This is a genomic window from Aquipseudomonas alcaligenes (genome assembly GCF_003205495.1).
In the GTDB taxonomy this organism is placed as follows: Bacteria; Pseudomonadota; Gammaproteobacteria; order Pseudomonadales; family Pseudomonadaceae; genus Aquipseudomonas; species Aquipseudomonas alcaligenes_B.
This window is the reverse complement of the sequence record NZ_QJRX01000006.1, coordinates 282,877-340,089: the sequence shown is the minus strand read 5'-3', so window position 1 is coordinate 340,089 and position 57,213 is coordinate 282,877. Positions and strand designations below refer to the sequence as shown.

The window sequence follows — 57,213 nt, the reverse complement described above, 5'->3', positions numbered from 1 at the left end:
CGCATCGCCCGCCGCTGCCCGGTGCCCCTGCTGCTGGTCGCGCGCGACGAAGCCACGCCCTACCACAAGGCGGTGGCCGCCATCGACTTCTCCCTGTGCGCCTGCACCGCGTTGCACGAGGCCTGCCTGCTGTTGCCCGGCGAGGCCAGCATCCATGCCCTTCATGTGTTCGAGCCGCAGAAGAACGCCGCCAGCGCCGAGGCCGAGTTACTCACCCAGCGGGCATTGATCGACCAGCTGATCCACGACGAGGCCCTGCGCCTGCCGCCGGACAGCCCCAGGCTCAGCCACGAGGTCAAGGTCGGCGGCATCCTGCGCACCCTGCAGGAATACATCGCCAGCCAGCAGCCGCAACTGCTGGTGCTCGGCAGCCATGGCCGCGGGGCATTCTCCCAGGCGCTGCTCGGCAGCCTGGCGCAGCATTACCTGCACAAGGCGCCCTGCGACGTGTTCGTGGTCCGCTAGGGCCGCCCCGCAACAAAAAAGGCGCCTGTGGGCGCCTTTTTCATGGCTCGCGTCGCGGCTCAGCTTTCCAGCAGGTTGTGCAGCTCGACGAACTGCTGGGTCAGCTTGTGGCTGCGGTCCAGGTGGATCAGCGGGGTGCAGGCCTGGTGCGACTCGCGCATCTTCACCGAACTCATCAGGTTCACCGGCAGCACCGGCAGGCCCTCGGCGATCAACTCGTCGAGCAGCTGTTGCGGCAGGGTGGCGCGCGGCTGGAACTGGTTGACCACGATGCCCTCGACCTCCAGGTCCTCGTTGTGATCCTCCTTGAGCTCCTCGATCTCCTGCAGCAGGCCGTACAGGGCATTGCGCGAGAAACTGTCGCAATCGAAGGGGATCAGCACGCGATCGGCAGCGATCAGCGCGGAAACCGTGTAGAAGTTCAGCGCCGGCGGGGTATCCAGGTAGATCCGGTCGTAGTCCTCGGCCAGGTCTTCCAGCAGTTTGCGCAGCTTGTTGATCTTGTGCTTCTGCTCCAGCTTGGGCTGCAGCTCGGCCAGCTCGGCGGTGGCGGTGACCACGTGGAGGTTGTCGAAGGGCGTCTCGTAGATATCGACCTTGCCCTTCTTGAACGAGGTGGCCGAGAGGGTCTGCTTGAAGAAGTCGGCGATCCCCATGGGGATCTCGTCGCCGGTCAGCCCGGTCAGGTAGTGGGTCGAGTTGGCCTGGGCATCCAGGTCCACCAGCAACGTGCGATAACCCTCCGCCGCACTGACCGCCGCCAGGTTGCAGGCAATGCTCGACTTGCCGACACCGCCCTTCTGATTGAACACCACGCGCCGCATGTGACACCTCCCTGATCGCAGATGGACGGATTCTATGCAAAGCCCGTGACAAGGGCGAGGAATAAGGTGGCGCCTGGCCAGCCTCTCGTCAGGACGGCCGCGCCAGAATTTGCGCAGGCCGCGCACGGTCTGGATAATGCCAGTACCTCGCCATGTCCCGGCTGCCCCTTCCGCGGCGGGACCGCAGTAGACAAGGACGCCCCTCGGAAGGGCCGAGAAGAGCTCTCAGCGTGACAGACTTCAGGATCGAGCAATGGCGTGCCTGGGCCCCCGGCCTGGACAGCGCAGACGACTGGTGCGCCTGGCAACAGGCCGGATTCGCCCCGCAGGACGGCGGCGAACAGCCCGACGTGGGCTTTCTTCCGGCCCTGCAGCGCCGGCGCCTGAGCCGCCTGGCGCGCATGGCCTTCCACGTCGCCTGGCCGCTGGCCGAAGCCGCCGGCCCCATGCCCCTGGTCTTCGCCTCGCGCCATGGCGAAACCCCGCGCACCCTGGCCATCCTCAGCGACCTGGCCCACGACGAGCCGCTCTCGCCCACCCAGTTCAGCCTCTCGGTACACAACGCGATCATCGGCCTGTGGTCGATCCAGCGCGGCGACACCAGCGAGATGACCGCCCTGGCCGCCGAAGGCGACGGCCTCGAGCAGGCCCTGCTGGAGGCCGCCACCCTGCTCGGCGAAGGCGCACCCGGGGTGCTGCTGATCGTCGCCGAGGAAACCCCGCCCGAGCTGTACCGCGCCTCCATCGACGACGTGCCCTTCCCCTACGCCGTGGCCCTGCTGCTGCGCCCGGGCCACGAATGGCGCCTGGAACTACGCCAGGGCGAAGGCCCGCGGGCACCCTGGCCGCACGCCCTGAACCTGGTCCGCGCCCTGTGTGCCGACACGGACTCCCTGCAACATCACTGGAAACGCCGGCAATGGAACTGGTCGCGCATCAAGGCCTGAGTCGCTACAGCGCGCCCTACTGGTGGCGCCTGATCGCCACCGCGCTGAGCTTCTCGCTGTTCGGCATCGGCGGCGTGCTGCTGCGCCTCGTCGTGTTCCCGCTGCTGGCCCTGCTGCCCGGCGACGCCCTGGTGCGCCGCACCCGCGCCCGCGCCGTGGTCAGCCGCACTTTCTACTGGTTCGTCCAGTTCATGTACCGCAGCGGCGTGCTGACCTACGAAGTCGAAGGCGCCGAGCGCCTGGGCCGCCCGGGGCAGATGGTGATCGCCAACCATCCCTCGCTGATCGACGTGGTGGTGCTGATCGCCTTCATCCGCGACGCCAACTGCGTGGTCAAGCAGAGCCTGTGGGACAATCCCAGCATGCGCGGGCCGATCCGCGCCGCCGGCTACATCAGCAACAGCGGCAGCCTGGACATGCTCGACGAGGCCGCCGGTGCCCTGCAGCAGGGCCAGACCCTGATCGTCTTCCCCGAAGGTACGCGCACCACGCCGGGGCGGGCACCCGAGTTCCACCGCGGCGCCGCCGCCATCGCGGTGCGCGGCGCCAGCGTGGTCACCCCGGTGGTGATCAGTGTGACGCCCACCACCCTGACCAAGGCCGAGCCCTGGTACAGCATTCCGTCGCGTCGTTTCCATTTTCGCCTGCGGGTCGGGGAGGATATCGATCCGCGGCAATTCACCGAGCAGGCTCCGCTGCCGATTGCCTCGCGCAAGCTCAATGACCATCTGCACCAACACTTCATCAAGGAGCTCGCAACAGATGAGCGATCTGCAAACTGAGATCAAGCACCTGATCATCGAGGCCCTGGGCCTGGAAGACATGGCCGCCGAGGACATCGCCGCCGACCTCACCCTGTTCGGCGAGGGCCTGGGCCTGGATTCGGTGGACGCCCTGGAGCTGGGCCTGGCCATCCAGAAGCGCTTCGGCATCAAGATCGACGCCGAGGCCAAGGACACCCGCCAGCACTTCGCCAACGTGGCCAGCCTGGCGGCCTTCGTCGCCGCGAAACAGGCCGCCTGAGGAAGTCCGCGATGCAAAGCCGTGAAGAGATTTTCGCCACCCTGCGCGATGCCCTGGTCGAGCTGTTCGAGCTGGACGCCGAACGCGTGACGCTGGAGGCCAACCTGTACCAGGACCTGGAGATCGACAGCATCGACGCCGTCGACCTGATCGACCACATCAAGCGCCAGACCGGCAAGAAGATCGCCGCCGAGGAGTTCAAGGCGGTGCGTACCGTCGGCGACGTGGTCGAGGCCGTGTTCCAGGTGGTCAACGCCGCCCCGGCCCAAGACTGAAGCCAATGCGAGCCAGTTTCGGATCTTGCGAGCTAGAGCGAGACAAGGCGAGAGCGGCCGAGGCAGCGGAGTTTACGGGCGGTAAATGAGCATGCCGAGGTCGCTTTCAACGCAGGCTCGCCGACGCGCAGCTGATCCCAAACTGGCTCGCCTGTTCGGCCTGCTGCTGGCGGTAGCGGGCCTGCTCTACCCCTTCGCCGTGTACTACGGCATGGAGCACCTGTCGCCGCGCCTGTTCGCCGCCCTGCTCGGCGGCCTGTGGCTGGCGCGCGCCATCAGCCAGCGCGGCCAGCCCGGCAGTCGCTGGATGACCGGTGCCGCCCTGGCCTTCTGCGCCTTGCTCGGCTTGGCCGGCGAGCCGGCGCTGCTGCGCTGGTATCCGGTGCTGATCAGCGGCCTGCTGCTGGCGCTGTTCGGCCTGTCGCTACGCTTCGGCCCGCCGCTGGTCGAGCGCCTGGCGCGCCTGCGCGAGCCGGAGCTGCCGGAGCACGCGGTGCGCTACACGCGCAAGGTCACCCAGGTGTGGGCGCTGTTCTTCCTGCTCAACGGCCTGGTGGTGATCGCCCTGACCCTGTGGGCGCCGCTGGCCTGGTGGACGCTGTATACCGGGCTGATTTCCTACGCCCTGATGGGCCTGTTGTTCGCCGCTGAGTGGTTGATCCGCCAGCAAGTAAGGAGACATGGATGACCTGGCTGCCGCTCGCCGAGCTGCTGCTGCACCCCCTGAGCAACCGCGCCGTGGCGCTGGAGCCGGCGCTCGACCACGCCCAGCTGCAGCAGCGCGCCCTGCGCCTGGCCGGCGCCCTGCAGGCACGCGGCGTGCGCAGCCTGGCGCTGTACCTGGAGGATGCCGGCGACCTGGCCATCGCCCTGCTCGGCGCCTGGCGCGCCGGTGTGCGCGTGCTGCTGCCGGGCGATGCCCAGGCACAGAGCCGCCAGCGCCTGGGCGCCCAGGTCGACCTGTGGCTGGACGAGCTCGATGGCCTCGATGGCGAGGCGCTGCCGCCCGCCGCCCTCGACCTCGATGCCTGCCGCCTGGTCCTGTGCACCTCCGGCTCCAGCGGCGAACCCAAGCTGATCGACAAGTCCCTGCGCCAGCTGGCCAACGAAGTGGAGGCCCTGGAACAGCTGTGGGGCCGCGACCTGGCCGGCGCCACCATCTTCGGCAGCGTCGCCGCCCAGCATATCTATGGCCTGCTGTTCCGCGTGCTCTGGCCGCTGTGCGCCGGCCGCCCGTTCTGCCGCCGCGCCCTGCCCTTCCCCGAGGACCTGCAACGCGAGAGCCTGGGCCAGCCGGCCTTCGCCTGGGTGGCCAGTCCCGCATTGCTCAAGCGCATGGGCGACAACCTCGACTGGCAGGCCCTGGGCGCGGTGCGCCGGGTGTTCTCTTCCGGCGGCGCGCTGCCGGCGGAAGTCTCCGCCGAGCTGGGCAGCCAGCTCAGCCAGCAGCCGACCGAGATCTACGGCAGCTCCGAGACCGGCGGCATCGCCTGGCGCCAGGGCGGCGAGCTGTGGACGCCCTTCGCCGGCGTCGAACTCTCCCTGAACGCCGAGGGCGCCCTGCGCATCGCCTCGCCCTACCTGCCGGCCGGGCATGTCGAGCAGAGCGCGGACGCCGCCGAGCTGCAGGCCGATGGCCGCTTCGCCCTGCGCGGACGCCTGGACCGCATCGTCAAGCTGGAAGAAAAGCGCATCTCCCTGCCCATGCTGGAGCAGGCGCTGGCAGCCCACGAGTGGGTGGCCGACGCCCGCCTCGGCGTGATCCAGGAAGGCCGCGCCTTCCTCGGCGCCCTGCTGGCGCTGAGCCCGGCCGGCCTGCACGCCCTGCGCAACCAGGGGCGCAAGACCGTCACCGAGACCCTACGCCAGCACCTGGCCGGCTACTGCGAGGCCATCGCCCTGCCACGCCGCTGGCGCCTGCTGCTGGAACTGCCCTACAGCAGCCAGGGCAAGCTGGCCCAGGCCGAGGTCGAGCGCCTGCTGGCCGCGCCGCGGCCGACCCAGGTCGAGCCGCGCTCGGCCATCGAGCAGGACGGCGAATGGCAACTGGAGCTGGACGTACCGCCGGACCTGGCCCATTTCACCGGGCATTTCCCGCAGACCCCGGTGCTGCCCGGCGTGGTGCAGATCGACTGGGCACAACGCCTGGCCCGCCAGCTGATCGCCGGGCTGCCGCCGCGCTTCTGCGGCATGGAAGTGCTGAAGTTCCAGCAGCTGGTGCGCCCCGGCGACCGCATCCAGCTGAGCCTGCGTTTCGATGCCGAGCGCGGCAAGCTGTACTTCGCCTACCGCAACGGCGAGGCGCCCTGCTCGTCCGGGCGCATCCTGCTGGGGGCCGCCGATGCATAAGGCCTGCGCGGTGATCCCGGTGTACAACCACGAGCACGCCCTGCCCAGGGTCGTGGCGGCGCTGCACGCCAGCGGCTTGCCCTGCGTGCTGGTCGACGATGCGTCCAGCCCGGCCTGCGCGGCGGTGATGGATGCACTGGCGAAACAGGACAGCACCTACCTGGTGCGTCTGCCGATCAACCAGGGCAAGGGCGGCGCGGTGATGGCAGGCCTGCGCGAGGCCGCGCGCCTGGGCTTCAGCCACGCCCTGCAGGTGGACGCCGACGGCCAGCACGACCTGGGCGACGTGGCGCTGTTCCTCGCCACCTCGCGCGAACACCCGCAGGCGCTGGTCTGCGGCTACCCGCAATATGACGCCAGCGTGCCCAAGGGGCGCCTCTACGCGCGCTACCTGACCCACGTCTGGGCCTGGATCAACAGCCTGTCGCTGTCGATTCGCGATTCCATGTGCGGCTTTCGCGTCTATCCGCTGCCGGCCACCCTGGCACTGATCGACGCGGTGCGCCTCGGCCGGCGCATGGACTTCGACACCGAGATCCTGGTGCGCCTGTCCTGGCGCAACCAGCCGATGCTGTGGCTGCCGACCCGCGTGCACTACCCGCTGGACGGCCTGTCGCACTTCCGCCTGTGGCTGGATAACGCGCTGATCTCGAAGATGCACGCCAAGCTGTTCTTCGGCATGCTGCCGCGCGCGCCGCTGATCCTCTGGCGCAGGTGGCGCGGATGAGCAGCGGGAAGGCCCAGCACTGGGCCGGCCAGCGCGAGCGCGGCAGCTTCCTGCTGATGAAGTTCACCGCCGGCGCCGCGCGCCTGCTCGGGCGGCGCCTGCTGGCGCCGCTGCTGTACGCCATCGTGCTGTATTTCTACCTGTTCGGCCGCCAGGCACGGCGCAGCATCTGGCAGTACCAGCGCAACCTGGCCGCCTGGAGCGGCCGCACCGAGCTGCGCCCCAGCCACGGCTCGGTGTTCCGCCAGTTCATGGCCTTCGCCGACGCCCTGCTGGACAAGCTCGACGTGTGGAACGGCCGCCTCGGCCTGGAGCAGGTGAGCCTGGTCGACCCCGAAGGCCTGCGCCAGCAGCTGCATGTCGGCGGCCGCGGCCAGCTGCTGGTCACCGCCCACCTGGGCAACCTGGAAGTCTGCCGCGCGCTCGCCGAACTGGGCGAGAAGGTGCAGATGAACGTGCTGGTGCACACCAAGCACGCCGAGCAGTTCAATCGCCTGCTGGGCGAGGCCGGCGCCAGCCACCTGCGCCTGATCCAGGTCAGCGAGCTGGACCCGGCCGTGATGCTGCAGCTGTCCGAGCGCCTGGAGCGCGGCGAGTGGCTGGCGATCGCCGGTGACCGCGTGCCGCTGCACGGCGGGCGCAGCGTCACGGTGGATTTCCTCGGCCGGCCGGCCGCCTTCCCCCAGGGCCCCTGGCTGCTGGCCGGGCTGCTGCGCTGCCCGGTCAACCTGATGCACTGCCTGAAGATCGACGGCCGCTACCAGGTGATCCTGGAAAGCTTCGCCGACGCCGTGCAGTGGACGCGCCGCGACCGCGACGCGGTAATCCGCGGCTGGGTGCAACGCTATGCCGAGCGCCTTGGCGAACGCTGCCTGAACGCTCCGCGGCAATGGTTCAACTTCTACCCGTTCTGGAATGCCCATGACTGACCACGTGACCTTCGGCGAAGCCCAGCTGACCATCGAACAGGTGGTTGCCCTGTCCCAGCGCAGCGCCCGCGCCCAGCTGCAGGGCGATGCCGCCTACCGCGAGAAGATCGCCAAGGGCGCGCGCTTCCTCGACACCCTGCTGGACAAGGAAGGCGTGATCTACGGCGTCACCACCGGCTACGGCGACTCCTGCGTGGTGGCCGTGCCGCTGCACCAGGTCGAGGCCCTGCCCAAGCACCTGTTCACCTTCCACGGCTGTGGCCTGGGCAAGCTGCTCGACGAGGCCAGCACCCGCGCCCTGCTGGCCGCGCGCTTGCAGTCGCTGTGCCACGGCGTGTCCGGGGTGCGCGTGGAGCTGCTGGAGCGCCTGCAGGCCTTCCTCGAATTCGATGTGCTGCCGCTGATCCCGGAAGAGGGTTCGGTCGGCGCCAGCGGCGACCTGACCCCCCTGTCCTACGTGGCCGCCACCCTCAGTGGTGAGCGCGATGTCATGTACAAAGGCGAACGTCGCAGTTCGGCAGACGTGCATAAAGAACTCGGCTGGACGCCGCTGACCCTGCGCCCTAAGGAAGCCCTGGCGCTGATGAACGGCACCGCGGTGATGACCGCCCTGGCCTGCCTGGCCTATTCGCGCGCCGACTACCTGCTGCAGCTGGCCACGCGCATCACCGCGCTCAACGTGGTGGCGCTGGAAGGCAACCCGGAACACTTCGACGAGCGCCTGTTCGCCGCCAAGCCGCACCCGGGCCAGACCCAGGTCGCCGCCTGGCTACGCCAGGACCTGGCCGTGGCCGAGCCGCTGCCGCCGCTGCACCGCCTGCAGGACCGCTACTCGCTGCGCTGCGCACCGCACGTGCTCGGCGTGCTGGCCGACAGCCTGGGCCTGCTGCGCCAGTTCATCGAGATCGAACTGAACAGCGCCAACGACAACCCGCTGTTCGACGCCGAGACCGAGCGCACCCTGCACGGCGGCCACTTCTACGGCGGGCATATCGCCTTCGCCATGGACAGCCTGAAGAACCTGGTCGGCAACGTCGCCGACCTGCTCGACCGTCAGCTCGCCCTGCTGGTCGACACCCGCTACAACCACGGCCTGCCGAGCAACCTGTCCGGCGCCCCGGCCGAGACCGCGATGATCAACCACGGCTTCAAGGCCGTGCAGATTGGCACCAGCGCCTGGACCGCCGAGGCGCTGAAGAACACCATGCCGGCCAGCGTGTTCTCGCGCTCTACCGAGTGCCACAACCAGGACAAGGTGAGCATGGGCACCATCGCCGCCCGCGACGCCCTGCGCAGCCTGGAGCTGACCGAACAGGTCGCCGCCGCCACCCTGCTGGCCGCCAACCAGGGCGTATGGCTGCGCGAGCGCGCCGGCAAGACCGATATCCCCGCACCGCTGGCCGCCATGCGCGAACAGCTGGCCGCGGACTTCCCGCCGGTGATTGAAGACCGCGCCCTGGAAGGCGAACTGCGCCTGTGCCTGGCGCGCATCCGCAGCCGCCATTGGGGGCTGTATGCGTAAGGAGGGCGTGCTACAGGCGGAGATCGAGCTGGTCGTGCCGTTCTTCGACGTGGACATGATGGAAGTGGTCTGGCACGGCCACTACGTCAAATACTTCGAGGAGGCGCGCTGCGCGCTGCTCGACAAGCTGGGGCATAACTACCGGCAGATGCGCGATGCGGGCTATGCCTGGCCGGTAATCGACCTGCAGCTGCGCTATATCCGTGGCGCTCAGTTCGGTCAGCGCATCCGCGTGCGCGCCGATCTGGTGGAGTGGGAGAACCGGCTGAAGATCAATTACCTGATTACCGATGTGGCGACGGGTGAGCGGATGACGCGCGGCAGCAGTGTGCAGGTGGCGGTAGAGATTGCTTCTCGCGAGATGCTGCTGGCGTCGCCGAAGGTGTTTGTGGAAGCCGTGGAGAGGGCTATTGCGTGAGCTTGTTGAGCCCGGCTGGTTTCCTGCGTTTTATGAACGCTCTGTTTCGCCCCGCCGGGCGAGTTGCAGACTCTTTGCTGCGCTATCGCCTAGCCAACTACCGCAGTAGCTCTTCGCTTTTTGTTGCGCCCCCTCGGGCGCGTCACTTTTTCTTGTTTGCCCAAGAAAAAGTAACCAAAAAGAAGGGCACCCCGACATCCGGCCCCGCCTTCGGCGGGGTTCCCTCCCTCCGGTGCCACTCCGGGGGCCGGCTTACAAGGGCCATCCATGGCCCTTTAAGCCTCTCGCCGCATCCCTGCGGCTCGTCCCCCTGCGCAACACCTCCACTCGGCCTCCTGACGGGGATTTCCGCGCGCCTGATGCAGGGATGCGAAAACGCAAGCCAGCATGCGTCTGCCCGCTCACAACAGAGGATGGGGCCGGGACTGATCCCGTCAGAAGGCCGAATGGAGTCGCTCTGTAAGGGGTTGAGCGGCATGGATGCCGCGAGAGGCGCGATGGGCCAGGGATGGCCCTTCGCGACGTGCCCCTGGAAGAGTGACGGAATGAGGGAAGTCGAGCGCAGCGAGACCCGTATGCCGGGCGTGCTTTCTCTTTGGTTACTTTCTCTTTGCACGAGCAAAGAGAAAGTAACTCGCCCGGGTGGGCGAAACCCGAACCCGAAAGCCAGCTCGACAATTAGCCAAGTAATCAAAGCCGCGAGCCTGCTGCTCCTGAGCATAAGCACCCCACACGCCCAGGCCTTCGACCTGTCCGACCTCAGCGCCCAGCTGGCCAAACCCACGGTTGTGCGCGGTCCCTTCATCCAGGAAAAGCACCTGCGTGCCCTCCCCACCCCGCTGACCAGCCAGGGCCAGTTCACCCTGTCCCGCGACCACGGCCTGCTCTGGCTGCTGCAAAAGCCACTCAAGCAGGACTACCGCATCGCCGACAGCGGCATCGCCCGCCGCACCGCCGAAGGCTGGCAACAGCAGCCGGGCCAAGACGTCGCCGCCCAACAGAGCCGCCTGTTCCTCGCCGTGCTCAAAGGCGACCGCAGCGGCCTGGAGCGTGACTTCGATCTGCAACTCACAGGCGAGCAAGACGCCTGGCAGCTCCAGCTCACCCCACACTCCATGCTGCTCAAGCAGATCTTCAGCGCCATCCGCATCGACGGCGGCGCGCTGGTCGAGCGCATCGAACTGATCGAGACCCAGGGCGACCGCACCGTCCTCAAGATGCCGCAGAGCCAGGCCGGTGATGCCCTGACCGCGCAGGAGCGCGCCGACCTTGTCCCCTAGCCTGCAGAAAAGCCTGCCGCGCCTGTTCGGCGCCCTGCTCCTGGCCCTGCTGGCGCTGGCCGCCTGGCAGTGGCGCAACGGCCCGCCGGTGCAGGCCAGCATGCTCGCATTGTTGCCCAAGGGCGCCGGCGACGAGCTGGTGCAGCAGGCCGAGCAGCGCATGCAGGAGCCGCTATCGCGCGAGTTGCTGATCCTGATCGGTCACCCGCAGCGCGAACGCGCCATCGAGCTGGTACGCGGCGCCGCCGAGCAGTGGCAGGCCAGCGGGCGCTTCGACAAGGTGCAGTGGAGCCTGCAGGCCGATCTCGCACCGCTGCGCGCGCAGTTACTCAACAGCCGCCTGGCCCTGCTGGCGCCGGCCGACCGCCAGTTGCTGATCGAGCAGCCGGATGCCTTTATCCAGCAGCGCGCCCAGCAGCTGTTCGACACCTTCGCCGGCTTCGGCCTGCTGCCCACCGAGCAGGACTGGCTCGGCCTGGGCCTGCGCGCCCAGCAGACGCTCAACCCTGGCAGCCGCATCCAGGCCGACCTCGGCAGCGGCGCGCTGCTGCTGCAGGACGGGTCCACCACCTGGGCGCTGCTGCGCCTGCGCACCCGTGGCGATGCCTTCGATATGCAGGCGCCGCCGCAGATCGCCGCCGCTGTCGCCGAGCTGCGCCAGCAGGTCGAGAGCCAAGGCGGGCAATTGCTGGCGGCCGGTGGTGCGCTGCACGCGGCGGCCGGCCAGGCCAAGGCCACCCGCGAGATCGCCCTGATCGGCGGCGGCGCCACCCTCGGCACCCTGCTGCTGTTGCTGCTGGCCTTCCGCCGTCCGCGCATACTGGTCAGCCTGCTGCCCATGGGCGTGGCGCTGCTGGCCGGCTGCACCGCCTGCGTGCTGGTGTTCGGCCAGATCAACGCGCTGACCCTGGTGCTCGGTGCCAGCCTGGTCGGCGTCGCGGCCGACTACCCGCAGCACTACCTGAGCAAGAGCTGGGGCGATGGCCAGTGGTCGAGCTGGGCCGCCCTGCGCCAGACCCTGCCGGGATTGAGCCTGAGCCTGGGCACCAACCTGGCCGGCTATGTGGCGCTGGCCTTCACCCCCTTCCCGGCGCTGACCCAGATCGCCCTGTTCTCCGCCGCCGGGCTGATCGGCGCCTACCTGTGCTCGGTGTGCCTGCTGCCGGCCTGGCTGAACAATCTGCGCTTGAAACCACCTAGTGGCCTGCGCCACGCCGCCGAGCGCCTGGTGCAGCGCCGCGAACATCTGCTGGCGCGCACCGGCAGCTGGCCCTGGCTGCTCGCCCTGCTGGCCTTCTGCGCCGGCGGCCTGTGGCAGCTGACGCCGCAGAACGACCTGCGCCAGTGGCTGGGCCAGGAACCGCAGCTGATGGCCGAGGCCAAACGCATCGCCGCACTCACCGGGCAGCAGCCCACCAGCCAGTTCTTCCTGGTGCGCGGCGCCGACGAGCAACAGCTGCTGCAACGCCAGGCCGAACTCAGTGAACGTCTGGACGCTGCCATCGCCGCCGGCCAGCTGCGAGGATATCGCGCCCTTAGCCAGCTCAGTGCGCCGGACAGCGAGCTGGCACCGCTGCGTGCCGCGCTGCAGCAGCTGCCGCAGCACTGGCAACCGCTGCTCGACCTGGGCCTGCCGGAAGCCGCACTGCGCGCCGAGCTGGACGGGTTGCTGCACGCGCCGCAGCCGGGCCTGGAGCAGGCCCTGGCCGGCCCGCTGGGCGAAGCCTGGCGGCCGCTGTGGCTGGGCCGTAGTGAGAGTGGAGTAGCCGGTATCGTCAGCCTGCAGGGCCTGAACGACACGGCGCTGCTGCAGCAGGCTACCGCCGGACTGGAGGGCGTGCAGCTGGTCGATCGCCTCGGCGAGCTGAACGGTCTGTTCGCCGCCACCCAGCTCAGCGCCGCCCAACTGAAACTGCTGTCCAGCGCCGCCATCCTCCTGCTGCTGTGCCTGCCCTTCGGCCTCGGCGGCGCACTGCGGGTGATCTGCCTGCCGCTGCTCTCGGCCCTGGCGGCACTGGCCTGCCTGGGCTGGCTGGGCCAGCCGCTGACCCTGTTCAGCCTGTTCGGCCTGCTGCTGATCACCGCCATCGGCGTCGACTACGCCATCCTGATGCGCGAGAACATCGGCGGCCCCGCGGTGAGCTTGCTCGGCACCCTGCTCTCGGCGCTCACCGCCTGGCTGTCGTTCGGCCTGCTGCTGCTCAGCCAGACCCCGGCCATCGCCAACTTCGGCCTGGCCATCAGCCTCGGCCTGCTGTTCTGTTTCCTGCTTTCACCCTGGGCCGCCGCTCGGCCCGCCAAGGAGATACCCGCGTGAGCGTGCTCGGATTCTGGCTGCTGGCCCTGGCGATCTATGCCCTGGTGGCGATCGTCGGCGGGCGCCGGCTGATCCCCATCGTCGGCCAGCTGCTGGTCGCCGCCATCGCCATTCCCGCCCTGCTACTGGTATGGGTCGAACCGCACTGGCAGCTGAGCGCCGCCGACCTGCTGGCGCCGACCTGGCTGAACCTGGCCTATGGCCTGTGCTTCGCCCTGCTGCTGGGCTACATCCTCAGCGACGTGATCGACCTCGACCTGAGCCCGGCCTGCGTGAAGATCGCCCTGCCCAGCTTCCTGGTGCCGATGCTGGCGGGCCTGGCCTGCTCGCTCTGGCTGCTGCCCGGCGAACACGGCTGGTTGAGCGCGGTGGGCATCGGCCTGCTGTTCTCGATCACCGCCATCCCGGTGCTCTACCTGTTCCTGCAGAGCATCGGCTACCCGCTGGAAGCCACCAAGCGCCTGCTGCACGCGGCGATCCTCATGGACTTCCTGTGCTGGAGCCTGTTCGGCCTGGCCCAGGGCAGCAGCCACCCGGCCAGCCTGCTGTGGCCGCTGCTGGCCGCCGCCCTGCCGCTGGGGCTGCGCCTGCTCAAGCTGCGCCACCCGCTGTGCTACAGCCTGCCGTTCTTCGCCCTGATGCTGCTGTTCCAGCAGCTGGGCCTCAACGCCCTGGTGTTCGGCATCGCCTACATGCTGTGCCTGGCCTGGCTGCGCCAGCCCTTCGTCCTGCCGCTGCCGCTGCGCCAGTGGAAGCTGCTGATCAACGGCCTGGCGGTGCCGCTGATCCTGACCTTCGGCGTGCTGCGGGTGGACTTCCATGGCATAGGTCAAGACACCTCCTGGGCGGTCATCGCTATGCTGCTGGCGCTGCCGGTGCTGAGCAAGGTGCTCGGCAGCTGGCTCGGTCTGCACTGGGCCGACCCGAGCGCCGCGGCGCGGGTGAAGTGGCGCGAGAGTCTGCTGCTGAACATCCGCGGCCTCACCGAGATCGTCTTCCTCAACCTGCTCCTGCAGCTGCAGCTGATCGATTCGCTGATCTACTTCGGCCTGCTGCTGATGAGCCTGTTCTCCACCCTGTTGCCGGCGCTGCTCGGCCGGCATGTTCACAACAACGAGGCACGAAGCCGCTATGAAGTCTCCTGAAGTCGAACAACGTCAGATCGTCGTCATCGGTGCCGGCCCCTCCGGCGCCATCGCCGCCGCCATCCTCAAGCGCCAGGGCCACGACGTGCTGGTGCTGGAACGCCAGCGCTTCCCGCGCTTTTCCATCGGCGAGAGCCTGCTGTCGCACTGCCTCGACTTCGTCGAGGAGGCCGGCATGCTCGAGGCGGTGCAGGCCGCCGGTTTCCAGACCAAGCACGGCGCGGCCTTCGCCTGGGGCGAGCGCTACACCGAGTTCGACTTCCGCGACAAGTTCACCGAGGGCAAGGGCTCGACTTACCAGGTGATCCGCGCCGACTTCGACAAGCTGCTGGCCGACCAGGCCGAGCTGCAGGGCGTGGAGATCCGCTACGAGGAAGAGATCTTCGCCGCCGACTTTGCCGGCGACTGCCCGCGCCTGTCGGTGCGCCGCCTGGCCGATGGCCATGAATACAACGTCGAGTGTGCCTTCGTCCTCGACGGCAGTGGCTACGGCCGCGTGCTGCCGCGCCTGCTCGACCTCGACACGCCGTCGTCCTTCCCTATCCGCCAGGCGGTGTTCACCCATATCGAGGACCGCATCGACCCGGCCAGCGGCTTCGACCGCGAGAAGATCCTCATCACCACCCATCCGAAACTCAGGGACGTGTGGTTCTGGACCATTCCGTTCAGCAATGGCCGCTGCTCGCTGGGCGTGGTCTGCGCTGCCGAGCACTACGAGGGCTACCCCAAGGACCTCGACGCCTGCCTCAAGCAGTTTGTCGCCGAGACACCTTCGCTGAGCAAGGTTTTGGAAAACGCCGTGTGGGACACCCCGGCGCGCGCCATCGGTGGCTACTCGGCCAACGTCAAGAGCCTGCACGGCCCGGGCTTCGCCCTGCTGGGCAACGCCGCCGAGTTCCTCGACCCGGTGTTCAGCTCCGGCGTGACCATCGCCATGCGCTCGGCGAGCATGGCCGCCGCCCTGCTGCATCGCCAGCTCGGCGGTGAGACGGTGGACTGGGAGAACGAATTCGCCATCCCGCTCAAGCGCGGCGTGGATACGTTCCGCGTGTATGTGCAGGGTTGGTACGATGGCAGCTTCCAGGACGTGATCTTCTACGAGAAGGCCCAGCCGGAGATCCGCCGCATGATCTGCTCGATCCTCGCCGGCTACGCCTGGGACGAGAAGAACCCCTATGTCGCCGAGCCCAAGCGCCGCCTCGGCGTGCTCGCCGAACTCTGCGCCATGAGCTAAGGACAGCCACCGCAATGGAACGCGCCGCCGCCACCTACGTCGAGGAAACCCGCTTCGGCTTCTGGTTCCTGCAGAGCCACGTCTGGCAGCACCATGTGCTGCGCGTGGCGATCAACGACCTCAAGCGCCTGATCGATGCACCGCTGCCGCAGGCGCCGGTGCTGCTCGACGCCGGTTGCGGCCAGGGCCGCTCGTTTCGCCTGTTGCAGGAAGCCTTCGCCCCCGCGCGGCTGATCGGCCTGGATGCCGACCCGCACAGCCTCGACTGCTCGCGCGCCGAGGCCGAGCAACTGGGTCTCGACGTGCAGCTGATCGCCAGCGATTGCGCCAGCATCCGGCTGCCCGACGCGTCCGTCGACATCCTGTTCTGCCACCAGACCTTCCACCATCTGGTCGAGCAGGAGCGCGCCCTGGCCGAGTTCTGGCGCGTGCTGAAACCGGGCGGCCTGCTGCTGTTCGCCGAGTCGACCAAGTTCTACATCGACACCTGGGTGATCCGCTGGCTGTTCCGCCACCCGATGCACGTGCAGAAGAGTGCCGAGGAATATCTGGGCATGCTGCGCACGCAGGGCTTCCAGTTCGAGGAGCGCAACGTCTCCTACCCCTACCTGTGGTGGAGCCGCTCCAGAGACTTCGGCCTGCTCGAACGCTGGGGCATCATGAAGGCCAAGCCGTTCGGCCAGCGCGATGAAACCCTGGTCAATGTGGTGGCGCGCAAGCCGTGCTGAGCCGTGTCCTGCTGCTTGCCCTGACCCTGCTGCTCGGCGCCTGCGCCGGGCACACACCCGTACCGGCGAGCAGCCCCGAACTGACCGCCGGGCTGCCCATCAGTCTGCAGATCGAACGCACGCAAAACACCGAGCAACGCGACTGGCTGCTGGTGATCCAGGCCGAAGGCCAAGCGCTGCGCTGGTCGTTGTTCGATCCGCTCGGCGTGCCGCTGGCGCGCCAGCTGCTGGAGCACGGCGAGTGGCGCAACGACGGCCTGCTGCCACCCAATGCCGAGGCCCGCGAGCTGTTCGCCGCCCTGTTGTTCTCCCTGACCGCCGATGACGCACTGGCGGCCTACCCCGAGGACAGCTGGCAGCGCGACGCCGATGGTCAGCGCCGGCTTAACCCGGACTGGCGAATCCGCTACCGTTCCGCACTGGACTTTACCCTCGCCGCACCGCAGCTCAGCTATCGGGTGCGCGCGCTGAACCAAGAAGAAGGCAACTGATGCCCCGCTCTACACAGCCGAGTTATTTGAATGCCCTCGGCCTGCTCTGCGCCCTGGGCGAAGGCAAGCAGACGGTGGCCGACGCGCTGCTGGCCGGCGATGCCTCCGGCATGCGCGCCGAGGACGGCTGGGTCAGCGACCGCCGCCTCACCGTCGGCGCCGTGCGCGCGGCACTGCCGGCCATGCCGGCCGGTTTCGAAGCCGCCCACAGCCGCAACAACCAGCTGCTGCTGGCCGCGGCCTTGCAGATCGAACCCGAGCTGCGCGCCGCCATCACTCGTTACGGCGCAACCCGCGTCGGCCTGGTGCTGGGCACCAGCACCTCGGGCATCCGCGAGGCCAGTGACGGCATTGCGCGCTTCCTCAAGGAGGGCGAGCTGCCCGCCGACTACGACTACGCCCAGCAGGAGATGGCCGCACCGGCCACCTTCCTCGCCGACTGGCTGGGCCTGGCCGGCCCGGTGTACTGCCAGTCCACCGCTTGCACCTCCAGCGCCCGCGCCCTGCTCAGCGCCCATCGCCTGCTGCAGCAGGGTCTGTGCGACGCGGTGATCTGCGGCGGCGTGGACAGCCTGTGCCGCCTGACCCTGAACGGCTTCTCGGCCCTCGAAGCGGTGTCCGCCGAGCCGTGCAATCCGTTCTCGGTGAACCGCCACGGCATCAATATCGGCGAAGGTGCGGCGCTGTTCCTCATGACCCGCGAGAGCAGCCCGATCGCCTTCCTCGGCGGTGGCGCCAGCTCCGACGCGCACCACATTTCCGCACCGCACCCGCAAGGCCTCGGCGCCCGCGCGGCGATGGACAAGGCCCTGGCCAGCGCCGGCCTGGCGGCCAGCGACATCGACTACCTCAACCTGCACGGCACCGCCACCACGCATAACGACGCCATGGAAAGCCATGCCGTGCACGGGCTGTTCCCGGCCACGCTGCCCTGTTCCTCGACCAAGCCGCTGACCGGCCACACCCTGGGCGCCGCCGGCGCGCTGGAAGCGGCCTTCTGCTGGCTCGCCCTGAGCGAGTACAACCGCGACGGCCTGCTGCCGCCGCATCGCTGGGACGGCCAGGCCGACCCGGCGCTGGCGCCGCTGCGCCTGGTCGGCGCTGGTGATCGCCTGCAGAGAACGGCGGGCCGCCGGCTGATGAGCAACTCCTTCGCCTTCGGCGGCAACAACGTCGCGCTGATCCTGGGTGATGCGCCATGAGCCAGTGGCCGATCGCCGAGCTGATCCCGCATGCCGCCGACATGATCCTGATCGACGAAGTCGTCAGTTTCGGCGCCGAAGACATCGAAACCCGCCTGACCGTGCGCAGCGGCGGCCTGTTCAACCAGCAGGACGGCAGCCTGCCGGCCTGGGTCGGCATCGAGCTGATGGCGCAGAGCATCGCCGCCTACGCCGGCTGCCAGGCGCGCCAGGCCGGCCTGCCGGTGGAGCTGGGCTTCCTCCTCGGCACGCGCAGGTTCGAGTGCAACGTCGAGCGTTTCCCGGCCGGAGCCGAGCTGCGTATCAGGGCCCTGCGCTCGCTGCAGGACGACAACGGCATGGGCGTATTCGAGTGCCACCTGGATGGCCCGGACATCCATGCCGAGGCACGCCTCAACGTATTCCGCCCGCCCGAGGTGGCGAGGTATCTACAAGAACAGCAAGAGCAAACGCAATGACTGAAACCATCCTGGTCACCGGCTCCAGCCGCGGCATCGGTCGCGCCATCGCCCTGCGCCTGGCGCGCTCCGGTTACGACATCGTCCTGCACTGCCGCTCGCGCCGCGACGAGGCCGAGTCCGTGCAGGCGCAGATCGCCGAGCTGGGCCAGCAGGCGCGCATCCTGCAGTTCGACGTCTCCGACCGCGCCGCCTGCCGCGTGGCGCTGGAGGCCGATGTCGAGCAGCACGGCGCCTACTACGGCGTAGTGTGCAACGCCGGGCTGACCCGCGACGGCGCCTTCCCAGCGCTCTCCGACGACGACTGGGACCAGGTGCTGCGCACCAACCTGGACGGTTTCTACAACGTGCTGCACCCGCTGACCATGCCGATGATCCGTCGCCGCCAGGCCGGACGCATCGTCTGCATCACCTCGGTCTCCGGGCTGATCGGCAACCGCGGCCAGGTCAACTACAGCGCCTCCAAGGCCGGCGTGATCGGCGCCGCCAAGGCCCTGGCCATCGAGCTGGGCAAGCGCAAGATCACGGTCAACTGCGTGGCACCGGGGCTGATCGACACCGAGATCCTCGACGAGCAGGTGCCGGTGGAGGAGATCCTCAAGATGGTTCCGGCCGCGCGCATGGGCACCCCGGAAGAAGTGGCCGGCGCGGTGAATTTCCTGATGTCCGAGGAGGCGGCGTACATTACCCGTCAGGTCCTCGCGGTGAACGGTGGTCTGTGCTGATGAAACGTGTCGTCGTCACCGGTATGGCCGGTATCACCTCGCTGGGTAGCGACTGGCCGACCATCTCGGCCAACTTCAAGGCCGGCAAGAGCGGCATCCGCCGCATGGATGAATGGGACCGCTTCAGCGAGCTGAACACCCGCCTGGGCGGCCCGGTGGACGACTTCGTCCAGCCCAAGCACTGGACGCGCAAGCAGACCCGCAGCATGGGCCGGGTGTCCAAGCTGGCGGTGTACGCCGCCGAACGCGCCCTAGAGCAGGCCGGCCTGCTCGGCGACGAGCGCATCCAGGACGGCCGTATGGGCGTGGCCTGCGGCTCGTCCACCGGCAGCACCGACGAGATCAAGGCGTTCGGCAACATGCTGCTCAATTCCGTCGCCGACGGCCTTAACGCCAACTCCTATATCCGCATGATGCCGCACACCACGGCGGCCAATATCAGCATCTTCTTCGGCCTCAAGGGCCGCCTGATCCCCACCTCCAGCGCCTGCACCAGCGGCAGCCAGGGCATCGGCTACGCCTACGAGGCGATCAAGTACGGGCGCCTGAAGATGATGCTGGCCGGCGGCGCCGAGGAGCTGTGCCCGACCGAGGCGATGGTGTTCGACGCGCTCTACGCCACCAGCCTGAAGAACGATACCCCGCACCTGTCGCCACGCCCCTACGACGCCGGCCGCGACGGCCTGGTGATCGGCGAGGGCGCCGGCATCCTGGTGCTGGAGGAGCTGGAGCATGCGCTGGCGCGTGGTGCGACCATCCACGCCGAGATCGTCGGCTTCGGCTGCAACTCCGACGGCATCCACGCCACCAAGCCGGAGCAGGCGACCATGCGCGGCGCCATGGAGCTGGCCCTGGAAGATGCCGGCCTGGAACCCGCGGCCATCGGCTACGTCAACGGCCACGGCACCGCCACCGCCCAGGGCGACGTGGCCGAGAGCCTGGCCACCAGCAGCCTGTTCGGCCCGCGCATGCCAATCAGCTCGCAGAAGAGCTTCCTCGGCCACACCCTGGGTGCCTGCGGTGCGCTGGAGTCCTGGTTCAGCATCGAGATGATGAACTCCGACAGCTACGTCTACACCCTCAACCTGGATAACGTCGATCCGGAATGCGGCGAGCTGGACTATCTGCGCGGCGAGTTCCGCCAGATGAGCCATCAGTACGTGATGAACAACAATTTCGCCTTCGGCGGGGTGAACACCTCGCTGATCTTCAAGCGCTGGAACGGAAACCGCGCATGACCCGCCTTATCAAGACACTGCTCATCGCCCTGGCCCTGTTCGGCCTGGCAGCCTGTACCTCCAAACCGCTGCTGCAGCCGCAGGTGGCACTGCCGCCAGACCGCGAATTCAGTCAGGTCGAGATGCAACAGGCGATAGTCGCCGCGCTGGAGGCCCGCCACTGGCGGGTCGGCCGCATCGACACGGGCCGGATTAACGCCGCGATCAGCGTGCGCAAGCGCCATCACGCTGCGATCGTCGTCGAATATACACCGTTCGACTTCGCCATCCGTTATCGCAACAGCCAGGGGCTGGAGTACGAGGACGGCGAGATCCATCGCAACTACAATCGCTGGGTCAACAGCCTGCGCGCCGAGATTCTGCACCAGCTGAAGCTCCCGAAAACCCTGTGAGTCAACCATCGTCAAGGAGACGACCATGCAACTGAAAAACTGGACCCTGGCCGCCCTGCTCTTCGCGCTCATCCCGGGCATCAGCCAGGCACGCGACACCACTCACTTCCTGCCGTTCGAGCAGGCCCTGCAGGAAGCGCTGAACGCCGGCCGCCTGGACGGCAGCGTGAAGTTCTACCTGGCGGGCAACAAGCCGGCCGGCAACGTCAGCGTGGTCAAGTCGGGCGTGACCACCAGCCAGAAGACCAACGCCTTCAACAAGAGCGACGAAGGCGCCTGCTCCTGGGCCCTGCAATCGGCGCTGATCCGCATGCAGAACGCCGCCAAGGCCGCCGGCGCCAATGCCGTGGTCAACATCGTCAGCAACTACAAGAACGTGGTCTATTCCGACGCGCAGAAGTACGAGTGCCACGCCGGCGCCATCATGGCCGGCGTCGCCCTGAAGGCCGACCTGGCCAACGTCAAGTAACAGGCAATCCCCCTGCCGGCCGCGGCAGCGTGGCCGGCTTCTCCCTTCCGGGCGCATCCGCAGTTCTAAAGTGCGGCCCTTGCGAGGATCACCGCATGTTGCTGCGCCTGTGCCTGCTGTTGCCGCTGATCGCGCTGTCCAGCGCCTGCACCACCATCCGCGTCGAGCCGCTGAAGACGCCGCTCGCCTCGTTGTGCATCGAAGAGAACCCCGAGGTACAGGTGGACGACTTCCTCGGCACCCTGCAGCGCGGCTTCGCCCGCCACGGCATCGACACCCGCCTGTACAAGCAGATCCCCGCCCGCGGCTGCCCGCAGGTACTGAGCTACACGGCGCGGCGCTCATGGTCGGTGGTCACCTACCTGTCCCTGGCCGAACTGCGCATCCGCAATGAGGAAGGGCGCCAGCTGGCCAGCGCCTACTACCGCTTCCGCGGACGAGGCCTGCTGGCGGTGAAGAAGTGGCAGAGCACCGAGACCAAGATGACACCGGTGATCGACCGGTTGCTGGCCGGCAACGCGCCCAGATGAGACGCGACGCCCCATAGAAAGAATAAGGGCCGCAGCTGCGGCCCTTGTCGTTATTGCTGATGGTATTGTGCAGACAGCTCGTGCACCGCCTCGAAGAAGGCCTTGGCGTGCTCCGGCGGCACCTCCGGGGTGATGCCGTGGCCGAGGTTGAAAACGTGCCCCGAACCCGAGCCATAGGCGGCGAGGATGCGCGCCACCTCGGCGCGGATGGCCGCCGGCTTGGCATGTAGCACGGCCGGATCCATGTTGCCCTGCAGGGCGACTTTATCGCCCACACGCTGGCGCGCACTGCCGATGTCGCAGGTCCAGTCCAGGCCCAGGGCCTCGGCGCCGGTCTCGGCCATGGATTCCAGCCACAGGCCGCCGCCCTTGGTGAACAGGATCACCGGCACGCGGCGACCGTCGTGTTCGCGGATCAGGCCGTCGATGATCTGCTGCATGTAGCGCAGGGAGAACTCCTGGTAGGCCGCCGAGGACAGCGCGCCGCCCCAGGAATCGAAGATCTGCACCGCCTGGGCGCCGGCGCGGATCTGGCCGTTGAGGTAGACGGTGATCGAGCGGGCCAGCTTGTCGAGCAGCGCGTGCATGGCCTGCGGGTTGTCGTAGAGCATCGCCTTGGACTTGCGGAAGTCGCGGCTGGAGCCGCCCTCGACCATGTAGGTGGCCAGGGTCCAGGGGCTGCCGGTGAAGCCGATCAGCGGCACGCGGCCATTCAGCTCGCGGCGGATGGTGCGCACGGCGTCCATCACGTAGCCCAGGTCCTGCTCGGCGTCGGGAATCGGCAGGGCCTCGATATCCGCCATGCTCGACACCACCCTCTTGAAGCGCGGGCCCTCGCCGGTCTCGAAATACAGGCCCTGGCCCATGGCATCGGGGATGGTGAGGATGTCGGAGAAGAGGATCGCGGCGTCGATCTGCGGGTAGCGATCCAGCGGCTGCAGGGTGACCTCGCAGGCCAGCTCCGGGTTCTTCATCAGGCTGACGAAATCACCGGCGCGGGCTCTGGTGGCGCGGTACTCCGGCAGGTAACGACCGGCCTGGCGCATCATCCACACGGGCGTGACGTCGACGGGTTGCTTGAGCAGGGCGCGCAGGAAACGGTCGTTCTTCAGGGCGGACATCGGCAGGGTTCCTGGAAAATCGGCAGGGAGCGTTGCGGCGGGAGTATGCGATGGCCGCTCGGCGGCGGCCCCCTTCCTCCGGGCGGGCTCCCGGATCGCAGGGGCCCGCGCGCCTTGGCGCAGAAAAAGTGCGGGCATTTTCGCAGACCCCAAAACAAAAGGCACGGCGAGGGCCGTGCCTTTTGTCTATCGCGACGATATGCCGCGACGCGGATCGTCAGACCTGCAGGTAGTCCAGGATACCTTCGGCGGCGTTTCTGCCCTCGAAGATCGCCGTCACCACCAGGTCGGAACCGCGGACCATGTCGCCACCGGCGAAGATCTTCGGGTTGCTGGTCTGGTGCTTGAACTGGCCCTTCTCCGGCGCCACCACACGGCCCTGGCTGTCGGTGTCGATCTTGAAGTCGCTGAACCAGGCGGCCGGGCTCGGGCGGAAGCCGAAGGCGATCAGCACGGCCTCGGCCGGGATGATCTCCTCGGAGCCTGGGATCGGCTCGGGGCTGCGACGGCCACGGGCGTCCGGCTCGCCGAGACGGGTCTCGACCACCTTGACGCCTTCCACCCTGTCCTCGCCGACGATGGCGATGGGCTGGCGGTTGAAGAGGAACTTCACGCCCTCTTCCTTGGCGTTCTTCACTTCCTTGCGCGAGCCCGGCATGTTCTCTTCGTCACGGCGGTAGGCGCAGGTCACGGCCTTGGCGCCCTGGCGGATGGAGGTGCGGTTGCAGTCCATCGCGGTGTCGCCGCCGCCGAGCACGACCACGCGCTTGCCCTTCATGTCGATGAAGTCCTCGGGGGACTTCTCGAAGCCGAGGTTGCGGTTGACGTTGGCGATCAGGAAGTCCAGCGCATCGGTCACGCCCGGCAGGTCTTCGCCCGGGAAACCACCCTTCATGTAGGTGTAGGTGCCCATGCCCATGAACACGGCGTCGTACTCATCCAGCAGCTGCTGCATGGTCACGTCCTTGCCGATCTCGGTGTTCAGGCGGAACTCAATGCCCATGCCGGTGAAGACTTCGCGGCGACGGCTCATCACGGTCTTTTCCAGCTTGAACTCGGGGATGCCGAAGGTCAGCAGGCCGCCGATTTCCGGGTTCTTGTCGAACACCACCGGGGTCACGCCGTTGCGCACCAGCACGTCGGCGCAGCCCAGGCCGGCCGGGCCGGCACCGATCACCGCAACGCGCTTGCCGGTCGGCTTGACCTTGGACATGTCCGGGCGCCAGCCCATGGCGAAGGCGGTGTCGGTGATGTACTTCTCCACCGAACCGATGGTCACCGCGCCGAAGCCGTCGTTGAGGGTACAGGCACCCTCGCACAGACGATCCTGCGGGCACACGCGGCCGCAGACTTCCGGCAGGGTGTTGGTCTGGTGGCTCAGTTCGGCGGCGGCCAGGATATTGCCTTCCGAGACCAGCTTGAGCCAGTTCGGAATGAAGTTGTGCACCGGGCACTTCCACTCGCAATAGGGGTTGCCGCAGCCCAGGCAACGGTGTGCCTGGTCGGCGGCCTGGGCCGGTTTGAAGGATTCGTAGATTTCCACGAACTCCTTCTTGCGCTGGCGCAGGAGCTTCTTCTTCGGATCCTTGCGCCCGACCTCGATGAACTGGAAGTCGTTGTTCAGACGTTCAGTCATTTCAAAACCTCATCAAACCACTTCAGGCGCGTTATTGCGGATTGGCACGGGTGCTGGAGAGCAGCGAGCCGAGGCTGGCGGCCTTCGGCTTGACCAGCCAGAACTTGCGCAGGTAATCCTCCAGGTTCTCCAGCAGATGCGTACCCCAGGGGCTGGCAGTCTCGGCCACGTACTCGGCGAGCACGCCGCGCAGATGGCTACGGTAGGCCTCCATGGCCTCGTTGCTGATGCGCTGGATTTCCACCAGTTCATGGTTGACGCGGTCGACGAAGCTGTTATCCAGGTCGAGCACGTAGGCGAAGCCGCCGGTCATGCCCGAGCCGAAGTTCACCCCGGTCTTGCCCAGTACGCAGACGAAGCCGCCGGTCATGTACTCGCAGCAGTGGTCGCCGGTGCCTTCCACCACGGCGTGGGCGCCGGAGTTGCGCACGGCGAAGCGCTCGCCGGCGGTACCGGCGGCGAACAGGCGGCCACCGGTGGCACCGTACAGGCAGGTGTTGCCGATGATGGCCGACTCCTGAGTCTTGAACGGGCTGCCGGCCGGCGGAACTATGACCAGCTTGCCGCCGGTCATGCCCTTGCCGACGTAGTCGTTGGCATCGCCTTCCAGGCGCAGGTGCAGGCCGCCGGCGTTCCACACGCCGAAGCTCTGGCCCGCGGTGCCCTTGAAGCGGAAGGTGATCGGCGCGTCCTTCATGCCCTGGTTGCCGTGCAGCTTGGCGATCTCGCCGGACACCCGCGCACCGATGGAGCGGTCGCAGTTGCAGATGTCCAGGGCGAACTCGCCGCCGGTCTTGCCGGCGATGGCGGCCTGGGCCAGTTCGACCATCTTCTCGGCCAGCAGGCCCTGGTCGAACGGCGGGTTCTTCTCGACTTCGCAGAACTGCGGCTTGTCGGCCGGGATGTGCTCGCTGCCGAGCAGCGGGGTCAGGTCCAGGTTGCCCTGCTTGGCGGTCTCGCCCGGCAGCACCTCGAGCAGGTCGGTACGCCCGATCAGCTCGCCCAGGCTGCGCACGCCCAGCTTGGCCAGCCACTCGCGGGTGTCCTCGGCGACGTAGGTGAAGTAGTTCATCACCATCTCGACGGTGCCGATGAAGTGGTCCTTGCGCAGCTTGTCGTTCTGCGTCGCCACGCCGGTGGCGCAGTTGTTCAGGTGGCAGATGCGCAGGTACTTGCAGCCCAGGGCAACCATCGGACCGGTGCCGAAGCCGAAGCTCTCGGCGCCGAGGATGGCGGCCTTGATCACATCGAGGCCGGTCTTCAGACCGCCGTCGGTCTGCACCCGCACCTTGCCGCGCAGGTCGTTGCCGCGCAGGGTCTGGTGCGCCTCGGCGAGGCCCAGTTCCCAGGGGCTGCCGGCGTACTTGATCGAGGTGATCGGCGAGGCGCCGGTGCCACCGTCGTAGCCGGAGATGGTGATCAGGTCGGCATAGGCCTTGGCCACGCCGGCGGCGATGGTGCCGACGCCGGGCTCGGCCACCAGCTTGACCGACACCAGCGCGGCCGGGTTGACCTGCTTGAGGTCATAGATCAGCTGCGCCAGGTCCTCGATCGAGTAGATGTCGTGGTGCGGCGGCGGCGAGATCAGGGTCACGCCGGGCACGGCATAGCGCAGGCGGGCGATCAGGCCGTTGACCTTGCCGCCCGGCAGCTGGCCGCCCTCGCCGGGCTTGGCGCCCTGGGCCACCTTGATCTGCAGCACTTCGGCGTTGACCAGGTATTCCGGGGTGACGCCGAAGCGACCGGTGGCCACCTGCTTGATCTTCGAGCTGCGCACGGTGCCGTAGCGGGCCGGGTCTTCGCCGCCCTCGCCGGAGTTGGAGCGCGCTCCCAGGCGGTTCATCGCCTCGGCGATGGCCTCGTGGGCTTCCGGCGACAGGGCGCCGAGGGAGATGCCGGCGGAGTCGAAGCGCTTGAGCACCTCGTGCAGCGGCTCCACCTCGTCCAGCGGCAGCGGCTGCTCGGCCAGCTTGAGCTTGAGCAGGTCGCGGATCATCGACACCGGACGGTTATCCACCAGCGCCGCGTACTCCTGGTACTTCTCGTAGCTGCCCTGCTGCACGGCGGCCTGCAGGGTGTTGACCACGTCCGGGTTGTAGGCGTGGTACTCGCCGCCATAGACGAACTTGAGCAGGCCGCCATGCTGGATGGCCTTGCGGTTGTTCCACGCCTCATTGGCCAGCAGCTTCTGCTCGGCCTCGATGTCGACGAAGCGCGCGCCCTGGATGCGGCTGGCGACGCCACGGAAGCACAGCTCGGTGACCTCGTCGGACAGGCCGACGGCCTCGAACAGCTGGGCGCCACGGTAGGAGGCGATGGTGGAGATGCCCATCTTCGAGAGGATCTTCAGCAGCCCCTTGGAGATGCCCTTGCGGTAGTACTTGAACACCTCGTAGAGATCGCCCAGCACCTCGCCGGTGCGGATCAGGTCGCCCAGCACCTCGTAGGCCAGGAAGGGGTACACCGCGGAAGCACCGAAGCCCACCAGCACGGCGAAGTGGTGCGGGTCACGGGCGGTGGCGGTCTCGACCAGGATGTTGCAGTCGCAACGCAGGCCCTTCTCGGTCAGGCGGTGGTGCACGGCGCCGGTGGCCAGCGCGGCATGCGCCGGCAGCTTGCCCGGGGCGATGTGGCGGTCGGAGAGGACCAGCAGCACCTTGCCGGCGCGCACCGCTTCCTCGGCCTGGTCGGCGATGTTGCGCACCGCGGTTTCCAGACCGATGGCCGGGTCGTAGTTGAGGTCGATGACCTGGCGCTCGAAGCCCGGGGTGGTCAGGTTCATCAGCGCGCGCCACTTGGCCGGGGAGATCACCGGGCTGCTCAGCATGACGCGGCTGGCGTGGGCCGGGGACTCCTCGAAGATGTTGCGCTCGGCGCCCAGGCAGACTTCCAGGGACATCACGATGGACTCGCGCAGCGGGTCGATCGGCGGGTTGGTGACCTGGGCGAACTGCTGACGGAAGTAGTCGTAGGGCGAACGGATGCGCTGGCTCAGCACCGCCATCGGCGTATCGTCACCCATCGAGCCGACGGCCTCCTGGCCCTGCTCGCCGAGCGGACGCAGCACCTGGTCACGCTCCTCGAAGGTGACCTGGAACATCTTCATGTACTGCTTGAGCTGGTCGCTGTCATAGAACGGCGAGCCATGGTCGCGGTCTTCCAGGCTGGCCTGGATGCGCACGGCCCCCTGGCGCAGCCACTGCTTGTAGGGGTGGCGCGACTTCAGGCGGTTGTCGATGGCATCGGTGTCCAGCACCTGGCCGGTCTCGGTGTCCACCGCGAGGATCTGCCCCGGGCCGACCCGGCCCTTGGCGATCACGTCTTCCGGCTGGTAGTCCCACACGCCGATTTCCGACGCCAGGGTGATGTAGCCGTTCTTGGTGGTGACCCAGCGCGCCGGGCGCAGGCCGTTGCGGTCGAGCAGGCAGACGGCATGGCGGCCGTCGGTCAGCACCACGCCGGCGGGGCCGTCCCACGGCTCCATGTGCATGGAGTTGTACTCGTAGAACGCGCGCAGGTCGGCGTCCATGGTCTCCATGTTCTGCCAGGCCGGCGGGATGATCATGCGCACGCCGCGGAACAGGTCGATGCCACCGGTAACCATCAGTTCCAGCATGTTGTCCATGCTCGAGGAGTCGGAGCCGACGCGGTTGACCAGCGGACCGAGCTCTTCCAGGTCCGGGATCAAGTCGTTGGCGAACTTCAGGCGACGAGCTACGGCCCAGTTGCGGTTGCCGGTGATGGTGTTGATCTCGCCGTTATGGGCGAGGAAGCGGAACGGCTGCGCCAGCGGCCATTTCGGCAGGGTGTTGGTGGAGAAGCGCTGGTGGAACACGCAGATGGCGGTCTGCAGGCGCTCGTCGCCGAGGTCCGGATAGAACTGTTGCAGGTCCGCCGGCATCATCAGACCTTTGTAGATGATGGTCTTGTGCGAGAAGCTGCAGATGTAGTGGTCGGTGTCGGCGGCATTGGCCACCGAGGAGCGCCGACGGGCGCTGAACAGCTTGATGGCGAACTGCTGGTCATCCAGGCCTTCGCCGCCGACGAAGACCTGCTCGATGATCGGCAGGCGCTCAAGGGCCAGGCGACCGAGCACGCTGGTGTCGATCGGCACCTTGCGCCAGCCGACCAGTTGCAGGCCGGCGGCCTCGATCTCGCGGTTCATGTTGGCGCGGGCGGCCTCGGCCTTGGCCGGGTCCTGGTTGAAGAACACCATGCCCACGGCGTACTGCTGCGGCAGTTCGCTGCCGAAGGTTTCCCGGGCGATGGCGCGCAGGAACAGATCGGGCTTCTGGATCAGCAGACCACAACCGTCACCGGTCTTGCCGTCGGCGTTGATACCGCCGCGGTGGGTCATGCAGGTCAGGGCTTCAATGGCAGTCTTCAGCAAGTGATGGCTCGCCTCACCCTGCATGTGGGCGATCAAGCCGAAGCCGCAGTTATCCTTGAACTGATCAGGATGGTACAGACCTGCTTTCATAGACACTCTCACCAGGCTGCCTCATGGAGGCAAATTGCTTTCTAATTCATCGACCTAGCTGCCAGCCGCGCAGGGGAACGCCCCAGCTTGGCGCAGGCAAAGGGGGGTCATTTTACATAGCGACCCTGGCCCTCACAAATTTTTGTGACGGCCAAATGAAAACTTCTGTCGCTTGCACGAAAGGCGGCGACCGAAGGCCCGTGCTAGGACCTTACGGTCACCAAATGAAAGACGATTCACAGGCCCTCAGCGAGCCCGCACCGCCTCCTGCTGAATGCTGGCGAAGCTGCGCGGCCAGGGCTTGCCGGCCTGCACGCTGGCCGGCAGCGCCTTGATCGCCGCCTGGGCGGCAGCGCGGCTGGAGAACTGCCCATAGGTCACCACATAGAGCGGCTGCCCCTGGTGCACCTTCTTGAAGTAGCGATACTCGCCGCCATTCTTGCCGACGAAGGCCTTGGCACTGCTCTCGGAGCGAGTACCAAGAATCTGCAGGGCGTAATGGCTGGCCGGCCGGCTAGCGTACCAGTCGGCACCCGGCGCGGGGGCGGCACTGGCCACAGCGGGCGCAGGCTTGGCCACCGGCGCGGGCGTCGGCTTGGACACTGGCAGCGGCTTGACCTCCGGTTTGGGCGGGGCTGCCACCGGGGCAGGCACGGATACCGGTGCAACCGGCGCAGCAACCGGCTGAACCGGGGCCGCCGCCGGAGTACTGGCAATGGTAGGCACCACAGGGGCGGGGGCAGGTACCGCCACCGGCGCCGCCGGTGATACCTCTACCGCAGCCTCCTCACCCTCCTGCATGCCGGAGGCCTGGGCCAACGGCTCGCGGATCACCGGCTGCGCCTCCCCCACCAGCGGCAGCGGAAGCGGCTGGCTGGCGCCACTGAACTCGACCGAGGCTCCCTGCGGCGCAGGCTGGAGAGCCGGTGCTTCCGGGTTAGCGGGAACTGGAGCAGCTCCCTGTGGCACCATGGCGATCGGCGTTTCGCTCACCATGGGCGGAGTGCTCTCCGTACGTCCCTGCATCAGCCAGGCAGCACCGAGCGCCACGGCAACCACGGCGACCGCCAACAGATGCTTCTTCGGCAGGCCACTACCCGAAGCCGCACCGCCGGCGCTACGGCTCGCCAGCATTGCCTCGACCAGCACATCGCGGGCCGCCTGATTGATAGCGCCAGGCCATCCGCCGGAACTCAGATAGATATCAGCAACCTGATCATCGCTCAGCAGATCGATGCCCTGACCGGCACCGTCGAGGCGCTGCGCGAGGTACTCGCGGGTCTCATCCTCGCTGTATGGCAGCAACTCGATGGCATGGAAACGCTCCTCGCCGTCGGCCAGCTGCTCCAGCCGCGACAGGATGTCACTCTCGGCGAACAGGAAGACATGCGGGCGTCCATCGGCATTGCCTGCCGCCAGGCTGAACAGCGCCTCCAGCGCGGCATCGGCGAGCTGCTCGGCATCGTCGACCAGCAGATAGACCTCCTGACCGGTCAGCGCCAACTGGGCGACCTGGGCCAGGATGCTGCGCACATCCGTCTGCTGCATCCCGAGCCCCTGGGCCACCTGACGCAGCACGCCGGCGACATCGCCGGCTCCGCGCGCGGAAACCACCACGGAATGCACGGCCTGCTTGTTGGTACTGGCCACCAGCGCCTGGCGCAGCAGCGTCTTGCCGGCACCATGCGGCCCGGTCACTACCAGCAGCAACTGGCTGTAGCGCGCCAGGTGATGGAGCTGACCGAGCACCGGCTTGCGCTGGGCCGGGAAGAAGCGAAAACCCGGAACCCGCGCGGCAAAGGGATCGTGGCTGAACTGGTAGTGCGCGAGGAAGGCCTCGTCGGCGTGCAAACTGGTCATGTAGCTCTCTTATTGTCCAAGCTGGGCCACCAGCGCGCGATAATCGGCACGCAGGGTGGAATCCAGAACTTCCCGCGGGAAGTCATCGGTGATCACGGCCTCGCCGAGTCGGCGCAGCAGCACCAGGCGCAAGCGTCCGGCGAGGACCTTCTTGTCGACCGCCATGTGCTCGAGGAAATCCTGCGGGGTCATCTCGGCCGGGGGCACGACTGGCAGGCCGGCCCGCTGCAACAGACGGATGCCGCGATCACGCTCGGCTGCCGATATCCAGCCCAGGCGGGTCGACATTTCCAGGGCCATGACAGTGCCAGCGGCCACCGCCTCACCGTGCAGCCATACGCCGTACCCCATGTGGGTTTCGATGGCATGACCGAAGGTATGGCCGAGATTGAGGATGGCGCGCAGCCCCGACTCGCGCTCATCGGCCCCGACCACGCGCGCCTTGGCGGCACAGGATCGCTCGATCGCCTCGATCACCACGGCGGAGCGCAGGGCGCGCAACTCTTCGATGTGCTCTTCCAGCCAGGCGAGGAAGTCCGGATCACAGATCAGACCATACTTGATCACCTCCGCCAGCCCGGCCGACAACTCGCGCGACGGCAGACTGGCGAGCACGGAAGTGTCGATGACTACGGCGTTGGGCTGGTAGAACGCCCCCACCATGTTCTTGCCAAGCGGGTGATTGATACCGGTCTTGCCCCCTACGGAGGAATCGACCTGCGACAGCAGGGTGGTGGGTACCTGAATGAAGTCCACACCACGCTGGTAGCAGGCTGCTGCGAAGCCGGCCATATCGCCGACCACGCCGCCACCCAGCGCGATGATGGTGGTCTTGCGGTCATGACGGGCCTGCAACAATCCATCGAAAATCAGCTGCAGCGTTTCCCAGGTCTTGAAGCTCTCGCCATCCGGCAAGATGACAGTGGCCACCTGAAGCCCGTCCAGCGCCTGCTGTAACGAACCCAGGTACAGCGGGGCAACGGTTTCATTGGTAACAATGGCGACCTGCTGCCCCGCCAGATGCCGCCGGAACAGCTCGGCTTGGGTCAGCAGACCCAGGCCGATATAGATGGGATAGCTGCGCTCGCCGAGATCGACAGTGAGAGTCTGCATGAAGCCCCCGAATAGAAAGGGCATAGGATAGCGCAGTTGGGTGCCGTCTTTAACGGGGAGGTAGCGCGCTCAAACGCTCGACGATCTCCTGCACGACCAAGCGCGGCGGCCGCTCATCGGTCTCGATGATCACGTCGGCGATCTCACGATAGAGCGGATCGCGGATCTCCATCAGGTTGCGCAAGACTTTTCCCGGCTCGGCATTGCGCAGCAGCGGTCGGTTACGGTCACGCGAGGTGCGCTCAAGCTGCTGCTCGACAGAGGCATGCAAGTAGACCACCCGCCCCCCTGAGCGCAATGCCTGGCGGTTCTCTGCCCGCAACACCACGCCACCTCCGGTGGCGATCACCACGCCGCCGAGCTCGCAAAGCTCGGCGACCATGGCCTGTTCACGCTCACGAAAGCCTTGCTCACCTTCTACATCGAAGATCCAGGGAATATCGGCACCGGTACGCTGCTCGATCTCCTTGTCCGAATCCTTGAACTGCAGCCGCAATTCCTTCGCCAACAGCCGCCCGATGGTGCTCTTACCGGCCCCCATCGGGCCAACCAGGATAACGTTCTGCACGGTTTCAGTTGCTTACCGCGATGGCCTGATTGTTCATGATCCGCGGTGTCAGGAAGACCAGCAGCTCCGCTTTCGAGTCCTGTACCACGTCACGACGGAACAGACGCCCGATGTAGGGGATGTCACCCAGGAGCGGAACCTTGTCCACAGCCTTCGACTGGGTGTTGCTGAAGATGCCGCCAATCACGATGGTTTCGCCATCGCTGACCAGAACCTTGGCATTGACCTCGTTGGTCTGGATGGACGGTGTGCCATCTACCTGGTTAGCAAAGTCAGCAGCATCCTTATTAACTTTAACTTCCATAATCACTCGATTATCCGGCGTAATTTGCGGAGTAACCTCAAGGGAAAGATTTGCCTCGGCAAATACAATAGAAGTTGCACCGCTGGAGGATGCTTCCTGATAAGGAATCTTGGTGCCCTTCAGGATCTTTGCAGTTTCCTTATCGGAAGTGACAACCTTAGGCTGAGAGATGATCTCGCCATTACCGGTCTTTTCCATGGCCGACAATTCGAGGTCCAGCAGCGTATTGTCAGTGATGAAGCCCAGGTTCAAACCTGAGGTACGACCGGCAGCCGCCATGTCCACGAAGGTCCCACCCTGGAACTCCAGAGGATCAGTGTCCTTCTCGACACTGTTGGTACCGCCAACGACCCAGTTGTTATCACCCAGACCGACGCCGCGCCACTCGACACCCAGCTCCTTGTCGAAGTCGACATTCGCCTCGACTATCCGCGCCTCGACCATCACTTGACGAACCGGAATATCGAGCTGGGTCACGATGCGGCGTAGCTCGTCCAATCGATCCTGGGTCAGATAGGCGATCAGGCTATTGGTACGATCGTCGTAAATGATCTTGCCGCGCATGTCCTTGTCCATGCTGCCTTCTTCCGAGGCATCCTCGAACAGTTTGGCAATATCGGATGCCTTGGCATAGTTGAGCTGCACCACCTCGCGACGCAGGGGCGCTAACTCCGCCAGCTGTTGGCGAGCCTCGAGCTCCTGCCGTTCACGCGCAGCAATCTCGTCCGCCGGGGCGATCAGCAGCACATTACCGACTTGACGCTTGTCCAGGCCACGAGTTTTCAGGACCAGGTCCAGGGCCTGATCCCAGGGCACATTCTGCAGGCGCAGGGTGATATTGCCCTGCACCGTGTCACTGGCCACCAGGTTCAGGTCGGTGAAGTCGGCGATCAACTGCAGCACCGAGCGCACATCGATGTCCTGGAAGTTCAGGGAAAGCTTTTCCCCGGTGTAGGCGAAACGCTCGGCCTTGCGTTTCTCGACATCATCGGCACTGAGCGGCTTGATGCTCACCGTCAGCTTGTTGTCCGTCTGAAACGCCAGATAATCATACAGGCCGGTCGGCTCGATACTGATGCTGACCCGATCCCCCTGGGAAGCGGCGGTGACAAACTGCACGGGAGTGGCGAAGTCCTTGACATCAAGGCGCGCGCGCAGGGCCTCGGGCAGCTGCGTCTTCAGGAACTCGAGACGAATTTTCCCCCCTTGCTCCTGAATGTCAGGATTGACGCTGGGATCGGAAAGTTCGATCACCACATTACCCTCACCCGCCTCGCCACGCTGGAAGTCTATGGCACGAATCGCGCGACCAGCTGGCATCTGGACAAGCGGCTTGGCAACGGGGGCAGGCGCGGCGCTCGCAGACGCTGCCTGAGAAGCCGAGGAAGCACCGACCACCACGAAGACGTTGCTGCCCTCGCTGCGAGTGCTGTAGGGCACCAGGGTTGAGAGGTTGATGATCAGACGGGTACGATTCTGCGCCTCCACCACGGTCACGCTTCTGGCGTTGCCAACGCCCAGTTCACGATTCTTCTCCCCCAGTTTGCTGGAGACCCCGGGCATGTCCAGGGCGATACGCGCAGGCTGCTCGATGGTGTAGCCACGCGGAGCCGGGACCGGCTCGTCGAAACTCAATTTCAACTCAATCTTGTCACCGGGCAGAGCAGCAACGTCCAAACCTTGCAGGTTTGCCGCCAGCAGGCTCGGCGCAAAGCCCGCCAGGAAAAAGGATACGCCCAAGCAAGAAAGTGCCCTATTCATGGAGAAATTCCGTCCAGCAGATCTGTAGTTGTTTTTCATAATCGACCCCGCCATTAAGAGCGACTCTTGAGGGTGATGCTGCGCGGCCGTTCAAGCCAACCGCCCTCGCCGTCCGGCACTATCTCTATTACATCGATTTTGGCTTCATCCACGGACACGATCCGTCCGTGATTCCGCCCCAGATAGTCGCCGGCCTTGACGCGGTGAACCCCCCCCGCTCCGCGAACCAGGCCAAACACCCCCGCCTCGTTCTCGAGAGTACCGACCATTTCGAATATCTCGATATTGAAGCCTTCCAGGAACTGCTTGACCCGGGTCTCATCAGGCTTGACGTCCTTGGAGCCCTTTTGCTGGCTCGCCAACTCAACTTTGACTGGCGGCTGGAAAGGACTCCGCAATGATGCGGCGCTATAGGTGAAGGGCTCATAGGGCTGGAATTTCGGCAGCGGCTCGATAGAGCCCTTGGGACGAGCACGCACTTCGTCCATGTACTGACGGAGATCCGAATAGTCGCCCTGGCCCATACAGCCGGACAGCGCGCCGGCGGCAACCAGCAAAGCAATGGTACGGGCATAAATCATTTCTTAAGCCCCTGATCATTGTAACGATAGGTCTTCGCTACCACGCTCATAGCCAGTTTGGAAGAGTTTTCTTCGCCCGTGGACTGCTTAATCTCGAAGTCATGCAGGGTCACGATGCGCGGCAAACTGGCCACAGCACTGACGAAAGTTGCCAGATCGTGATAAGCCCCGACGACGGAAACCTGAATAGGCAGCTCTATGTAGAACTGCTGCACGACTTCCGGCTGAAGCTTGATCTCTTCAAACTCCAGACCACTCTCCAGACCAGTGCGCGTAATGTCTTCGAGCAGGCCCGGAACCTCGGTATCACTGGGCAACTGCCGCAACAGCATGCCAAAGGACTCCTCCATCTCCTTCATCTGGACCTTGTAGGCATCCAGGTTGGCTGCCTGGGCAGCTTTGTTGGAGAACTCCTGTTTCAGTGTCTCTTCCTGCGCCTGTTGCTGCTGTAATTGCAGCTGCAGGTCCTGCAGATAGAAGTAATACCCCAGCCCCAGCCCAGCCACCAACAGCAATATGCAAGTGATGAACTTGACCGCCGCCGGCCAGGAGCCGAGGTTATTTACATCAAGCTCGGAAAGCTCAATCTTCCGTAATGACTCAAGCGCTTCTGAGAAACTCATGACTTCTTACCCGACTTGTTTTTGGCAGCCTTGGAGTTGCTCGGCTTCTTGCCACTCCCCACCTCGGGCTCTTCATCCTCTGCACCAGGTCGGGTCTGCTTCACGGTCAATCTGAAAACATTCGCCTGATCAATCGCACCGGCGGTAATAGCCTTGACCTCGGTGAGATTTGGCGATTTCAGCCACTCGGAGGCATCCAGGTTACGCATCAGGCTGGAGACTCGGTTGTTCGATTCCGCACTGCCCACGATGGAAATCACATCACCTTTGCGGGTCAGATCGGTGAAGTACACGCCATCCGGAAGAGTCCGCACTAGCTGGTCGAAAATATGCCCGATGATCGGACGATTGCCTTGCAGGTCCTGGATGATCTTCATGCGTTCCAGCAACTGCTCACGGCGCTCCCGAAGATCCTTGATCTCCTTGATCCGAGCATCGAGCACCGCAATTTCTTTCTTGATGAATTCGTTGCGTGCATTTTGCTGCTCAATCGCCGAGTTGAAGTACTGCCCGGCGAGGAACACCAAACCACCAGCCACGGCAAGGGTGGCCCCCATGGCAACTACGAAGCGCTGCTTGCGTTCTTCACGCAGTTGCTCACGCCAGGGTAATAAGTTGATCCGCGCCATTAGTCGAAACTCCTCATCGCCAGGCCACAGGCAATCATCAAGGACGGCGCATCGCTGGCCAGCGCACCGGCATTGACCTTACCCCCCAGCGCCATGTCGGCGAACGGGTTGGCCACCAGAGTGGGAGTGCCGATCTTCTGCTGGATCAGACGATCCAGGTCGGGAATGGATGCAGTGCCACCCGCCAGCAGGATGTAGTCGACATCGTTGAACTGACCCGCGGCAAAGAAGAACTGCAGGGAGCGCGAGACCTGCTGCACAACCGCCTCCTTGAAAGGCTGCAGCACTTCGCTGTCGTAGTCGTCCGGCAGGCCGCCCTGTTTCTTGGCGAGCCCAGCCTCCTCGACCGAGAGACCGTAGCGACGCTGTATTTCTTCGGTCAGCTGACGCCCGCCAAAGAGCTGCTCGCGGGTGTAGATGGTTCGCCCGTTATGCAGCACGCTGAGCGTCGTCATGGTGGCGCCGATATCGACGACCGCCACGGTCAGCTCATCGACACTGCCGCCGAGCTGGGATTCGAGCAAACCGTAGGCTCGCTCAAGTGCATAGGCCTCGACATCGACCACCTTGGCCGTCAGCCCCGCCAGCCCCAGCGCCGCCTCGCGAACCTCGACGTTCTCCTTGCGGCAGGCTGCCAAGAGCACTTCGACCCGCTCGGGGTTGCGTGCCGAAGGGCCCTGCACCTCGAAATCGATGGCGACTTCTTCCAGCGGATAAGGAATGTACTGGTCGGCCTCGATCTTCAGCTGGTTCTCCAACTCGTCGTCGTTGAGACCCGCTTCCATCTCGATGGTCTTGGTGATCACCGCGGAGCCCGCCACGGCGACCGCCGCAGTACGCACTCCGGTCTTGGCCTTGGCCAGGACACGAGACAGAGCCTGACCGACCCCCTCAAGCTCGGCGATGTTCTTCTCGACAACGGCATTCGGCGGGAGCGGCTCGACGGCATAGGCCTCTACCTTGTAGCGGCTTCCCGAGCGACTCAATTCAAGGAGCTTGACCGAGGTCGAACTGATGTCGATCCCCAGAAGCGTGTTCGCTTTCTTATTGAAGAGCCCTAGCACGACCGATTTCCTATCTGCATCCGAGACTTACGGACTATTTATGTTTTTCCACATTAAATAACAGTCTTGACAGAAGCGCAAATGGCTCCCCTGCAAAAAAACCGCTTATAATGTGAACAGTTTTCCCCTTTTCGCACCGCGCAACACTTAACCCATTCTTTTATCTGGAATTCCAAGAACCTTGATGCGTTTGCTGAAGTTTTTCTGGTGGTCCTGTGTCGCCGTTTTTTGTGGGTTAGCGCTCAGTTTCAGCGGAGCCTTTCTCTATCTTAGTCCCGGCTTGCCTTCAGTCGAATCGCTGCGCAGCATCCAGCTGCAAATCCCGCTGCGCGTCTACAGCACCGATGGCAAGCTGATCTCCGAGTTCGGCGAGATGCGCCGCTCGCCGATCCGCTTCGAGGACATCCCCCAGGACTTCATTCGCGCCCTGCTAGCTGCCGAAGACGACAACTTCGCCAACCATTATGGCGTCGACTTCACCAGCCTGATGCGCGCTGCTACGCAGTTATTAGCCAGCGGCCATATCCAGACCGGGGGCAGCACCATCACCATGCAGGTGGCGAAGAACTTCTTCCTCACCAGCGAACGCAGCTTCTCACGCAAGATCAACGAAATCCTCCTCGCTCTGCAGATCGAACGCGAGCTGAGCAAGGACGAGATCCTCGAGCTCTACGTCAACAAGATCTATCTCGGTAACCGCGCCTACGGCATCGAGGCCGCCGCCCAGGTGTACTACGGCAAGTCGATACGCGAGCTGAGCCTCGGCCAGCTGGCGATGATCGCCGGCCTGCCCAAGGCGCCGTCGCGCTACAACCCGCTGGTCAACCCGCAACGCAGCAAGGAGCGTCGCGACTGGATTCTCGGCCGCATGTTCAAGCTCGGCGCCATCGACAAGGCACGCTACGACGCCGCGATGGCCGAGCCGATCGATGCCCGCCACCATGTTCAGCCGGTCGAGCTCAACGCGCCCTATATCGCCGAGATGGCACGTGCCGAGATGGTCGGGCGCTATGGCAGCGATGCCTATACCGAGGGCTTCCGCGTCACCACCACGGTGCCGGCAGCGCTGCAGGAGGCCGCCAACCGCGCCCTGCATGACGGTCTTATCGCCTACGACCAGCGCCACGGCTTCCGCGGTCCGGAAACCCGCCTGCCCGGCCTGACCCGTGAGGCCTGGCTGCAGGAGCTGAACAAGTACAAGGCCATCGGCGGGCTGCAGCCGGCCATCGTCACCCAGGTCGAGAAAAGCGGCATCATGGTGCTGCTGCGCAACGGCGAGGAGCAGCCGGTAGCCTGGGACAGCATGAAATGGGCGCGTCCCTTCCTCAATACCAACAGCCTCGGCCCACGCCCGCAGCAGCCGGCCGACGTGGTGCAGATCGGCGATCTGGTTCGCGTCGAGCCGGACGCCGAGAACCAGGCCCTGCTGCTGCGCCAGATTCCTGCGGCGCAGAGCGCCCTGGTCTCCCTGGACCCACAGAACGGCGCCATTCGCGCCCTGGTCGGCGGCTTCTCCTTCGAGCAGAGCAACTACAACCGCGCGGCCCAGGCCAAGCGCCAGCCCGGCTCCAGCTTCAAGCCCTTCATCTACAGTGCAGCACTGGATAGCGGCTTCACCGCCGCCAGCCTGGTCAACGATGCCCCCATCGTGTTCCAGGAGGCCGGCATGGAGGAAGCCTGGCGACCGAAGAATGACAACAACACCTTCCTCGGCCCGATCCGTTTACGCGAGGCCCTGTACAAGTCGCGCAACCTGGTGTCGATCCGCCTGCTGCAGACCATCGGCATTGATTACACCCTCGACTACATCAGTGCCTTCGGCTTCAACCGTCAGGAGCTGCCACGCAACCTGTCGCTGGCGCTCGGCACCGCGGGCCTGACACCGCTGGAGATCGCCGGTGGCTGGAGCGCCTTCGCCAATGGCGGGCACAAGATCGAGCCCTACCTGATCGAGCGCATCGACAGCCGCGATGGCAAGCCGTTGTTCACCGCCAACCCGCCACGCACCCCGCAGAGTGCGCAGCTGGTTGAAGAGCAGAATGCCTCGCTGCTGCTCGAAGAACCCAATGCCGAAGTACAGAGCCCGGTACTGGCCAAGCAGATCATCGATGAGCGCACCGCCTATATCATGACCAGCATGCTGCAGGACGTGATCAAGCGCGGTACCGGCCGCCGGGCGCTGGCCATGGGCCGAGGCGATCTGGCTGGCAAGACCGGCACCACCAACGAGTCCAAGGACAGCTGGTTCTCCGGCTACAACGCCGACTACATGACCACTGTCTGGGTCGGCTTCGACCAACCGGAGAGCCTGGGTCGTCACGAGTATGGCGGCACCGTGGCCCTGCCGATCTGGATGAACTACATGAGTGCAGCGCTGAAGGACAAGCCCGAGCATCTGCCGCCCGAGCCGGCCGGCCTGCTCAGCCTGCGCATCGACCCGGTCAGCGGCCGCGCCGCCTCACCAGGCTCGCCCGATGCCTACTTCGAGCTGTTCAAGAGCGAAGATTCGCCCCCGCCAATGAGCGAACTGGACCCCACCCTGGGGATCCCGGGTAGCCCGTTGCCGGCCGACGAGGCCGCGCCGATCGACCTGTTCTGAACATGCTCAGTCGGGCAACTCCCGGCGGATCATCCAGTGCCCTTCGGGCGGCATCAGGCGGCTGATATCGAAGCGCGGCAGACTCTCGCGATCGAGCATCTCGATCAGCGGCCCGATCTCGCGCGGGTGTGGCTCCCCCTCCAGCGCGCGCACCGCCAGGTCCATGGCGATGCGCGCCTGCAGCACGGGCGAGTCACTCGGCGCGGCCAGAATGAAGCCATCGCGAATCTGCTCGACAATGCGCTCCGTGGTATAGGTACCCAGCACCAACGGCCGTGACTCGTCACCCCGCCCCTGTACCAGCTGCGCGGCAAATCCCGCCGCCTCGGCGTTGGCCAGGATGAAGTCGAGATCCTGCGCCTCGCCCAACAGCTGGCGGACCAGCCGGGCCTGACTATTGCGATCGACCGGCCCATAGCCGCCGTGGCGCACTTCCACTCGCCGTGCATCGACCCCCTGACGCAGCCCCGCTTCCAGCCCCTCCACCCAGCCGGCCCCTTGCGGCCCGGGCAGCCAGCCAATGCGATAGCTCCCTTCCGGGCGCAGTCGCTCGATATAGCCGAGCGCCGCTCGCGCCATGTCGGCGAAATCCACCCGCGAGTGCGCAGTGAGTCCCTGGCATTCCAGACCGTTGACCAGATCGATCACCGGCCTACCCTCGGCCATGAGGCGGGATATCTCCGGGCATAGCTCGCGCGTGTTGATCGCCGCGATCACATAAGCGTCGGCCTCGGCACCTCGACAGTTGTGCAGCTGGTGCACCTGCACTCCGGCATTCTCGTAGCCTCCAGCCTCATAGATGCCCAGGCGCACACCAAGCCGCGCCGCCTCGCCATCCAGCCCCCAGGCCACCCCCCACCAGTAGCGGTCCTTGCCATGCGGTAAAAGGGCACAGACTCTCCAAGGCCGGCTGGCGCGCTCCAGCGGCATGTACTGGCGCAACTCGCCATCGGCACGCACCGCCACCGGATACCAATCGGCCTGAGCCGGCAGGGCAAACAGCCCCAGGACGAACAGCCACCCCTTGCCTATGCGCATCGCAACCCCCGTCGTAAATACCCCCTCAGCGTAGCCAGTCTGCGCCAGGATCGGGGCCTTATCTCCGCCTGCTACAATGCGCGCCTTCCCCTCATCAGGTTCGCCCCGTGACCAGCGCCTTCGCCACCCTGCCCCTGTCCGCCGCCATGCGCGACAACCTTGCCGCCCTCGGTTACGCCGAGATGACGCCGATCCAGGCCGCCAGCCTGCCGCTGATCCTCCAGGGTCGCGACCTGATCGCTCAGGCCAAGACCGGCAGCGGCAAGACCGCGGCTTTCGGCATCGGCCTGCTGCATCCGCTCAATCCACGCTTCTTCGGCTGTCAGGCGCTGGTACTGTGTCCGACCCGCGAGCTGGCCGACCAGGTGGCCAAGGAAATACGGCGCCTGGCGCGCGCCGCCGACAATATCAAGGTGCTGACCCTGTGCGGCGGGGTGCCCTTCGGTCCGCAGATCGGCTCGCTGGAGCACGGCGCCCACGTCATAGTCGGTACCCCGGGACGCATCCAGGAACACCTGCGCAAGGGCACCCTGAAGCTCGACGGCCTGTCCACCCTGGTGCTGGACGAGGCCGACCGCATGCTCGACATGGGCTTCTTCGACAGCATCGCCGAGGTCATCGAGCAGACCCCCGCGCGACGTCAGACCCTGCTGTTCTCCGCCACCTATCCGGCCGGCATCGAGCAGCTGGCCGCGCGCTTCCAGCGCGATCCGGCTCGGGTGGAAGTGGAAGCACTGCATGATGACGGGCAGATCGAGCAGCGCTTCTACGAGATCGACGGCAAGCAGCGGGTAGAAGCCGTGCTGCGCCTGCTGCGGCACTTCCGCAAGCAGCCGGCGGTGGCCTTCTGCGCTACCCGCCAGCAGTGCGACGAGCTGGCCGCCAGCCTGGAAGCCGAGAAGATTTCCGCCGCCGCCCTGCATGGCGACCTGGAGCAACGTGACCGCGACCAGGTGCTGGCGCTGTTCGCCAACCGCAGCCTGAGTGTGCTGGTGGCCACCGACGTGGCTGCCCGCGGCCTCGACATCGCCGGCCTGGAGCTGGTGATCAACGTCGAGCTGGCCCGCGACCCGCAGGTGCACATCCACCGTATCGGCCGCAGCGGCCGCGCCGGAGCCAAGGGTCTGGCGCTGTCGCTGGTGGCACCGAGCGAGGCCGGCCGTGCCCAGGCCATCGAGGAGCTGCAAGGTAGCCCGCTGACCTGGCAGCTCCTGGGCGAGCTGAAGGACAAAGGCGAGGCGCTGCTGCCGCCGATGCACAGCCTGTGCATCGCCGCCGGACGCAAGGACAAGCTGCGACCCGGTGACATCCTCGGCGCCCTGACCGGCGAGGCCGGCATCCCGGGGGACAAGGTCGGCAAGATCGCCATCTTCGACTACCAGGCCTTCGTCGCCGTCGACCGCAGCGTTGCCAAGCAGGCCCTGCAGCGCCTGGCCAGCGGCAAGATCAAGGGGCGTGCGGTGAAGGTACGGCTACTCTGAGGGACCCTACTCACTGCCGTCCAGGCCATGGCGCTGATAGATGCGCCGATAGCTGTCGTCGGCCCGCATCGCCTGAATCGCGAGGTTGAAGTCACGGACGATCTGCTGGTGCAGTGGATGGCTGCGCCGCACCAGGATGTGCAGGCCGTTTTCGCTCAGCGGTGTGTCGACGAACTCCACCGCATCGCGAATCTCGCGCAGGTCACGATTGAGATGGTGGCGCGCCACCAGCTCGTCCTCGAGGGTCAGCTGCACCCGCCCGGCCGCCAGCATGCGCGCGCCCATGACGAACTCCAGCACCGGCACCTTGGTCAGCTGGTCGGCAGCATCAAAGGCACTGTCGTAGCTGTAGCCACGCACCACGGCGATACTGAACGGCAGCAGGCCGTCGAGGCCGTCGTACTCGATGGGCATGCCAGTACGCCGCAGGAAACGGATGCGATTGACCAGATAGGGTTCGGAGAACAGCCCGTAGCGGGTCCGTTCGGCGCTGTACCAGGCGGCCACTATCACGTCGTAATCACCCTGTTGCAGCCCGCGCAGCACTCGCGCCCAGGGCACCTCGACGTACTCCGTGCTGTGCCCGGCGCGCTGCAGGGCAGTGCTGACCAGATCCACGGCCAGGCCATTGCTGGGCAGGCGCTGGTCGGTGAAGGGCGGCCAGGAATCGCCGGCCAGGCGCAAATGCTCGGCCGCAACCGCCGTGCATTGGAGCAGGGCGAGCAGCAAGATGAAGATTCGAGAAGAGTTCATGCCGAGATCCGGCGACTGTGACTCTCCAAAGATTAGCCAGTCCCGCGCCTGCTGCTAAGACGCCCGAAAGCGAGCGAGGTGCACGCGCCGTAATAAAACTGGCACACCTCCTGCTTAGTATCAGACAACTCCAGTTTTGGGGACCTTGGTACAGGCAGGCCGGGGAATCCCCTCTTTTACACCCATGAGAAGGGCCGCATCTGCGGCCCTTCTGCATTTCAGCGGTACAGCTCGCGGCGGAAGATCAGCGGCGCCGCCCCCTTGTAGATGCCGAAACTGGCCAAACCACGCGCCAGCTGACGGCTGGCGCCATCCCAGGGGTACTGCAGCCAGGCCGGCGAGTCGGGGAAGCTGACCTGCAGCGAGCCATCGTTGCCAGCCCCCGGGGCGCTCAACTGCAGCGTACCGACACCGGCCAGGAGGGCCGCCAGGGTCGGCGTGGTTTCCCCGGTCGCCAGGTTGCCGGTGTACTGATCCAGTGCAGGCGTGCCCAAGACGGTGCAGGTATCCATCCCTTCGGTCAGGAAAGCCCCGCCGGCGACGTTCTGCCAGGTTTCCAGCAGCAGCGACAGGTCCAGGGCCTGCAGCTCGGAACCATGGGCGTTGCCGATGCGCAGGCGTCCCAGGCGCACCTGGCTGCCAAGATTCTCGCTGGCATCGACCGTGAAGTCGTAGCTGTAATCCAGGCAACCACCGCCGCTACCGTGGCAGACCACCTGGCCCTGGTCGACTTCGCGCAAGCTGGCCGCCGCAAAGGTCTGCCGGATCTGGGCCGCGAACGGATAGTCGTCGCTACCAGGCAACGCGGCGGGCTGGTAGAGCAGTTGCTCGCCCGTCCAGCGGTAGGTACGCGCCCCATCGCCATCGTTGGCTCCCTCCACGGCCAGCGTGGCCGTGCCCTGGCTGGCCAGCCGCGCATCACGGGCCGGAGTACCGGTAATCGAGCTGTAGCTGCCCACGGCAGGATCGGCCAGCTTCCAGAAACCCTCCCGGTCGTAGTTCCTGGTGGCATCGCCTGCGCGGTTCCTGGCCGTGAGGGTCAGGGTCGGCTGGCGATTGCTGGCGAAGCCGATCGGCTGGCCCTGGTAGCTGAAGGCGCTGCCGCAGCTGGGCGTCAGGCTGGCGCTGCCCTCGGCGCTCAGATAGGCGGGAATGAAGCGGCCGACCAAGTCGCGACTACCGCCGCCGACCGTTTCGCCGAAGTACGTGCCCTCCGGCGTGGCGCTCAGGCTGAACACGCCGACCTCCGAGATAGCGACGGCGACTTCGGTCTGGTCGCCCAGGGCATGGTCGTAGCTGCCAGGCGTCACGTCGCCGGGTGCGCCGCCGGCCGGGGCCTGTACCGCACTTTCCAGGGTGATGCCCGAATGGCGGAAGTTCGGCGTGGTGATATTGCCGCTGCACAGCGCCTGCGCGGTCGAGGCCTCGCCGTCGCTCTGCCAGCCCACCGCGCGGAGGGTCAGCGGGAAGCTGTCGCCGGCGCGAATGCCACCGGGGAAAACGTCGCAGTCGGCAGCGGCACTGGCGCAGGTGCTGGCAGTGCTCAGGCACAGGCCATAGGGCTTGCTGACGAAATCGTCCTCGCCCTCCAGCACCAGGCCGACGTCGCCCGTGGCATCGCTACCGGTGTAGCGGGCGCTGAGCCGCATCAGCCCGGCGTCGTCGTAGCGCACGCTCAGCGGCGCGCTGCCGCTGGCGTCGAACGCGAGGTCGAGGCTGACCGGCGTCGCGCGCACGTCGCTGCCGTTGACCACCACCGCCTGGGTGCCACTGGCGGGGTTGTCGTAGGCCGAGGTGAAGCTGACGCGGCGAGTGACATTGGCGAAGGCCGGCACGCACTGCAGGGCATCGTCCGAGCTGCGCACGGCACTCAGGGTCGCCGCCGTCGGCTTGGCCGCCAACAGGTTCGGCACCTGCAGCAGCAGACCGCTGTCGGCATAGCTGATCTGGCAGCCCGCGGTCGAGCAGACCGGCTGGCTGTTGGGCTTGGTCGCCGGCACCGAGCCGAGGTCGTCGAGGATCACCGTACCCACGGATGGCACCCTGAGCTGAGCCTGCGCCGTACCGCCGCTGAAGGTGAGGATATTGCCGCTGACGCTGGCCGGCGCCGTGGCCGTCCAGTAGTCGCCCGGGCTCAGGGTAACGCTGACCGTGCCGGTATAGAGGCTGCTGCAGCTGCTGTTGAGGCAGGCACGGATGGTGACCGGCTGCGGATTGCAGGTCAGCGCCGCGCCGCTGTAGATGAACTCGAAGTGATCGATCTGCTGGCCTATGGGGTTGATCTCGGTGGCGCAGACCTGCAGGTCATCCAGTTCGTGAATATTGGTCGAGCCGCCGGTGGATCCGGTCAGCGACAGGTAGAAGTCGCTCGGCAGAGCGTCCTGGTCGAAGGCCGCAGCCAGCACGTTGACGCCATCGAGGTTGGGCAGCACGACGAAGCCGCTGCCCGTGTCGCGCTCCACCGTCACCCGCGCCTCGTTGCCGAAACGGCCGTCCAGGGTGATGCGGTAGGTATGCCCGGGACCCGGCGTCGCCCCGGCGCTGTCGATGCCCGGGCTGAGGTTGGCCGGTGTACCGGCGAGGTAGCGATAGCCCTCGGCACCCGAACCCGAGCCGCGCAGCGCCACCGAGTCGATACGCCGCTCCGGCCCGCCCGGCCCGCCTTCGGTGGAGAAGTTGCCGTACTCGTCGATACCGACACCCAGCCAGCCGCCGGCAAATCCGGGGTTGGCCGCATCGCCGCGCGTTCCATAGCCAAGCGGGCCGCCGAAGGCGCCGGGCTGTGGCGTCACGGTCGCATCGGAAAGCACCACGGCCACACCGTCGGCACCGCTACCGTTGTAGGCGTAGTACTTGAACTGCACCTGGATGTAGTTGCCAGCCGCCGGGAACAGGCGCTGCAGGGTGGACGAGGTGGAGACGTTGCCCTGGTTGCTGGTCAGCCGCATGCGCTGGCCGCTGACGGTCGGCGTGAAGGCCGTGGCGCCGCGGCTGGCCACCGCCCAGTCGTCGCCCAGGCTGCCGTCGTCGAAGTTGTCGCTGAAGCACTGCAGGCTCAGGCCGCAGGGGTGGCGCTCGGCGACCAGGGCGGCGATCTGTGCCTCGGAAAGGGCCGCGTTGTAGATGCGCAGCTCGTCCAGTTCGCCATTGAAATAGCGCCCGGCGAGATTCTGGTCGGCCCCCAGTTGCAGCGGGTCGTTGTTGGCCACCGGCGTACCGGCGAAGCTGGCCTGGCCGGCCAGGCTGCCGTTGATGTAGATGCGCTGATCACCCGGCGCATAGCGGATCAGTACATGGCTCCACTGCCCGGTCGGCAGCGCCGCGGTGCTGTTGAACTGGCGGGTTGCACCAGCCGTGGTCTGCCACCACCAGTTGATGGTGCCGTCGGGGTTGAGGTGGAACTCGTAGTTCTCATCCTTGGACAGGATGCTCATCAGCCCCGATGCCGGCCGCGTGCGCGGCCTGACCCAGAGGCCGATGGTGAAGCTGCCCTGCAGATCGAGCAGGCTGCTGTCGGCGCGCTGCACGTACTGGCTGGACGCCGAATTGAAGACGCCATAGCCACAGGTGCCCTGGGCATTGACCTGGGGTAGCGCCGGCGTGGTGCTGGCGGTGGTGGCGCCGTTGAATGCCGTGCCATTGAGGCTGTTGCCGGAGGTATCCAGTACCTCGCCAGCGGCGCCCGTCCAGGCGCTTTCGTCCAGCGACCAGCTGAGACGCGCGGCAATACTGAGTGGCTCGTAGAGGAAGAGCGTGTGCGCGACATAGGAACCGGAGCCGCCGACACTCACGGTATCCGGGCCTGTGCTACCCGGCAGGCTGATGGCACGCCCCACACCCAACAGGGAGGCTCCATTGGGGCCGGCGCTCGATTCCGGCCGATAGTACTCGCTGAACCCGGCCGGGGTCGCCGCGAAACCGTTGCCATAACTCACACCGAACAGGCGCAGCAACTGACCGCTATTGGCGGCGCTGATGGCGGGCACGCTGATATTGTTGCCGCCACCACTGGTGGTACCGGTATCGCTACGCGACTGCTCGATTTCGGGGTAGATGCCGGCCAGGCTACTGCGCCAACCGGACAGGCCGCCGGCCATGCGGGTGCTGCTGGAAAGACTCCAGGTCTCGCTGCTACCCGCGACATCGGCCGCAATTGCCGTACGGATATAGATGCGTTGGCGGATATTCGTGCCGCTGGAGGCATCCTGCAGCAGGCTCCAGCGGGCATTGGGCGGGGTGAGGGTTGCGCCGGTATTGCGATGGGCGATCTGGACGATCAGCAGATCGCCCAGCTGCAGGTCGCTCGGCAGGCTAAGGCTGATCTGCGAGCCATTGTTGGCGTTATCGCTGGAGTTGCCGGTATTGATCAGCGCCGCCCTGGCCAGCCCCGCAGCAAGGAACAGGGTCAGCAGGAGCAGCCCACGACAGCAGAGCTTGCGCATCGTCAGTTCTCCACTACGGCAGTGAGCCGGCGATAGGCATAGTCGGGGCGGCCGCCCGGCGTACCGTTCTGCGCCTCGGCGGTGAAACGGAAGATCTGCACCGGATTGCCCTCGTTATCGCTATAGCTGTCGCTCTCACAGCCCACGCTGACACTGAACTCGGCCAACCCACTGCCGGCCATGTCGGGACTGCCGCTGGCGCAGCTGCCGGCGCCGACCGCCTGGTGGATTCCCCACTCCAGCCCGGCGCGGGCGGCCTGGTAGGCGCGCGCCTGCTGGATGGCCAGGCTGGTGCTGCCGTGCTGCACCGTGGACAGGCGCGCCATGGTGATCACCAGCAGGGTCACCACGACGATCAGGAACAGCGCCGCCACCAGGCCGAAGCCCGGCTCCCGGCGTAGGCTCGGCTCAGGGCGCATTGTCGACATGGACCTGTTGCAGCAGTTGCAGGTTTTCCCCGGCCTCGGCGATGCCCAGGCTGAGGCTCAGCAGCCCGGCACGCTGGGTGCTGCCGGACTGGTAGGCGAAGTTGCAGCTGGCCACCTGGCGCGCCACCGGCTGCGGGTTGGAGCCGGGAGGCGGCGAAGCCGGCAGCGCATTAAGCAATTGGTTGTAGCTGTAGCGCAGCAACTGGTCGCCCTGGCAGCGGTAGCCCACCACCGTCTCGGCCAGGTACAGGCGGTGCTGCGGCGAGGCGAAGGCGAAGCGGAAGCCGCCGGCCGGCAGGTTGCCCAGGGCGATATGGCTCTCGCCGGCCGGCGCCCCGACCAGGGGTGTGAAGCTGGTGCCGGTCGGCGTGATCACTCCCGGATTGGCCGGCGCCCAGACATTGCTGCCGGGCAGCGGGCTGCCGCCGGATTCGGCACCTATGTTGTACAGCACCAGCCAGCGTGCGCCGGCGGGGTCGAAGCCGTCGTCGAGCACCTGCAGGCTGTCGCAGCGGCCGCCCTGGGTGGTGCTGCTGCAGGTACCGGCAGCGTCCGTGGAGAAACGCAGCCCCTGCTCGCCGACCCGGTTGGGCCGGTAGCGCGCCGCGCTATGGATCAGCAGCAGCTCCACCGCCTGGCCGTCAGCGGAAACCCGCAGCGAATTGGGCACGGCCAGGCGCACGTCGCGGCTCATGCGCTGTAGGGCGCCGGCGGCGCTATCCACCAGCTCGGCACGCCGGCTCTGGCCGATGAAGCCCTCCATGGGCCGCGACAGCACGGTGCTGATCATCAGGCCGACCAGCCCGGCCAGGGCGATGACCATGACCAGCTCGACCAGGGTGAAACCGCGCCCGCGCCGCATCAGTAGCGCGCCCTGAAGCCGTCGAGGGCCAGCGCCTGGCCGGCCGGATCGGTGACCGTCACCCGCACCCGCAGCACATCGCCGGCGGCCAGCCCGGCCCAGGCCTGGGGCGTGACCGCCACCTGCACGCGATAGTTGGCCAGAGCGGCGATGGCCTGGCCACGGGCATCGCGGGCGCCGTTGTCATTCAGGCCGGCGTAGTCGCAGACGTTGTCGAAGCTGGCGCGGCTGGCCGGCGGCGCCGGGCAGACTGCGCCGCCACTGTCGAGAAAGGGCTGCAGGAGGATCTCCTCCAGGTAGGCCTCGGCGATGCTCAGGCTCTGCTGGCGCAGCAAGGGGTCGGCCGAACGCCCGCTGATGGCCGCCATGGCACTGTAAAGCGCAGCGGCAGCGATGCCGATGATCACGATGCTGATCACCAGCTCGACCAGGGTCATGCCGGCCTGGCGCTTCATTGCACCATGCCGGTGTCGGCGGTCACGCTGATGGTGAAGCCACCGAGGGTGGCGCTCGCCGCGGCCGAAGGCCGGCCGAGGGAGTCGAACACCACGGGAAATGTGCTCGCCGCGAAGCCGACCCCGTTGGGCAGGCTGGCGGCGAAGGGAATCTGGCCATCCGGCCCCTGCACCTCGGTGCCATAGGCGCCACTGGTGCAGTTGTCGGCGCGGCGCAGGCGATAGCCGTTGCCATCCAGGCTGACCTGAATCCGGCAGCCACTGGCCACCGCCAGCTTCTGCGCGTAGCGCACGGCGGCCAGGGACTCTTCGTAGAACAGGCGCTCGTCGAACACCTGGCGGTCGAAGAAACGCGGCCCCACCACGGCGGCGAGGATGCCGATGATCACGATGACCATCGTTAGCTCAACCAGAGTGAAACCGCGCATGTCTTAACAGTTTGTGACGTCGCTGGTGATGGTCGGCGATGTGTTCGCAGCCGCAGCTTCGGTGTAAGTCACCTGACAATTGGCAAGCGCTACAGCCCCAGTTGCCTGCACGGTGGTAAGGGGCGCTGCAGTGGTGATGGTGTAGTCGGCCGCAACAATTTGTGCGGCCAACAGAATACCTGCAGCGCTCGGGTAACCATTAACCATGGGGATGGCCTGCCCCTCCAGATTCACTGTGGCTGGGGTGTTACCAGCAGCTAGCCAGGCCGAATGGGCGATAGCAGATGCAGAACGAATGGCACCCTCCGCCCCCTCGATAGTAGCGCGACGCGCATTACCACCCAGATCGGCAAAGCGCGGCAGGGCAAAGGCCGCCAGGATGCCCAGAATCACGATGACCATGATCAGTTCGATCAGGGTGAAACCACCTTGCTGCTTTTTCATAGTGCTGCTTCCTGGTTGGATCAATTGAAGGTGTTGGTCACTTCGCCGGTGTTGGCGTTGTAGGTGATGGTGTCGTCGGCGCCATCGGCCTGGTAGGTGAAGGTGCAGGTGGTGCCTGCCGCCGTGGTCACGTAGTCGACGGTGCCGGCAGCGGTGCCCACGGAGGGGGCCGAGCCCTGCAGGACATTGGTGAACACCTCGTTGCAGGTAGCGGCGCTCATGGCCGCGGTGGCAGCAGGCGTGCCAGTGGCATTGACACCGATCGGCCAGCCGTTGGCGTTGACGTCCACGGTGCCGTTGCCGAAGCCGGCCACGTCGATCTGGCAGTTGCCGCCGGTGCAACCATTGCTGCCGCCATTGCGATTCAGCTCGTACTGCGAACGTGCCAGCAGCACGGCCGAGGCCAGGGTACCGGAGGTGCCGCGCAGGGCGGACTCGTGGGCATCCTTGGTGGCATCCATGAAGCGCGGCAGCGCCACCGCGGCGAGGATGCCGAGGATGGCGATCACCACCACCAGTTCGATCAGGGTAAAACCTTTGCTGTTCTTCATTCTTCTTCCTCTGTGACTCAAAACCCTTGCGCGGACAGTTCCGCGGTGGGTACCGCTGCAAGTTCCAGGGCAAAGGCGCCGCGTGCCGATTGTGACGCAGTTGGCATTCCCTCGGGAACCGCCAACAGGCGCCAGGCCTGCACTTCACCCCCCTGCCACGTCCATCCGTCGGCGAACCTCGGCCGGTACAGGACCCAGGCCTGGCGCGGCAGCCAGTACCAGCAGCCGGCCTGCGGTTCGTCGCCTGCGGCCAGTTCGCCGCAGTAGCTGTCTTGCTGCCAGCGCAGCAGGACGAACGGATTCTTGCTCTTCCAGGCCTCGTCCAGCACCCGGTCCTTGGCCAGCTGCTCAGCTGCCAGACCACTGAGGCTGGCGGCCAGGTGCCGGCGGGTGGCGTCCGTGGCCCGCGCCTCGCTGACCTCGGCGATCTTCCAGCCCGGCACCAGCAACAGTGCCAGCAGCATCGCCAGACCCAGCCCCCAGCCCAACAGGCGGGCGCGGCGCACCCAGGCGCCGGCGGCGTAGTCCGGGGTCACGCGCCGCCCTTGGCCACCGAGGCCAGTTCCCACATCGGCAGGAACACACCCAGGGCCAGGATCAGCACCATCACGCCCATGGCCACGATCAGGATCGGCTCGATGGCGTCGGCCAGCTGCTTGAGGTCGTAGTCCACTTCCTGTTCGTAGAAATCCGCCACCTCGACGAACAGGTCATCCAGCGCACCGGTCTCCTCGCCCACCGCCATCATCTGCAGCACCAGCGGGGTGAACAGGCCGCTGGACGAGGCGGTGCGGGTCAGCGCCTCGCCGCGCTCGACCCCCTCGCGCATGCCGAGGATGGCCTGGCCGATGTGGCGGTTGCCGACGCTGGCGCTGTTGATCGACAGGGTCTGCAGCAGCGGCACGCCGGCGCGGTACATCATGGCGAAGGTACGGGTGAAGCGGGCCAGGGCGATGCGCTCGAAGATGCCGCCGACGATCGGCAGGCGCAGCTTGATGCTGTCCCAGCGCAGCGCGCCGGCGTCGCTCTCGATCCACCTGAAGAAGGCGTACAGGCCGCCGGCCGCCAGCGCCAGCAGCAGCCACCAGAAGTCCTGGAAGAACTGCGAGGTGCCGATCAGCACCTGGGTCGGCCAGGGCAGGTCGGCCTTGAACTGCTCGAACACCTTGGCGAAGGCCGGGATCACCAGCAGGTTGATCACCACCAGGGCCACGGCCATGGCCGCCAGGACGAACAGCGGGTAGCGGGTGGCCTGCTTGATGCGCTTGCGCGTCTCGCGCTCCAGTTCCAGGTAGCTGGACAGCTGGCGGAAGGCCTGGTCGAGCTGGCCGGTGTTCTCGCCGACGCTGACCATGCTGATGAACAGGGTGGTGAACACCTTGGGATGGGCATTGAGGGCCACGGCCATGCTCATGCCGCCCTCGAGGTCGGCGCGCACCGCCTGCAGCACCTCGCGGAAGTACAGGTTGCGGTGCGACTCGGCCAGGCCGCCGATGGCGCGGATGATCGGCACCCCGGCCTTGCTCAGGCTGTACATCTGGCGGCAGAAGATGATCAGTTCTTCCAGGTCGACGCGCTTGCGCCGCAGCCTCTCCTGCAGGGCGGCAAGCACGTCCTCGCCGCCCTGCCCGGCCTGTTCCTCGATGGTCAGCGGGGTGATCTGCTGCGCCAGCAGCTCGCTGGCCAGGCTGTCGCGGCTGCTGCTCTGCAGGGTGCCGCTGACCTTGGCGCCCTGGGCATCACGACCGGTGTAGCGGAACTGGCTCATGGGCGGGACTCCCGCAGTTGCGCGGGCACAGCGAAGTCGTCCGGATGCGCTCCGGGAAGCAGGCCGCTCCGGCCCCGGATTGCATCCGGGCTACCAGAGCGCCCTGTCACCGGCCCTCGCCCATTCATGGGAGAGGGGGTGGTGCGAGCGATGCCTGAGCGGCCGCTCACACCAGCACCTCGTCGGTGAGGGTGGCGCAGACCTTGAGCACCTCCTCCACGCTGGTCACCCCGGCCAGGGCGTAGTCCAGTGCGCAGGCGGCCAGCGGACGGTAGCCGGCGCTGGCCTTGGCGGCCTGGGCGAACTCGTGCGGGTCGTTACGGCGCAGGGCGGCGACCATCGCCTCGTCCATCTCCAGCAGCTCGTACACGCCCAGGCGCCCGGCGTAGCCGCTGTTGTGGCACTGGTGGCAGCCGGCACCGAGCTTGAACGAACGCCCCGCCAGCGAAGCGCCGTGCAGGTTCTCCAGCCAGGCCAGCTGCTGCGGCTCGGGCTGGTGCTCCTGCATGCAGTTCTCGCACACCCGGCGCACCAGGCGCTGGGCCAGCACGGCGTTGAGCGAGGTGGCCACCAGGAAGGGCTCGGCGCCCATGTCGACCAGGCGCATGGCCGAGGTCAGGGCGTCGTTGGTGTGCAGGGTGGACAGCACCAGGTGGCCGGTCAGCGCGGCGCGCAGGCCGATCTCGGCAGTCTCCTGATCGCGCATCTCGCCGATCAGCACGATGTCCGGGTCCTGGCGCAGGGCGGCGCGCAGCACGCGGGCGAAGGTCAGGTCGATCTTGGCGTTGACCTGCACCTGGTTGATCCGCGGCAGGCGGTACTCGACCGGGTCCTCCACGGTGATGATCTTCTTCTCCGGGCTGTTCAGCTCGGCCAGCCCGGCGTACAGCGTGGTGGTCTTGCCCGAGCCGGTGGGGCCGGTGACCAGCACCATGCCGTAGGGGCGCTGCAGCAGGCGGCGGAAACGCGCCAGCATGTCCGGCGGCATGCCGCCGGCGTCCAGGCTGGCGATGCCGGCGCTCTGGTCGAGCAGACGCATCACCACCGACTCGCCGAACTGCACCGGCATGGTCGACACGCGCACGTCGATGTTGCGGTTCTTCACCCGGATGTTGAAGCGGCCGTCCTGCGGCAGGCGCTTCTCGGAGATATCCAGGCCGGACATGATCTTCAGGCGCATGACCAGCGCCGAGGCGATGCGCTGCTCCTTCATCACCTGCTCGTTGAGCACGCCGTCGATGCGCTGGCGGATGCGCACCACGCCCTCGTCCGGCTCGATGTGGATGTCCGAGGCCTTCATCTGCACGGCGTCCTCGAACAGGGTCTGCAGCAGGCGCACCACCGGGGCGTCGCTGACGTTGTCGGCGCCGAGCTTGGCCAGGTCGAAGTCGCTGTCCTGCAGCTCGCCTTCCAGCTCGCCGGCGATCGAGGCGATCTCGCTGGTGCGTCGGTAGACCAGGTCGAGGGTGGCCAGCAGCTCGGCCTCGCGCACCACCGCCGGCTGCACGCGGGTCTTGAGGATGCGCTCCATCTCGTCGAGGGCGAACAGGTCGAGCGGGTCGGACATGCCGACCAGCAGGCCGCCGCCCTCGCGCGACAGGACGATGGCGCGGAAGCGCCGGGCCATGGCCTCGGGCAGGCTCTGCACCAGCTGCTGGTCGAACTTGAAGTGCTTGAGCTCGATGAAGGGGATCTTCAGCTGCTCGGACAGCGCGGTGAGCAGCTTGACCTCGGCGACGAAGCCCAGGTCGACCACGGTGCGGCCGAGCTTGGATCCGGTGCGCTTCTGCTCCTGCAGGGCCAGCTGCAGCTGCGCCTCGCTGATCAGCCCGGCCTGGATCAGCAGGTCGCCGAGACGCAGCTTGCGCTGGCGGACGTCATCGCTCATCGGGTACCTCCGAGGGCCGCGGCGCGTTCGCTGGCGAACTGCCGCGCGCTGTCATCCAGGCCCAGCCCCTTGAGGGCCAGGGCGTAGTGTCGGCCGGCCGCCGCCGGCTGGTCGAGCTGTTCCAGGGCGATGGCCAGGCCCAGCTGCCAGGTGGACTGGCTGGGACGCAGGGCGACCATCTGCCGGTACAGCGCGGCGCTCTCCTGCCACTGCCCGGTCTGCTGGTAACTGGCGGCCAGCAGGGCGTGATAGGTCGGCTCCTGCGCCAGGGCCGGGGCATTCTGCTCCAGGGTCGCCACGGCACCTTGGGTGTCGCCGCTTTGCAGTTGGGCACGCGCCAGCAACAGGCGCAGCTCGCTGTCATGCGGCATCTGCGCCAGCTGCGCCGGCAGCCAGCCGAGCAGGCGCTGCTGCTGGCCGTCGGCCAGGTAGGCGCGGGCCAGCCAGCGCAGCACCTCGGGGTCGCGCCCGCGGCTCTTCTGCAGCTCCTCCAGCTCGCCGATGGCACGCCGGTAGTCGCCGGCCTGCAGCGCCTGGCGCGCACGCGCCAGGCCATCGGGGCGATAGGGCGCAATGCTGACCTGCGGCGGGCCACTGGGCGCCGGTTCGGCCGGCGCGGGCTGCGGCACGCTCGGCACGGCCGCGGCGGCCGGCAGCGGCGCACTAGCCCAGGCCGGCAGGGGCGGCTCGGCGGCGACCGCGGGCGCGGCGACCGGCAGCTGCGCCAGCTCCAGCGGCTCCTCTGCCGGTGCTTCGGGCTCGCCCAGCGGCACCTCGATCCACAGCAGCCAGCGGTCGCCAGCCGGCTCCAGGCGGTCGCTGACCTGCAGGCCCTCGCCGAGGCCGACCAGCAGTACCTGCACATCCGCGCCCTGGGGCTCGACGCGCCAGGACAGGCTGCGCCCATTGCGCTGCACGCGGCCGGACTGCGCCTCGCCGGCCAGCTGCACGCCGGCCAGGCGCAGGCTCACCGCGCCGCTCTCCTCGGTGCGCTGGTAGGGCACCGAGCGCTCCAGCAGCAGTTGCAGCACCAGGCCGCGGGCATCGTGCTGCGGCAGCACTTCGAGCAGGCGCGGGGCGGCCACAACGGGCGCGGCGGGCGCCTCGGCCTCGCGCTTAGGCATGACCCCGCCCCAGGGAATCTGGCCATTGACCACGCGCCCGATCATCAGGCCGATCAGCACGGCCAGCAGCATCACCGCCATGAACCAGATCGAGCCCCGGCGCAGCCGTTCGATGCGCTCGCGGCGCGCGGCGCCGGCCTCGTCCACCGCCTGCAGGCCCTCCAGGGCCAGGCGTTCGGTCGGCGCGGCGCGGCGCTCCTCGAGGTCGCGCAGCATGTCGTTGACCAGGCTCATGGCAGCAGCTCCCGCCACTGGCCGAGCCAGGGCCAGGCGCCGATCACCAGCAGCAGCGACAGGCTGGCCGCCGCCAGGCCCCAGCCGAGCCAGGCCGGCTGCCGCGCCAGGAAGGGCTGGGCGCCTTCGGTATCCAGCTGGGCGCGGCGCACGTGTGCGACGCCGACCTGGCGACGGCCCTCGCCGAAGGCGGCCATCAGCGCCTTGTGCGCGAGGATGTTGATCAGCCGTGGGATGCCGCCGCTGCCACGCACCAGGTGGCGGATGGCACGCGCGGCGAACAGCGGCTCGCCGCGGTAGCCGGCCACCGCCAGGCGCTCATTGAGGTAGCGGGTGCAGTCCTTCACGTCGAGCGGGCGCAATTGATAGGAGAAGGTGATGCGCTGGCGCAGCTGGCGGAACTCGTCGCGGGCCAGGGTGGCGTCCAGTTCCGGCTGGCCGAACAGCACCACCTGCAGCAGCTTGGCCTGCTCGGTCTCCAGGTTGGTGAGCAGGCGCAGGGCCTCCAGGGTAGCGGTCGGCAGGGCCTGCGCCTCATCGATCAGCAGCACGGTGCTGCGGCCTTCGGCGGCCAGCTGGATCAGCCGGCAATGTAGGGCATCGAGCACGCCCTGGGCATCCAGCTCGTCGAGGCTCTCGACCAGCAGCTCGCGGGCCAGGGCCTGGCGCAGGCCGACCGGGCTCATCCCCGGGTTGGGCAGGTAGGCCAGCTGGTAGCGCTCGCTGGGCAGGCTGTTGAGCAGGGCGCGACACAGCAGGGTCTTGCCGGTGCCAACCTCGCCGGTGACCTTGATGAAACCCTCGCCTTCGCCCAAGGCCACGCGCAGCAGGTTGAGGCAGGCCTGATAGGGCGCCAGCTGCACCAGGAAGCCGGTGTTGGGGGTCAGCGCGAAAGGCTTCTCGCGCAGGCCGAAGAAGGCTTCGTACATGCCTTACCTCAGCTCCTTGAAGCTTTCCGCGCTGCGCCGGATCTCGTCCAGCCAGACCTCGTCGCTGACCACCTGCGGGCGCATGAGGATGACCAGCTCGCTCTTCTGCAGGGCCTTGCGCTGCTGCTTGAACAGGTTGCCAACCAGCGGCAGGGTGCTGGCCCAGGGCACCTCGGCGTCGGTGTTCTCGTTAGTGTTCTGCAGCAGGCCGCCGATCACCACCACCTGGCCGCTGCGCGCGCGCACGATGGAGTCGGACTGGCGCGAGGTGGACAGGGCCAGAGGCAGGTTGAACACGTTGTCCTCGCCGAGGACGATGGTCTTGTTCTGGTCCTCGACCCGGCTCACGGTCGGCCGCACG

General features: G+C 66.7%; 53 protein-coding genes (2 of these 53 cut by a window edge). 26 read left to right on the top strand and 27 right to left on the bottom strand.

Annotated elements, in window-relative coordinates; genetic code table 11:
• Positions 1-465, top strand: partial view of a universal stress protein gene (locus DMO17_RS13605; protein ID WP_110683015.1) — the 3' portion only. Its footprint begins 330 nt before the window's first position; only the last 465 of its 795 coding nucleotides appear in the window; its start codon lies beyond the left edge, outside the window; the stop codon is at positions 463-465.
• A gap of 59 nt (positions 466-524) precedes the next feature.
• On the opposite strand, the gene DMO17_RS13600 is transcribed toward DMO17_RS13605, so the two are convergent.
• Positions 525-1,289: a ParA family protein gene (locus tag DMO17_RS13600; protein WP_110683014.1), complete on the bottom strand. Its 765-nt coding sequence runs from the start codon at positions 1,287-1,289 to the stop codon at positions 525-527.
• Between the two features lie 230 nt (positions 1,290-1,519).
• On the opposite strand from DMO17_RS13600, the gene DMO17_RS13595 reads away from it, so the two are divergent.
• The 23 genes from DMO17_RS13595 (at position 1,520) to DMO17_RS13485 (ending at position 21,688) form a co-directional block, all read left to right on the top strand.
• Positions 1,520-2,236 (top strand): beta-ketoacyl synthase chain length factor, encoded by a 717-nt coding sequence (locus tag DMO17_RS13595; protein ID WP_258371543.1) that lies wholly within the window; start codon positions 1,520-1,522, stop codon positions 2,234-2,236.
• Positions 2,209-3,018 carry a lysophospholipid acyltransferase family protein gene (locus DMO17_RS13590; RefSeq protein ID WP_181418787.1) on the top strand — a complete coding sequence of 270 codons (810 nt, stop codon included), beginning with the start codon at positions 2,209-2,211 and terminating at the stop codon, positions 3,016-3,018. Before DMO17_RS13595 ends, DMO17_RS13590 begins: the two co-directional genes overlap by 28 nt.
• Positions 2,999-3,259: a phosphopantetheine-binding protein gene (locus tag DMO17_RS13585; RefSeq protein WP_021698802.1), complete on the top strand. Its 261-nt coding sequence runs from the start codon at positions 2,999-3,001 to the stop codon at positions 3,257-3,259. The genes DMO17_RS13590 and DMO17_RS13585 overlap by 20 nt, the downstream gene beginning before the upstream one ends.
• 11 nt (positions 3,260-3,270) lie before the next feature.
• The gene (locus tag DMO17_RS13580; protein WP_110683011.1) at positions 3,271-3,534 is read left to right on the top strand and encodes an acyl carrier protein; all 264 of its coding nucleotides are present in this window, start codon (positions 3,271-3,273) and stop codon (positions 3,532-3,534) included.
• Positions 3,535-3,676: 142 nt separating this feature from the next.
• Positions 3,677-4,222: a COG4648 family protein gene (locus tag DMO17_RS13575; protein ID WP_110683042.1), complete on the top strand. Its 546-nt coding sequence runs from the start codon at positions 3,677-3,679 to the stop codon at positions 4,220-4,222.
• Positions 4,219-5,883: an acyl-CoA synthetase family protein gene (locus tag DMO17_RS13570; RefSeq protein WP_110683010.1), complete on the top strand. Its 1,665-nt coding sequence runs from the start codon at positions 4,219-4,221 to the stop codon at positions 5,881-5,883. Before DMO17_RS13575 ends, DMO17_RS13570 begins: the two co-directional genes overlap by 4 nt.
• Positions 5,876-6,610: a glycosyltransferase family 2 protein gene (locus DMO17_RS13565; RefSeq protein ID WP_110683009.1), complete on the top strand. Its 735-nt coding sequence runs from the start codon at positions 5,876-5,878 to the stop codon at positions 6,608-6,610. The genes DMO17_RS13570 and DMO17_RS13565 overlap by 8 nt, the downstream gene beginning before the upstream one ends.
• A complete protein-coding gene (locus DMO17_RS13560; RefSeq protein WP_110683008.1) occupies positions 6,607-7,539 on the top strand; it encodes an LpxL/LpxP family acyltransferase in 933 nt (310 codons plus the stop codon). The genes DMO17_RS13565 and DMO17_RS13560 overlap by 4 nt, the downstream gene beginning before the upstream one ends.
• On the top strand, positions 7,532-9,061 hold the full coding sequence (locus DMO17_RS13555) for an HAL/PAL/TAL family ammonia-lyase (RefSeq protein WP_110683007.1): 1,530 nt from the start codon (positions 7,532-7,534) through the stop codon (positions 9,059-9,061). Before DMO17_RS13560 ends, DMO17_RS13555 begins: the two co-directional genes overlap by 8 nt.
• Positions 9,054-9,479: an acyl-CoA thioesterase gene (locus tag DMO17_RS13550; protein ID WP_110683006.1), complete on the top strand. Its 426-nt coding sequence runs from the start codon at positions 9,054-9,056 to the stop codon at positions 9,477-9,479. Before DMO17_RS13555 ends, DMO17_RS13550 begins: the two co-directional genes overlap by 8 nt.
• 677 nt (positions 9,480-10,156) lie before the next feature.
• Positions 10,157-10,759: an outer membrane lipoprotein carrier protein LolA gene (locus tag DMO17_RS13545; protein ID WP_258371548.1), complete on the top strand. Its 603-nt coding sequence runs from the start codon at positions 10,157-10,159 to the stop codon at positions 10,757-10,759.
• A complete protein-coding gene (locus DMO17_RS13540; protein ID WP_110683005.1) occupies positions 10,749-13,076 on the top strand; it encodes an MMPL family transporter in 2,328 nt (775 codons plus the stop codon). Before DMO17_RS13545 ends, DMO17_RS13540 begins: the two co-directional genes overlap by 11 nt.
• Entirely contained in the window at positions 13,073-14,221 is a 1,149-nt protein-coding gene (locus DMO17_RS13535; protein WP_110683004.1) for a cation:proton antiporter, read from the top strand. Before DMO17_RS13540 ends, DMO17_RS13535 begins: the two co-directional genes overlap by 4 nt.
• Positions 14,208-15,455, top strand: coding sequence for an NAD(P)/FAD-dependent oxidoreductase (locus DMO17_RS13530; RefSeq protein ID WP_110683003.1), 1,248 nt, complete (start codon positions 14,208-14,210; stop codon positions 15,453-15,455). The genes DMO17_RS13535 and DMO17_RS13530 overlap by 14 nt, the downstream gene beginning before the upstream one ends.
• 14 nt (positions 15,456-15,469) lie before the next feature.
• Positions 15,470-16,183: a class I SAM-dependent methyltransferase gene (locus tag DMO17_RS13525; protein WP_110683002.1), complete on the top strand. Its 714-nt coding sequence runs from the start codon at positions 15,470-15,472 to the stop codon at positions 16,181-16,183.
• Positions 16,180-16,674 (top strand): hypothetical protein, encoded by a 495-nt coding sequence (locus DMO17_RS13520; protein WP_110683040.1) that lies wholly within the window; start codon positions 16,180-16,182, stop codon positions 16,672-16,674. The genes DMO17_RS13525 and DMO17_RS13520 overlap by 4 nt, the downstream gene beginning before the upstream one ends.
• Positions 16,674-17,876: a beta-ketoacyl-[acyl-carrier-protein] synthase family protein gene (locus tag DMO17_RS13515; protein WP_110683001.1), complete on the top strand. Its 1,203-nt coding sequence runs from the start codon at positions 16,674-16,676 to the stop codon at positions 17,874-17,876. Before DMO17_RS13520 ends, DMO17_RS13515 begins: the two co-directional genes overlap by 1 nt.
• The gene (locus tag DMO17_RS13510) at positions 17,873-18,334 is read left to right on the top strand and encodes a hotdog family protein (protein WP_110683000.1); all 462 of its coding nucleotides are present in this window, start codon (positions 17,873-17,875) and stop codon (positions 18,332-18,334) included. Before DMO17_RS13515 ends, DMO17_RS13510 begins: the two co-directional genes overlap by 4 nt.
• Positions 18,331-19,059 carry a 3-oxoacyl-ACP reductase FabG gene (gene fabG / locus DMO17_RS13505; protein WP_110682999.1) on the top strand — a complete coding sequence of 243 codons (729 nt, stop codon included), beginning with the start codon at positions 18,331-18,333 and terminating at the stop codon, positions 19,057-19,059. Before DMO17_RS13510 ends, fabG begins: the two co-directional genes overlap by 4 nt.
• Positions 19,059-20,297 carry a beta-ketoacyl-ACP synthase gene (locus DMO17_RS13500; protein WP_110682998.1) on the top strand — a complete coding sequence of 413 codons (1,239 nt, stop codon included), beginning with the start codon at positions 19,059-19,061 and terminating at the stop codon, positions 20,295-20,297. Before fabG ends, DMO17_RS13500 begins: the two co-directional genes overlap by 1 nt.
• Positions 20,294-20,689: a hypothetical protein gene (locus tag DMO17_RS13495; RefSeq protein WP_110682997.1), complete on the top strand. Its 396-nt coding sequence runs from the start codon at positions 20,294-20,296 to the stop codon at positions 20,687-20,689. Before DMO17_RS13500 ends, DMO17_RS13495 begins: the two co-directional genes overlap by 4 nt.
• A gap of 25 nt (positions 20,690-20,714) precedes the next feature.
• Positions 20,715-21,158, top strand: a complete 444-nt coding sequence (locus DMO17_RS13490) for an excinuclease (protein ID WP_110682996.1) — start codon at positions 20,715-20,717, stop codon at positions 21,156-21,158.
• Positions 21,159-21,253: 95 nt separating this feature from the next.
• On the top strand, positions 21,254-21,688 hold the full coding sequence (locus DMO17_RS13485) for an Sbal_3080 family lipoprotein (protein WP_110682995.1): 435 nt from the start codon (positions 21,254-21,256) through the stop codon (positions 21,686-21,688).
• 50 nt (positions 21,689-21,738) lie between these two features.
• On the opposite strand, the gene hemE is transcribed toward DMO17_RS13485, so the two are convergent.
• The 11 genes from hemE to DMO17_RS13430 form a co-directional block, all read right to left on the bottom strand.
• Positions 21,739-22,809, bottom strand: coding sequence for a uroporphyrinogen decarboxylase (gene hemE / locus DMO17_RS13480; protein WP_110682994.1), 1,071 nt, complete (start codon positions 22,807-22,809; stop codon positions 21,739-21,741).
• 217 nt (positions 22,810-23,026) lie between these two features.
• Positions 23,027-24,445, bottom strand: a complete 1,419-nt coding sequence (locus DMO17_RS13475; RefSeq protein WP_110682993.1) for an FAD-dependent oxidoreductase — start codon at positions 24,443-24,445, stop codon at positions 23,027-23,029.
• Between the two features lie 31 nt (positions 24,446-24,476).
• Complete coding sequence (gene gltB, locus DMO17_RS13470) at positions 24,477-28,925, bottom strand: glutamate synthase large subunit (RefSeq protein WP_110682992.1); 4,449 nt, start codon at positions 28,923-28,925, stop codon at positions 24,477-24,479.
• A 246-nt stretch (positions 28,926-29,171) separates the two neighbouring features.
• Positions 29,172-30,785, bottom strand: coding sequence for an AAA family ATPase (locus tag DMO17_RS13465; protein ID WP_110682991.1), 1,614 nt, complete (start codon positions 30,783-30,785; stop codon positions 29,172-29,174).
• Positions 30,786-30,794: 9 nt separating this feature from the next.
• Positions 30,795-31,898, bottom strand: a complete 1,104-nt coding sequence (gene aroB, locus DMO17_RS13460; RefSeq protein WP_110683039.1) for a 3-dehydroquinate synthase — start codon at positions 31,896-31,898, stop codon at positions 30,795-30,797.
• A 49-nt stretch (positions 31,899-31,947) separates the two neighbouring features.
• Positions 31,948-32,466, bottom strand: a complete 519-nt coding sequence (gene aroK, locus DMO17_RS13455; RefSeq protein WP_110682990.1) for a shikimate kinase AroK — start codon at positions 32,464-32,466, stop codon at positions 31,948-31,950.
• A 4-nt stretch (positions 32,467-32,470) separates the two neighbouring features.
• Positions 32,471-34,531 (bottom strand): type IV pilus secretin PilQ family protein, encoded by a 2,061-nt coding sequence (gene pilQ / locus DMO17_RS13450; protein ID WP_110682989.1) that lies wholly within the window; start codon positions 34,529-34,531, stop codon positions 32,471-32,473.
• Positions 34,532-34,584: 53 nt separating this feature from the next.
• The gene (pilP, locus tag DMO17_RS13445) at positions 34,585-35,109 is read right to left on the bottom strand and encodes a type 4a pilus biogenesis lipoprotein PilP (RefSeq protein WP_375538017.1); all 525 of its coding nucleotides are present in this window, start codon (positions 35,107-35,109) and stop codon (positions 34,585-34,587) included.
• Positions 35,109-35,735: a type 4a pilus biogenesis protein PilO gene (gene pilO, locus DMO17_RS13440; protein ID WP_110682987.1), complete on the bottom strand. Its 627-nt coding sequence runs from the start codon at positions 35,733-35,735 to the stop codon at positions 35,109-35,111. The genes pilP and pilO overlap by 1 nt, the downstream gene beginning before the upstream one ends.
• Positions 35,732-36,364: a PilN domain-containing protein gene (locus tag DMO17_RS13435; RefSeq protein WP_110682986.1), complete on the bottom strand. Its 633-nt coding sequence runs from the start codon at positions 36,362-36,364 to the stop codon at positions 35,732-35,734. The genes pilO and DMO17_RS13435 overlap by 4 nt, the downstream gene beginning before the upstream one ends.
• On the bottom strand, positions 36,364-37,428 hold the full coding sequence (locus tag DMO17_RS13430; RefSeq protein ID WP_110682985.1) for a pilus assembly protein PilM: 1,065 nt from the start codon (positions 37,426-37,428) through the stop codon (positions 36,364-36,366). The genes DMO17_RS13435 and DMO17_RS13430 overlap by 1 nt, the downstream gene beginning before the upstream one ends.
• A gap of 181 nt (positions 37,429-37,609) precedes the next feature.
• On the opposite strand from DMO17_RS13430, the gene DMO17_RS13425 reads away from it, so the two are divergent.
• Positions 37,610-40,027: a penicillin-binding protein 1A gene (locus tag DMO17_RS13425; RefSeq protein ID WP_110682984.1), complete on the top strand. Its 2,418-nt coding sequence runs from the start codon at positions 37,610-37,612 to the stop codon at positions 40,025-40,027.
• 6 nt (positions 40,028-40,033) lie between these two features.
• Here DMO17_RS13425 and torT read toward each other — a convergent pair whose 3' ends face one another.
• Entirely contained in the window at positions 40,034-41,065 is a 1,032-nt protein-coding gene (torT, locus tag DMO17_RS13420; RefSeq protein ID WP_110682983.1) for a TMAO reductase system periplasmic protein TorT, read from the bottom strand.
• A 107-nt stretch (positions 41,066-41,172) separates the two neighbouring features.
• Here torT and dbpA point away from each other — a divergent pair, with 107 nt between their 5' ends.
• On the top strand, positions 41,173-42,546 hold the full coding sequence (gene dbpA, locus DMO17_RS13415; RefSeq protein WP_110682982.1) for an ATP-dependent RNA helicase DbpA: 1,374 nt from the start codon (positions 41,173-41,175) through the stop codon (positions 42,544-42,546).
• Positions 42,547-42,552: 6 nt separating this feature from the next.
• On the opposite strand, the gene DMO17_RS13410 is transcribed toward dbpA, so the two are convergent.
• From DMO17_RS13410 to DMO17_RS13345, 14 genes are all read right to left on the bottom strand, one after another.
• On the bottom strand, positions 42,553-43,299 hold the full coding sequence (locus DMO17_RS13410; RefSeq protein WP_110682981.1) for a substrate-binding periplasmic protein: 747 nt from the start codon (positions 43,297-43,299) through the stop codon (positions 42,553-42,555).
• Positions 43,300-43,517: 218 nt separating this feature from the next.
• A complete protein-coding gene (locus tag DMO17_RS13405; RefSeq protein WP_110682980.1) occupies positions 43,518-47,741 on the bottom strand; it encodes a DUF6701 domain-containing protein in 4,224 nt (1,407 codons plus the stop codon).
• A 2-nt stretch (positions 47,742-47,743) separates the two neighbouring features.
• The gene (locus tag DMO17_RS13400) at positions 47,744-48,169 is read right to left on the bottom strand and encodes a hypothetical protein (RefSeq protein WP_258371542.1); all 426 of its coding nucleotides are present in this window, start codon (positions 48,167-48,169) and stop codon (positions 47,744-47,746) included.
• Positions 48,150-49,031: a PulJ/GspJ family protein gene (locus DMO17_RS13395; protein WP_110682978.1), complete on the bottom strand. Its 882-nt coding sequence runs from the start codon at positions 49,029-49,031 to the stop codon at positions 48,150-48,152. The genes DMO17_RS13400 and DMO17_RS13395 overlap by 20 nt, the downstream gene beginning before the upstream one ends.
• Entirely contained in the window at positions 49,031-49,486 is a 456-nt protein-coding gene (locus tag DMO17_RS13390) for a prepilin-type N-terminal cleavage/methylation domain-containing protein (RefSeq protein WP_110682977.1), read from the bottom strand. Before DMO17_RS13390 ends, DMO17_RS13395 begins: the two co-directional genes overlap by 1 nt.
• A complete protein-coding gene (locus DMO17_RS13385) occupies positions 49,483-49,884 on the bottom strand; it encodes a Tfp pilus assembly protein FimT/FimU (RefSeq protein ID WP_373387121.1) in 402 nt (133 codons plus the stop codon). The genes DMO17_RS13390 and DMO17_RS13385 overlap by 4 nt, the downstream gene beginning before the upstream one ends.
• Positions 49,885-49,917: 33 nt before the next feature.
• A complete protein-coding gene (locus DMO17_RS13380; protein ID WP_110682975.1) occupies positions 49,918-50,358 on the bottom strand; it encodes a type II secretion system protein in 441 nt (146 codons plus the stop codon).
• A gap of 20 nt (positions 50,359-50,378) precedes the next feature.
• A complete protein-coding gene (locus tag DMO17_RS13375; protein ID WP_110682974.1) occupies positions 50,379-50,909 on the bottom strand; it encodes a type II secretion system protein in 531 nt (176 codons plus the stop codon).
• Positions 50,910-50,926: 17 nt separating this feature from the next.
• Positions 50,927-51,445, bottom strand: coding sequence for a hypothetical protein (locus DMO17_RS13370; protein ID WP_110682973.1), 519 nt, complete (start codon positions 51,443-51,445; stop codon positions 50,927-50,929).
• On the bottom strand, positions 51,442-52,677 hold the full coding sequence (locus tag DMO17_RS13365) for a type II secretion system F family protein (RefSeq protein ID WP_110682972.1): 1,236 nt from the start codon (positions 52,675-52,677) through the stop codon (positions 51,442-51,444). The genes DMO17_RS13370 and DMO17_RS13365 overlap by 4 nt, the downstream gene beginning before the upstream one ends.
• Positions 52,678-52,843: 166 nt before the next feature.
• Complete coding sequence (locus DMO17_RS13360) at positions 52,844-54,565, bottom strand: GspE/PulE family protein (RefSeq protein ID WP_110682971.1); 1,722 nt, start codon at positions 54,563-54,565, stop codon at positions 52,844-52,846.
• Complete coding sequence (locus tag DMO17_RS13355; protein ID WP_110682970.1) at positions 54,562-55,923, bottom strand: tetratricopeptide repeat protein; 1,362 nt, start codon at positions 55,921-55,923, stop codon at positions 54,562-54,564. The genes DMO17_RS13360 and DMO17_RS13355 overlap by 4 nt, the downstream gene beginning before the upstream one ends.
• Positions 55,920-56,852: an ExeA family protein gene (locus DMO17_RS13350; RefSeq protein WP_110682969.1), complete on the bottom strand. Its 933-nt coding sequence runs from the start codon at positions 56,850-56,852 to the stop codon at positions 55,920-55,922. Before DMO17_RS13350 ends, DMO17_RS13355 begins: the two co-directional genes overlap by 4 nt.
• 3 nt (positions 56,853-56,855) lie before the next feature.
• On the bottom strand, positions 56,856-57,213 hold the final stretch of the coding sequence (locus tag DMO17_RS13345; RefSeq protein ID WP_110683038.1) for a pilus (MSHA type) biogenesis protein MshL. The gene runs 1,235 nt beyond the window's last position; the window shows 358 of its 1,593 coding nt (coding positions 1,236-1,593); its start codon lies off the right edge, out of view; it ends in the stop codon at positions 56,856-56,858.

Coding starts and splice junctions, on each gene's coding strand:
- DMO17_RS13600 (WP_110683014.1), bottom strand. CDS start 1,289: ATGCGGCGCGTGGTGTTCAATCAGAAGGGCGGTGTCGGCAAGTCGAGC.
- DMO17_RS13590 (WP_181418787.1), top strand. CDS start 2,209: ATGGAACTGGTCGCGCATCAAGGCCTGAGTCGCTACAGCGCGCCCTAC.
- DMO17_RS13585 (WP_021698802.1), top strand. CDS start 2,999: ATGAGCGATCTGCAAACTGAGATCAAGCACCTGATCATCGAGGCCCTG.
- DMO17_RS13580 (WP_110683011.1), top strand. CDS start 3,271: ATGCAAAGCCGTGAAGAGATTTTCGCCACCCTGCGCGATGCCCTGGTC.
- DMO17_RS13570 (WP_110683010.1), top strand. CDS start 4,219: ATGACCTGGCTGCCGCTCGCCGAGCTGCTGCTGCACCCCCTGAGCAAC.
- DMO17_RS13565 (WP_110683009.1), top strand. CDS start 5,876: ATGCATAAGGCCTGCGCGGTGATCCCGGTGTACAACCACGAGCACGCC.
- DMO17_RS13560 (WP_110683008.1), top strand. CDS start 6,607: ATGAGCAGCGGGAAGGCCCAGCACTGGGCCGGCCAGCGCGAGCGCGGC.
- DMO17_RS13555 (WP_110683007.1), top strand. CDS start 7,532: ATGACTGACCACGTGACCTTCGGCGAAGCCCAGCTGACCATCGAACAG.
- DMO17_RS13550 (WP_110683006.1), top strand. CDS start 9,054: ATGCGTAAGGAGGGCGTGCTACAGGCGGAGATCGAGCTGGTCGTGCCG.
- DMO17_RS13530 (WP_110683003.1), top strand. CDS start 14,208: ATGAAGTCTCCTGAAGTCGAACAACGTCAGATCGTCGTCATCGGTGCC.
- DMO17_RS13525 (WP_110683002.1), top strand. CDS start 15,470: ATGGAACGCGCCGCCGCCACCTACGTCGAGGAAACCCGCTTCGGCTTC.
- DMO17_RS13515 (WP_110683001.1), top strand. CDS start 16,674: ATGCCCCGCTCTACACAGCCGAGTTATTTGAATGCCCTCGGCCTGCTC.
- DMO17_RS13510 (WP_110683000.1), top strand. CDS start 17,873: ATGAGCCAGTGGCCGATCGCCGAGCTGATCCCGCATGCCGCCGACATG.
- fabG (WP_110682999.1), top strand. CDS start 18,331: ATGACTGAAACCATCCTGGTCACCGGCTCCAGCCGCGGCATCGGTCGC.
- DMO17_RS13500 (WP_110682998.1), top strand. CDS start 19,059: ATGAAACGTGTCGTCGTCACCGGTATGGCCGGTATCACCTCGCTGGGT.
- DMO17_RS13495 (WP_110682997.1), top strand. CDS start 20,294: ATGACCCGCCTTATCAAGACACTGCTCATCGCCCTGGCCCTGTTCGGC.
- DMO17_RS13490 (WP_110682996.1), top strand. CDS start 20,715: ATGCAACTGAAAAACTGGACCCTGGCCGCCCTGCTCTTCGCGCTCATC.
- DMO17_RS13485 (WP_110682995.1), top strand. CDS start 21,254: ATGTTGCTGCGCCTGTGCCTGCTGTTGCCGCTGATCGCGCTGTCCAGC.
- hemE (WP_110682994.1), bottom strand. CDS start 22,809: ATGTCCGCCCTGAAGAACGACCGTTTCCTGCGCGCCCTGCTCAAGCAA.
- DMO17_RS13475 (WP_110682993.1), bottom strand. CDS start 24,445: ATGACTGAACGTCTGAACAACGACTTCCAGTTCATCGAGGTCGGGCGC.
- gltB (WP_110682992.1), bottom strand. CDS start 28,925: ATGAAAGCAGGTCTGTACCATCCTGATCAGTTCAAGGATAACTGCGGC.
- DMO17_RS13465 (WP_110682991.1), bottom strand. CDS start 30,785: ATGACCAGTTTGCACGCCGACGAGGCCTTCCTCGCGCACTACCAGTTC.
- aroB (WP_110683039.1), bottom strand. CDS start 31,898: ATGCAGACTCTCACTGTCGATCTCGGCGAGCGCAGCTATCCCATCTAT.
- pilQ (WP_110682989.1), bottom strand. CDS start 34,531: ATGAATAGGGCACTTTCTTGCTTGGGCGTATCCTTTTTCCTGGCGGGC.
- pilO (WP_110682987.1), bottom strand. CDS start 35,735: ATGAGTTTCTCAGAAGCGCTTGAGTCATTACGGAAGATTGAGCTTTCC.
- DMO17_RS13435 (WP_110682986.1), bottom strand. CDS start 36,364: ATGGCGCGGATCAACTTATTACCCTGGCGTGAGCAACTGCGTGAAGAA.
- torT (WP_110682983.1), bottom strand. CDS start 41,065: ATGCGCATAGGCAAGGGGTGGCTGTTCGTCCTGGGGCTGTTTGCCCTG.
- DMO17_RS13410 (WP_110682981.1), bottom strand. CDS start 43,299: ATGAACTCTTCTCGAATCTTCATCTTGCTGCTCGCCCTGCTCCAATGC.
- DMO17_RS13405 (WP_110682980.1), bottom strand. CDS start 47,741: ATGCGCAAGCTCTGCTGTCGTGGGCTGCTCCTGCTGACCCTGTTCCTT.
- DMO17_RS13400 (WP_258371542.1), bottom strand. CDS start 48,169: ATGTCGACAATGCGCCCTGAGCCGAGCCTACGCCGGGAGCCGGGCTTC.
- DMO17_RS13395 (WP_110682978.1), bottom strand. CDS start 49,031: ATGCGGCGCGGGCGCGGTTTCACCCTGGTCGAGCTGGTCATGGTCATC.
- DMO17_RS13390 (WP_110682977.1), bottom strand. CDS start 49,486: ATGAAGCGCCAGGCCGGCATGACCCTGGTCGAGCTGGTGATCAGCATC.
- DMO17_RS13385 (WP_373387121.1), bottom strand. CDS start 49,884: ATGGTCATCGTGATCATCGGCATCCTCGCCGCCGTGGTGGGGCCGCGT.
- DMO17_RS13380 (WP_110682975.1), bottom strand. CDS start 50,358: ATGAAAAAGCAGCAAGGTGGTTTCACCCTGATCGAACTGATCATGGTC.
- DMO17_RS13375 (WP_110682974.1), bottom strand. CDS start 50,909: ATGAAGAACAGCAAAGGTTTTACCCTGATCGAACTGGTGGTGGTGATC.
- DMO17_RS13365 (WP_110682972.1), bottom strand. CDS start 52,677: ATGAGCCAGTTCCGCTACACCGGTCGTGATGCCCAGGGCGCCAAGGTC.
- DMO17_RS13360 (WP_110682971.1), bottom strand. CDS start 54,565: ATGAGCGATGACGTCCGCCAGCGCAAGCTGCGTCTCGGCGACCTGCTG.
- DMO17_RS13355 (WP_110682970.1), bottom strand. CDS start 55,923: ATGAGCCTGGTCAACGACATGCTGCGCGACCTCGAGGAGCGCCGCGCC.
- DMO17_RS13350 (WP_110682969.1), bottom strand. CDS start 56,852: ATGTACGAAGCCTTCTTCGGCCTGCGCGAGAAGCCTTTCGCGCTGACC.